At 66.5% G+C, this 57,671-nt stretch carries 49 protein-coding genes (2 of these 49 running past the window's edge); 35 read left to right on the forward strand and 14 right to left on the reverse strand.

What is annotated here, in order from left to right; genetic code table 11:
• From AC4ELH_RS03055 to AC4ELH_RS03070, 4 genes are all read left to right on the forward strand, one after another.
• On the forward strand, positions 1 to 15 hold the end of the coding sequence (locus AC4ELH_RS03055; protein ID WP_064886506.1) for a metal-sulfur cluster assembly factor. 327 nt of this gene lie to the left of the window's left edge; the window shows 15 of its 342 coding nt (coding positions 328–342); its start codon lies beyond the left edge, outside the window; its stop codon occupies positions 13 to 15.
• An 80-nt stretch (positions 16 to 95) separates the two neighbouring features.
• Positions 96 to 1,076 (forward strand): hypothetical protein, encoded by a 981-nt coding sequence (locus AC4ELH_RS03060; RefSeq protein WP_498883216.1) that lies wholly within the window; start codon positions 96 to 98, stop codon positions 1,074 to 1,076.
• Between the two features lie 6 nt (positions 1,077 to 1,082).
• Positions 1,083 to 1,610, forward strand: a complete 528-nt coding sequence (locus tag AC4ELH_RS03065; RefSeq protein ID WP_498883217.1) for a hypothetical protein — start codon at positions 1,083 to 1,085, stop codon at positions 1,608 to 1,610.
• A 105-nt stretch (positions 1,611 to 1,715) separates the two neighbouring features.
• Positions 1,716 to 2,408, forward strand: a complete 693-nt coding sequence (locus AC4ELH_RS03070) for a DUF8548 family protein (protein WP_498883218.1) — start codon at positions 1,716 to 1,718, stop codon at positions 2,406 to 2,408.
• Positions 2,409 to 2,471: 63 nt separating this feature from the next.
• On the opposite strand, the gene AC4ELH_RS03075 is transcribed toward AC4ELH_RS03070, so the two are convergent.
• Positions 2,472 to 3,914, reverse strand: a complete 1,443-nt coding sequence (locus AC4ELH_RS03075; RefSeq protein WP_498883219.1) for an HNH endonuclease signature motif containing protein — start codon at positions 3,912 to 3,914, stop codon at positions 2,472 to 2,474.
• A 151-nt stretch (positions 3,915 to 4,065) separates the two neighbouring features.
• Here AC4ELH_RS03075 and AC4ELH_RS03080 point away from each other — a divergent pair, with 151 nt between their 5' ends.
• The 5 genes from AC4ELH_RS03080 (at position 4,066) to AC4ELH_RS03100 (ending at position 8,409) form a co-directional block, all read left to right on the forward strand.
• A complete protein-coding gene (locus AC4ELH_RS03080; protein ID WP_448447778.1) occupies positions 4,066 to 5,163 on the forward strand; it encodes an NADH:flavin oxidoreductase in 1,098 nt (365 codons plus the stop codon).
• Positions 5,164 to 5,207: 44 nt separating this feature from the next.
• A complete protein-coding gene (gene trxA / locus AC4ELH_RS03085) occupies positions 5,208 to 5,582 on the forward strand; it encodes a thioredoxin (protein WP_055113744.1) in 375 nt (124 codons plus the stop codon).
• 18 nt (positions 5,583 to 5,600) lie between these two features.
• Positions 5,601 to 6,431: an enoyl-CoA hydratase gene (locus tag AC4ELH_RS03090; protein WP_498883220.1), complete on the forward strand. Its 831-nt coding sequence runs from the start codon at positions 5,601 to 5,603 to the stop codon at positions 6,429 to 6,431.
• Positions 6,432 to 6,456: 25 nt separating this feature from the next.
• Positions 6,457 to 8,085, forward strand: a complete 1,629-nt coding sequence (locus AC4ELH_RS03095; RefSeq protein ID WP_448447775.1) for an ABC-F family ATP-binding cassette domain-containing protein — start codon at positions 6,457 to 6,459, stop codon at positions 8,083 to 8,085.
• A 129-nt stretch (positions 8,086 to 8,214) separates the two neighbouring features.
• Positions 8,215 to 8,409, forward strand: a complete 195-nt coding sequence (locus AC4ELH_RS03100) for a helix-turn-helix domain-containing protein (protein WP_448447807.1) — start codon at positions 8,215 to 8,217, stop codon at positions 8,407 to 8,409.
• A gap of 29 nt (positions 8,410 to 8,438) precedes the next feature.
• Here the strand turns inward: AC4ELH_RS03100 and AC4ELH_RS03105 are convergent, their stop codons facing one another.
• Together AC4ELH_RS03105 and acnA are read right to left on the reverse strand one after the other, a co-directional pair.
• On the reverse strand, positions 8,439 to 9,017 hold the full coding sequence (locus AC4ELH_RS03105) for a TetR/AcrR family transcriptional regulator (protein ID WP_448447773.1): 579 nt from the start codon (positions 9,015 to 9,017) through the stop codon (positions 8,439 to 8,441).
• Positions 9,018 to 9,084: 67 nt separating this feature from the next.
• Positions 9,085 to 11,913, reverse strand: coding sequence for an aconitate hydratase AcnA (acnA, locus tag AC4ELH_RS03110; protein WP_448447771.1), 2,829 nt, complete (start codon positions 11,911 to 11,913; stop codon positions 9,085 to 9,087).
• A gap of 229 nt (positions 11,914 to 12,142) precedes the next feature.
• On the opposite strand from acnA, the gene AC4ELH_RS03115 reads away from it, so the two are divergent.
• The 9 genes from AC4ELH_RS03115 to AC4ELH_RS03155 all read left to right on the forward strand — a co-directional run bounded on the left by AC4ELH_RS03115 (position 12,143) and on the right by AC4ELH_RS03155 (position 21,159).
• Positions 12,143 to 12,721 (forward strand): Rv1476 family membrane protein, encoded by a 579-nt coding sequence (locus tag AC4ELH_RS03115; protein WP_448447769.1) that lies wholly within the window; start codon positions 12,143 to 12,145, stop codon positions 12,719 to 12,721.
• 242 nt (positions 12,722 to 12,963) lie between these two features.
• Positions 12,964 to 14,376, forward strand: a complete 1,413-nt coding sequence (ripA, locus tag AC4ELH_RS03120; protein ID WP_448447767.1) for an NlpC/P60 family peptidoglycan endopeptidase RipA — start codon at positions 12,964 to 12,966, stop codon at positions 14,374 to 14,376.
• A 10-nt stretch (positions 14,377 to 14,386) separates the two neighbouring features.
• Positions 14,387 to 15,082 carry an NlpC/P60 family peptidoglycan endopeptidase RipB gene (gene ripB, locus AC4ELH_RS03125; protein ID WP_064883560.1) on the forward strand — a complete coding sequence of 232 codons (696 nt, stop codon included), beginning with the start codon at positions 14,387 to 14,389 and terminating at the stop codon, positions 15,080 to 15,082.
• Positions 15,083 to 15,219: 137 nt separating this feature from the next.
• Positions 15,220 to 16,383: a chaperone MoxR1 gene (moxR1, locus tag AC4ELH_RS03130; protein ID WP_064883558.1), complete on the forward strand. Its 1,164-nt coding sequence runs from the start codon at positions 15,220 to 15,222 to the stop codon at positions 16,381 to 16,383.
• Positions 16,380 to 17,327 (forward strand): DUF58 domain-containing protein, encoded by a 948-nt coding sequence (locus AC4ELH_RS03135; RefSeq protein WP_055113761.1) that lies wholly within the window; start codon positions 16,380 to 16,382, stop codon positions 17,325 to 17,327. The genes moxR1 and AC4ELH_RS03135 overlap by 4 nt, the downstream gene beginning before the upstream one ends.
• A 43-nt stretch (positions 17,328 to 17,370) precedes the next feature.
• On the forward strand, positions 17,371 to 18,378 hold the full coding sequence (locus AC4ELH_RS03140; protein WP_064958601.1) for a VWA domain-containing protein: 1,008 nt from the start codon (positions 17,371 to 17,373) through the stop codon (positions 18,376 to 18,378).
• Between the two features lie 84 nt (positions 18,379 to 18,462).
• Positions 18,463 to 19,227, forward strand: a complete 765-nt coding sequence (gene fabG1 / locus AC4ELH_RS03145; protein ID WP_064883556.1) for a 3-oxoacyl-ACP reductase FabG1 — start codon at positions 18,463 to 18,465, stop codon at positions 19,225 to 19,227.
• 64 nt (positions 19,228 to 19,291) lie between these two features.
• Positions 19,292 to 20,101: an NADH-dependent enoyl-ACP reductase InhA gene (gene inhA, locus AC4ELH_RS03150; RefSeq protein WP_064958603.1), complete on the forward strand. Its 810-nt coding sequence runs from the start codon at positions 19,292 to 19,294 to the stop codon at positions 20,099 to 20,101.
• A gap of 32 nt (positions 20,102 to 20,133) precedes the next feature.
• Positions 20,134 to 21,159 carry a ferrochelatase gene (locus AC4ELH_RS03155; RefSeq protein ID WP_498883221.1) on the forward strand — a complete coding sequence of 342 codons (1,026 nt, stop codon included), beginning with the start codon at positions 20,134 to 20,136 and terminating at the stop codon, positions 21,157 to 21,159.
• On the opposite strand, the gene AC4ELH_RS03160 is transcribed toward AC4ELH_RS03155, so the two are convergent.
• Positions 21,156 to 22,013: an Rv1486c family protein gene (locus AC4ELH_RS03160; protein ID WP_498883222.1), complete on the reverse strand. Its 858-nt coding sequence runs from the start codon at positions 22,011 to 22,013 to the stop codon at positions 21,156 to 21,158. The two genes, AC4ELH_RS03155 and AC4ELH_RS03160, sit on opposite strands and share 4 nt — an antisense overlap.
• A 57-nt stretch (positions 22,014 to 22,070) precedes the next feature.
• On the opposite strand from AC4ELH_RS03160, the gene AC4ELH_RS03165 reads away from it, so the two are divergent.
• The 4 genes from AC4ELH_RS03165 to AC4ELH_RS03180 all read left to right on the forward strand — a co-directional run bounded on the left by AC4ELH_RS03165 (position 22,071) and on the right by AC4ELH_RS03180 (position 24,965).
• Entirely contained in the window at positions 22,071 to 22,505 is a 435-nt protein-coding gene (locus AC4ELH_RS03165) for an NfeD family protein (protein WP_064883547.1), read from the forward strand.
• Between the two features lie 42 nt (positions 22,506 to 22,547).
• Positions 22,548 to 23,744, forward strand: a complete 1,197-nt coding sequence (locus tag AC4ELH_RS03170) for an SPFH domain-containing protein (protein WP_064883545.1) — start codon at positions 22,548 to 22,550, stop codon at positions 23,742 to 23,744.
• A 70-nt stretch (positions 23,745 to 23,814) separates the two neighbouring features.
• Positions 23,815 to 24,342: a hypothetical protein gene (locus AC4ELH_RS03175; RefSeq protein ID WP_448447759.1), complete on the forward strand. Its 528-nt coding sequence runs from the start codon at positions 23,815 to 23,817 to the stop codon at positions 24,340 to 24,342.
• Positions 24,339 to 24,965: an RES domain-containing protein gene (locus AC4ELH_RS03180; protein ID WP_498883223.1), complete on the forward strand. Its 627-nt coding sequence runs from the start codon at positions 24,339 to 24,341 to the stop codon at positions 24,963 to 24,965. Before AC4ELH_RS03175 ends, AC4ELH_RS03180 begins: the two co-directional genes overlap by 4 nt.
• A 12-nt stretch (positions 24,966 to 24,977) precedes the next feature.
• Here the strand turns inward: AC4ELH_RS03180 and AC4ELH_RS03185 are convergent, their stop codons facing one another.
• From AC4ELH_RS03185 to AC4ELH_RS03195, 3 genes are all read right to left on the reverse strand, one after another.
• Positions 24,978 to 25,454: a nitroreductase family deazaflavin-dependent oxidoreductase gene (locus AC4ELH_RS03185; RefSeq protein WP_498883224.1), complete on the reverse strand. Its 477-nt coding sequence runs from the start codon at positions 25,452 to 25,454 to the stop codon at positions 24,978 to 24,980.
• A 31-nt stretch (positions 25,455 to 25,485) separates the two neighbouring features.
• Positions 25,486 to 26,097 carry a TetR/AcrR family transcriptional regulator gene (locus AC4ELH_RS03190; RefSeq protein ID WP_498883225.1) on the reverse strand — a complete coding sequence of 204 codons (612 nt, stop codon included), beginning with the start codon at positions 26,095 to 26,097 and terminating at the stop codon, positions 25,486 to 25,488.
• Between the two features lie 68 nt (positions 26,098 to 26,165).
• Positions 26,166 to 26,909, reverse strand: coding sequence for a TVP38/TMEM64 family protein (locus AC4ELH_RS03195; protein WP_498883226.1), 744 nt, complete (start codon positions 26,907 to 26,909; stop codon positions 26,166 to 26,168).
• A 138-nt stretch (positions 26,910 to 27,047) separates the two neighbouring features.
• Here AC4ELH_RS03195 and mutA point away from each other — a divergent pair, with 138 nt between their 5' ends.
• The 10 genes from mutA to AC4ELH_RS03245 all read left to right on the forward strand — a co-directional run bounded on the left by mutA (position 27,048) and on the right by AC4ELH_RS03245 (position 46,311).
• Complete coding sequence (mutA, locus tag AC4ELH_RS03200; RefSeq protein ID WP_448447752.1) at positions 27,048 to 28,928, forward strand: methylmalonyl-CoA mutase small subunit; 1,881 nt, start codon at positions 27,048 to 27,050, stop codon at positions 28,926 to 28,928.
• Between the two features lies 1 nt (position 28,929).
• Positions 28,930 to 31,182: a methylmalonyl-CoA mutase gene (gene scpA, locus AC4ELH_RS03205; RefSeq protein WP_064883534.1), complete on the forward strand. Its 2,253-nt coding sequence runs from the start codon at positions 28,930 to 28,932 to the stop codon at positions 31,180 to 31,182.
• Positions 31,183 to 31,222: 40 nt separating this feature from the next.
• Positions 31,223 to 32,194 (forward strand): methylmalonyl Co-A mutase-associated GTPase MeaB, encoded by a 972-nt coding sequence (meaB, locus tag AC4ELH_RS03210; protein WP_064883531.1) that lies wholly within the window; start codon positions 31,223 to 31,225, stop codon positions 32,192 to 32,194.
• Between the two features lie 26 nt (positions 32,195 to 32,220).
• The gene (locus tag AC4ELH_RS03215; RefSeq protein ID WP_064958609.1) at positions 32,221 to 32,559 is read left to right on the forward strand and encodes a DUF4333 domain-containing protein; all 339 of its coding nucleotides are present in this window, start codon (positions 32,221 to 32,223) and stop codon (positions 32,557 to 32,559) included.
• Positions 32,560 to 32,634: 75 nt separating this feature from the next.
• Positions 32,635 to 33,900 (forward strand): esterase/beta-lactamase LipL, encoded by a 1,266-nt coding sequence (gene lipL, locus AC4ELH_RS03220; RefSeq protein ID WP_064883527.1) that lies wholly within the window; start codon positions 32,635 to 32,637, stop codon positions 33,898 to 33,900.
• Positions 33,901 to 34,863: 963 nt separating this feature from the next.
• The gene (gene pks2, locus AC4ELH_RS03225) at positions 34,864 to 41,142 is read left to right on the forward strand and encodes a sulfolipid-1 biosynthesis phthioceranic/hydroxyphthioceranic acid synthase (RefSeq protein ID WP_448447746.1); all 6,279 of its coding nucleotides are present in this window, start codon (positions 34,864 to 34,866) and stop codon (positions 41,140 to 41,142) included.
• 34 nt (positions 41,143 to 41,176) lie between these two features.
• The gene (locus AC4ELH_RS03230) at positions 41,177 to 42,592 is read left to right on the forward strand and encodes a condensation domain-containing protein (RefSeq protein ID WP_064958612.1); all 1,416 of its coding nucleotides are present in this window, start codon (positions 41,177 to 41,179) and stop codon (positions 42,590 to 42,592) included.
• 36 nt (positions 42,593 to 42,628) lie between these two features.
• Entirely contained in the window at positions 42,629 to 44,353 is a 1,725-nt protein-coding gene (locus tag AC4ELH_RS03235) for an AMP-binding protein (RefSeq protein WP_498883227.1), read from the forward strand.
• A 30-nt stretch (positions 44,354 to 44,383) separates the two neighbouring features.
• Positions 44,384 to 45,088, forward strand: a complete 705-nt coding sequence (locus AC4ELH_RS03240; RefSeq protein WP_448447743.1) for a GAP family protein — start codon at positions 44,384 to 44,386, stop codon at positions 45,086 to 45,088.
• A 50-nt stretch (positions 45,089 to 45,138) separates the two neighbouring features.
• Positions 45,139 to 46,311, forward strand: a complete 1,173-nt coding sequence (locus AC4ELH_RS03245) for a PE-PPE domain-containing protein (protein ID WP_448447741.1) — start codon at positions 45,139 to 45,141, stop codon at positions 46,309 to 46,311.
• Positions 46,312 to 46,341: 30 nt separating this feature from the next.
• Here AC4ELH_RS03245 and AC4ELH_RS03250 read toward each other — a convergent pair whose 3' ends face one another.
• The 3 genes from AC4ELH_RS03250 to AC4ELH_RS03260 all read right to left on the reverse strand — a co-directional run bounded on the left by AC4ELH_RS03250 (position 46,342) and on the right by AC4ELH_RS03260 (position 50,646).
• On the reverse strand, positions 46,342 to 49,341 hold the full coding sequence (locus AC4ELH_RS03250; RefSeq protein ID WP_302050789.1) for an MMPL/RND family transporter: 3,000 nt from the start codon (positions 49,339 to 49,341) through the stop codon (positions 46,342 to 46,344).
• Positions 49,342 to 49,494: 153 nt separating this feature from the next.
• Entirely contained in the window at positions 49,495 to 50,229 is a 735-nt protein-coding gene (locus AC4ELH_RS03255) for a hypothetical protein (RefSeq protein WP_064958615.1), read from the reverse strand.
• Positions 50,230 to 50,277: 48 nt separating this feature from the next.
• Positions 50,278 to 50,646 (reverse strand): hypothetical protein, encoded by a 369-nt coding sequence (locus AC4ELH_RS03260; protein ID WP_064883587.1) that lies wholly within the window; start codon positions 50,644 to 50,646, stop codon positions 50,278 to 50,280.
• A gap of 136 nt (positions 50,647 to 50,782) precedes the next feature.
• Here AC4ELH_RS03260 and AC4ELH_RS03265 point away from each other — a divergent pair, with 136 nt between their 5' ends.
• Positions 50,783 to 51,349 (forward strand): hypothetical protein, encoded by a 567-nt coding sequence (locus tag AC4ELH_RS03265; RefSeq protein WP_498883228.1) that lies wholly within the window; start codon positions 50,783 to 50,785, stop codon positions 51,347 to 51,349.
• 301 nt (positions 51,350 to 51,650) lie between these two features.
• Complete coding sequence (ileS, locus tag AC4ELH_RS03270; protein WP_498883229.1) at positions 51,651 to 54,836, forward strand: isoleucine--tRNA ligase; 3,186 nt, start codon at positions 51,651 to 51,653, stop codon at positions 54,834 to 54,836.
• A 10-nt stretch (positions 54,837 to 54,846) separates the two neighbouring features.
• On the opposite strand, the gene AC4ELH_RS03275 is transcribed toward ileS, so the two are convergent.
• Positions 54,847 to 55,065 (reverse strand): RNA-binding S4 domain-containing protein, encoded by a 219-nt coding sequence (locus AC4ELH_RS03275; RefSeq protein WP_055113809.1) that lies wholly within the window; start codon positions 55,063 to 55,065, stop codon positions 54,847 to 54,849.
• 33 nt (positions 55,066 to 55,098) lie between these two features.
• Here AC4ELH_RS03275 and AC4ELH_RS03280 point away from each other — a divergent pair, with 33 nt between their 5' ends.
• The gene (locus AC4ELH_RS03280) at positions 55,099 to 56,484 is read left to right on the forward strand and encodes a DNA polymerase IV (RefSeq protein ID WP_064883512.1); all 1,386 of its coding nucleotides are present in this window, start codon (positions 55,099 to 55,101) and stop codon (positions 56,482 to 56,484) included.
• Here AC4ELH_RS03280 and AC4ELH_RS03285 read toward each other — a convergent pair.
• The 3 genes from AC4ELH_RS03285 to AC4ELH_RS03295 form a co-directional block, all read right to left on the reverse strand.
• Positions 56,466 to 56,927 (reverse strand): hypothetical protein, encoded by a 462-nt coding sequence (locus tag AC4ELH_RS03285; RefSeq protein WP_064883510.1) that lies wholly within the window; start codon positions 56,925 to 56,927, stop codon positions 56,466 to 56,468. The genes AC4ELH_RS03280 and AC4ELH_RS03285 overlap by 19 nt on opposite strands.
• A gap of 39 nt (positions 56,928 to 56,966) precedes the next feature.
• On the reverse strand, positions 56,967 to 57,395 hold the full coding sequence (locus tag AC4ELH_RS03290) for a hypothetical protein (protein ID WP_236734788.1): 429 nt from the start codon (positions 57,393 to 57,395) through the stop codon (positions 56,967 to 56,969).
• A 65-nt stretch (positions 57,396 to 57,460) separates the two neighbouring features.
• Positions 57,461 to 57,671, reverse strand: the 3' portion of a protein-coding gene (locus AC4ELH_RS03295) for an asparaginase (protein WP_448447804.1). Its footprint extends 737 nt past the window's final position; 211 of the gene's 948 nt are visible here — the last part of the coding sequence; the start codon falls outside the window, past its right edge — the gene reads right to left on this strand; it ends in the stop codon at positions 57,461 to 57,463.

Raw genomic sequence — 57,671 nt, forward strand, 5'->3', positions numbered from 1 at the left:
GGGTTCACCGTCTAGCTGTACCTAGCCGCCAAGGTCGTCGGACTGTCGGTCCTCAGTGCTACCAATATCGCCACCAGGCGAATACGGAGGCACACATGGGACACAGTCCTGAGGTAAAGGTCGTCGGTGACCGGCTGTTTTTGGGGCCGGCAACGGTGACGTTCGAGCGGACCCTTCGTATTCCGGAAACCGGATTACACCCGCTCCCACCGAGTCTCGGTTCGTTTCCGCTGCGTCGGGTCCAGGACTATCCCCATCGGGTCCCCGCCGAGTGGCTGGCGCACGGCGGGGTCATGCTGCCGGTCTATCAGCGTGAGGCGATGTGGCTGTCGTTCGGCTCAGATGAACCCGCCGCGCTGCAGATCGGCATCGGGAAGGTGTGCGCGGTCAGCGGCGAGGGCTGGACCGACCGGCTGGCCCATGATCCGCAGAACTACGTCGCTCTACCCGAGCAGCCATGGCTCGACGGCATCAACGCCGGTGACGGGTTCATCCGACAGTTCGTGGCCGTGCCGCTCGGTTCCGGGGCAACGGTCGAAGGGCAGGTCACCGGCGAGGAAGTCCACGGCGGTGTCCAGCTGCGCGCGGTCGGTCTGACGCCAGAGGCCCTCGACGAGTGGCGGGCGCGTCGTCTGATCGAAGAAGCGACGGTGGATTTCGATGACTGCGGTCCGCTCCCGGCGCCCTGTGCAGCAGCGTCGATGGGTCTGGGCGCCGGCGGCAGGATGCGGCAGGAGGTATACGTCGACGACCGCCCGCTGTCCGACTACGACGAGGACCGTTCGTGGCGGGTGTTCGTGCATCTCTGCAGCGCGGCGCAGTGGACTGCGATCACCGGTGAGGTGCCGCCGCCCACGCCGGTGGACCGCGACGCCTATGTCGAAGCCGGTCTGCCATGGTTCGACTATTACGACGCGGACGCCCAGGATCTGGCAGCCACCGAGGTGTTGAAGAACGTCAAGAGTGTCGGGGAGTGGTTCGGGGAAGGCGAGATGCCGTTTGTCCCTGTTGATCCCGCGAAAGTCGTCACGGTGAAGGGCACGCCGGGTGATGCTGTGGCCGATGGAGATTGGTAGCGGGCGGTGCTGACCGTCCCGGCGTTCGTCTGGCGCCGCGGCTTTTGGGGCCGAGCGCTGCTGATCGGCGGCAGCGTGGGATTCGTGCTGGGCGTGCTCTCCTGGCTGGACTCCGGATTCTGGATCTCCGGCGTGCTGGTCCTCGTCATCGTGGGCACGTTCTACGGCGTCTGGATGGCGCGCCGGATGGCCCGGTACTGGCCGATGTCGGGACAGCTGACCGGCGCTGATCGGGTCAGGGTCGTTGCCTTTGCCCGCCGTGGTGAGCACATCGACGACCCACGACTGGTCGAGGCCGCCCGCGACTACGACCGCGGCGTGCATGAGGCCGCCGAGGCAGCCAGACCGTTTCGCTGGCTCTTGCCGGTGGTGCTCATCGTCGCCGCGGCAAGCGCGTTGTGGGACGCCGTATTCGGGTCGGTCGGCAATGCCGTCGTCTCGGTCGTCTACCTGGTGGCCTTGGCGGTCGAATTGTTCTGGTGGCCGCAGCGGCACGCGCACCTGCTGGCCAATGTCCGGCAGGCCTGTGGATAACTTCGCCACCGCACGGATTTTCGACGGCTTTCTGTCGGCCTCCGTCGTTAGCTTCCAGCGCATCGGGAGCCGACGGGGTTCCCGAACAGCCGGAAGGAACTCCCCATGCACTCAGACGTCGAAAAATTGCACCAAGCGTGCCTGCGCGATCTCGGTGATCCGCAGCGCTGGTTCAGTCCGCTCGGATATCCAGAATCACTGGCGTTGTGCGTGATTGATTCGATCTACTCGACCGGGGCGCAACGTGCCTCTGTGGAGAAGATCATCGCCCGATACCGCGGCTATCGGGCTGCGCAGGGCGCGGACGCCGATACTGACGGCGCGGTCGAACTTCTTCAGAACATCGCCGAGTTGGGCGGGCCGGACTCATGGGCGACGCAGATCGGAAATCGTCGGCCCACCTCGACCATGGCGAACGCGCCCTTGAAGTCGATTGCCGTCAAACAGGTTGCGGAAGCGCTTGTCGCACTGGATGTTCGCACGACCGCGGACCTGCGCACCCTGGTTGAGGAGGACGACCGCCGGGATCAGGTCGCGAAGGCATGGTGCGCGGTGTCCGGGCAGCGGTCGGGCGTCACCTGGGAGTACACGCTGAAGCTCACACAGATCCCTGGGGCGAGGGCCGGCCGTGTGGTGGCGGCGTACGTGTCCCGCCAAATCGGCGCTCTCAGTGCCGAATGCGCAGCTGAGATGGTGCGTGAGGTAGCTGCATCCGCGGGGTGGAATGTGTTCGCGCTCGATCACGCGATATGGCGGTTCGAATCCGGACGACCACATCAACGCGATCTCGCGTCGTGAGGTTGTTGCCGCTCGGGGACTGCGGACTTTTTCGCCGAACCGAGCGGCACCAAACCGCCTGTCTCAGAAGGGTGGTGGTGGTCCGTATTGTTCGGCGAGCCAGGCTTGGTAGTCGCGTTCGTAGGCGAGGTCGTTGTTGAGTTCGGCGCGTAGGCGTCGTTCTTCGGCGATGCGGTCACGTTGGTCTTGTTCGCGGGTGCGTGAGCGTTTGGGCATTTTGGCGGCCCGGTTCAGGTTCGGGTCCAGGCTGGGCGCGCCAGGTTCGGGGTCGGGGAGGTTGAGGTCCCCGGTCGGTTGGGCCAGAGTCGGGAACAGGGCGGCGCCGTGAGGTTCGGTGCTGTGGGTGTGTCCGGTGGGGGTGGTGAATTCGATGGTGCCGTCGGGTCGTTGACGATCGGTCCAGCCGGGGCAGAACGTTTTCACCAAATGGTGTGCCCGGCAAAATAGTTTGGTGTTCGACGGATGCGTCGGCCCGGCGGGCCAGGGTGCGGTGTGGTCGATGTCGCAGCGTTCGGCCGGGGCGTCACAGCCGGGGAACCGGCACGTCAGATCGCGCCACCGGATGAATTCTGACAAGGCCACCGAGGGGCGGTACTGCGGCTCGCCGGCCGCAGCGGGCATGCGCACCGGTTTGACCTTCGCGGTGGCGGCCAGATCACGCACGGACTCGGCGGGCACGATGCCATGGCCGACCAGATACCCCGGATCATCACAGGTCCCGTTCACGGTGGATTGGTCGGCCAGCACATGCACCACCGCGGCATCCGCGGCCGCCCGCTGCTGTGCGGCCGGGCAGTCCTCGCGCCGACACAGACACGGCAGGTGCGATTCCAGTCGGGCCACCGGCCCCACCGCATCGGCGCGGCGCTGCTCGCGGGTACGGGGGTCGTGTTTGCAGACGGTGTCGGCGACGGCATCGAGACGTTGATTCAGTGCGACCCCGTCAGCGGCGTGGATGTTGGCCCACACCGAGGCCATGCCGGGGCTGCTCGCCTCGACCTGCACAAACCGCCCGTCATCGATCGGGGGTGGGACCCGTACCCCGTTGGGGTCGAGTTTGGCGATCCATTGATCCACCCGGTCCCGCAACTGGCGTTCAGATAGCCGCATCCATTTATGGGCCCGGGCCGCGAGTTCTTCATCCAGGCCGGCCCATACTGCGGGGTCGACGATGCCGGTGCGGGCGATGAGCATCCGCACCACCCGGTAATCGATGTCGCCGGCGGCGAACCGGGCGGCCACCAACGGGAGTTTGTCGCGTAATACCCGGGCGTGATGAATCTGGGTGCCGGCCCGGCCCCGGCTGATCCGCAACGCCGCCGACACTTCGGCAGAGACTTCTTCGAACGGGTCGGTGGTCCAAAAGATCGACTCGGCCAACTCCTGTTCCCGCAGACTGTCCAACGCCCCGATCGCAGCCAGCCGCCCCGCGATCGCCGCCGACTCCGCCCGCGCCGCGGCACTGATCTTGTCGATCAGAGCGACATCGGAATCAGTGTCGAACATGTGTTCGATTATGCCACGGCGGTACGACACACGGGCTGTGATGTCTCAGGACATCGGTGACAGTTCCGATGGTCGCGACGACTGACGTCGCCCCCCAAACTCGCGCTGAGTAAATCGGAATCGGCCGGTCCCACGGGGCGTTGACGCCCAAGTGAGCCAAACTCCCCGCGACCTGTTCAGTCCGTTGACCGTCGGATCGCTGACGATCCCGAATCGCTTCGCGATGGCACCGATGACCAGAGCGGCGTCGCCCGGTGGTGTGCCGGGCACCGACGTGGCGGACTACTACGCCCGTCGCGCAGCCGGTGGCGTCGGCCTGATCATCACCGAGGGGGTGCGGTTGACGGATCCGGCCGCGGGCTGGCCGTTCAGCATCCCGACGCTGTCCGGTACCGAGGCGCTCGACGGCTGGCGGGCCGTCACTGACGCGGTACATGCTCAAGGCGCCGTGATCGCCGCGCAACTGTGGCATCAGGGTGCCGAACGTGCCGACGGTGACGGGGTGGTGCCGGTCAGCCCCTCGGGGGTCAACAGTGTGGGCGTTGCCAAGGGCCGGGCGCTGCGGGCCGATGAATTGGGTGGTGTCGCAGCGCAGTTCGCGGAGGCGGCCCGCAATGCCAAGGCTGTTGGATTCGACGCTGTCGAGTTGCACTCCGCCCACGGTTATCTGCTCGACGAATTTCTCTGGGAGAAGACGAATCAGCGCACCGATTCCTATGGCGGCTCGCCGGCAGCGCGGACCCGCTTCCCGGCCGAGGTCGTCGCGGCGGTGCGCGAAGCCGTCGGTACCGGATTCCCGATCATCTACCGCTTCTCGCAGTGGAAGGCCAACGCCTACGACGCACAACTCGTCGAGACCCCGGCTGAGTTGGAGCAGGTACTCGCACCGTTGGTCGCCGCGGGTGTCGACGTACTGCATCCGTCGACCCGGCGCGTGTACATCCCCGCGTTCCCGGGCTCGGATCTGAGCCTGGCCGGCTGGACCAAGAAGATCACCGGTGTGCCGGTGATCGGGGTGGGATCGGTCGGACTGGCAACCGAGTTCCAACCCGGAAAGCGAGATGGCGACCCCATCGAGCCGGCCCCGGTCGATCGACTGTTGGCGCAGTTCACGGCCGAAGAGCTCGACATCGTGGCGATCGGCCGAGCCCTGCTGGCGGATCCGGGTTGGGTGAATCGGCTGCGTGACGACACGCTCGGCGGCTTCACCGGCTACCACGCCGAAACCGCGCTGGCCAGGCTGTACTGAAATAGGCTGGGAACAGGCCGCTAAGCCCCGACGTTAGGAAAAGTGTGAGTACGCAGGACATCACCACAGAACAGTTCGACAACATCGTCAAGGACAACGAGATCGTGTTGGTCGATTTCTGGGCGTCGTGGTGCGGACCGTGCCGGGCCTTCGCGCCGACGTACAAGGCTGCTTCCGAGAACCACCCCGATGTGGTCTTCGCCAAGGTCGATACCGAGGCCGAGCAGGCGCTCGCCGCGGCAGCTGAGATCCGCTCGATCCCCACCCTGATGGCCTTCAAGAAGGGCAAGTTGGTCTTCAACCAGGCCGGGGCGCTGCCACCGGCTGCATTGGAGGACCTCGTCCAGAAGATCAAGGAGTTCGACATCGACGCGGCCATGAAAGAGCAGGCCGCTCAGGGCGACGCAGAACAGATGTGAGCGCCGGCACGCGATAGCGTGCTGACCGTGACTGCGCAGAACGAATTCGTCCTGGTCGACCGCCCCCGCTCGGACGTCGCCCTGGTGACCCTCAACCGGCCCGAGCGGATGAACTCGATGGCGTTCGACGTCATGGTCCCGCTCAAGGGCGTCCTGGAAGACCTGCGCTATGACAACAGCGTGCGCGTTGTCGTGCTGACCGGGGCCGGTCGGGGGTTCTCCTCCGGGGCCGATCACAAGTCGGCCGGGTCGGTGCCGCACGTGGCCGGTTTGACCAGGCCGACGTACGCATTGCGGTCGATGGAGATTCTCGACGATGTGATCCTCGCCCTACGGCGGCTGCGCCAGCCGGTGATCGCAGCGGTCAACGGCGCGGCCATCGGCGGCGGGCTCTGCCTCGCGCTGGCCTGTGACGTCCGGGTGGCCGCCGAGGGCGCCTACTTCCGCGCCGCGGGGATCAACAACGGGCTCACCGCCAGTGAGCTGGGCTTGTCCTACTTGCTGCCACGCGCCATCGGCTCGTCACGCGCTTTCGAGATCATGTTGACCGGCCGCGACGTCGACGCCCAGGAGGCTGCGCGCATCGGTCTGGTGTCCAGTGTGGTGGCCGAGGAGGCCCTCCTGGGGACCTGCTACGACATGGCGGACCGGATGGCGGCGTTCTCCCGGCCGGGTATCGAGTTGACCAAGCGCACACTTTGGAGTGGACTGGACGCCGCTAGCCTGGAGGGGCACATGCAGGCCGAGGGCCTGGGACAACTCTTCGTGCGTCTGCTCACCGCAAACTTTGAGGAAGCGGTTGCCGCGCGCGCGGAGAAGCGCGACCCGATATTTACCGACGAGAAGTAAGACACATACCTAGGAGGACCGCAGCGTGATCACCGCAACGGACCTGGAGGTCCGCGCCGGCGCGCGCACGCTGCTGTCCTTCGAGGGCTCGGCGCTGCGGGTGCAGCCCGGTGACCGGATCGGACTGGTCGGGCGCAACGGCGCAGGCAAGACCACCACGATGAGAATTCTGGCGGGGGAGGGCGAGCCGTACGCCGGGTCTGTCACAACCACCGGTGAAATCGGTTACCTGCCACAGGATCCCAAAGAGGGTGACCTCGACGTCATGGCCCGTGACCGGGTGTTGTCGGCCCGCGGTCTCGACACGCTGCTGGCGGACTTGGAGAAGCAGCAGGTCTTGATGGCCGAGGTCGCCGACGACGCGGCTCGCGACAAGGCGGTCCGAAAGTACGGTCAGCTCGAAGAACGGTTCTCGGCACTGGGCGGTTACGCCGCCGAGAGTGAGGCCGGTCGCATCTGCGCGAGCCTGGGCCTGCCGGACCGGGTGCTGACGCAGCCGCTGCGGACGCTGTCCGGCGGTCAGCGCCGCCGCGTCGAGCTGGCCCGCATCCTGTTCGCGGCGAGCGACACCGGTTCGGGGTCGGCCACGACTCTGTTACTCGATGAGCCGACCAACCACCTCGACGCAGACTCGATCGGCTGGCTGCGGGACTTCCTGCACAACCACACCGGTGGCCTTGTGGTCATCAGTCACGATGTCGACCTGCTCGATGAGGTCGTCAACCGGGTGTGGTTCCTGGACGCGGTGCGCGGTGAGGCCGACGTCTACAACATGGGCTGGAAGAAGTACCTCGACGCGCGCGCGACCGATGAGCAGCGCCGCCGTCGCGAACGTGCCAATGCCGAGAAGAAGGCCGGTGCGTTGCGGGCCCAGGCCGCCAAGATGGGCGCCAAGGCGACCAAAGCCGTTGCCGCGCAGAACATGTTGCGCCGAGCCGACCGCATGATCGCCGAGCTCGATGCCGAGCGCGTGGCCGACAAGGTGGCCCGGATCAAGTTCCCCACCCCGGCGCCGTGCGGAAAAACTCCGCTGGTGGCCAAGGGGCTCACCAAGACGTACGGGTCGCTGGAGATCTTCACCGGTGTCGACCTGGCGATCGACCGCGGATCCCGGGTGGTGGTGCTCGGCCTCAACGGTGCCGGCAAGACCACCCTGCTGCGACTGCTCGCCGGCGCCGAGACTGCCGACGCCGGAGCACTGGAACCCGGTCACGGGTGCAAGATCGGGTACTTCGCCCAGGAGCACGACACGCTCGACAACGGGGCGACGGTCTGGGAGAACATCCGCCACGCCGCACCCGACACCGGCGAGCAGGATCTCCGAGGCCTGTTGGGCGCCTTCATGTTCACCGGACCACAGCTCGATCAGTCGGCGGGCACTCTCTCGGGCGGTGAGAAGACGCGGTTGGCTCTCGCCGGTCTGGTTGCCTCTACGGCCAATGTGCTGTTGCTCGACGAGCCCACCAACAACCTCGATCCAGCGTCACGCGAGCAGGTTCTCGACGCGCTGCGCAGTTACCAGGGCGCGGTGGTGTTGGTGACGCACGATCCGGGTGCAGCCGAGGCTCTCGATCCGCAGCGAGTGGTGCTGCTGCCGGACGGTACCGAGGACTTCTGGTCCACCGAATACCGGGACCTCATCGAGCTCGCCTGACCGCGAATCCTCAAGGACCGCCGCATCTTCGAGAGCGTCAATTTAAGACGTTGGACAAATCGACCCCGTGGTGTGTGTGGGGTTTCTACTGTGGGTACCCGTCGGGACATCACAATCTGGGAGATGTCGATGAGGGATATGAACAAGAATCGCGGCGAACTGCTGACCGAGCTTCGGAAGGAATACGAGGCGGGTGCCAGCATCCGCTCGCTGGTGGCGAAGACCGGTCGTTCATACGGTTCAGTCCACAGCTTGCTGCGTGAGTCGGGCACGACGATGCGAAGCCGCGGGGGACCCAATCACCGGACCCGGGCCAGGGTATGACGAGCACAAGCGCTGCGGAATAGCGGGATTCAGCTATCCGCCGGCGTCTGTTGGCGCACGCTGGCCTCCACCAGATCGAGTACCGCCGTGAGGTTCTGCGGATCCTCGCCGGAGGCGATCCGCGCCACCAGGCCGTCGAGCACGAGGTCCAGGTAGATGTGCAGGACCGCACTCGGTACGTCGTCACGCAGTCGGCCGGCCTGCTTCTGCCGGCGTAGGCGCTCAGTGACCGTGGCGTCCAGCTCGGCGGACCGTTCCGCCCAGCCGCGGTGAAAAGCCGGGTCGTTTCGCAACTTTCGGGCGATCTCCAGCCGGGTGGCCAGCCAGTCGAACTGCTCGGGGGCGGCGAGCATGTTCCGCATCACCTGGATCAACCCTTCGCGGGCAGCCACTTCGGCCATCCGCTCGGCGTCCTCGCGGGCCAGTTCGAAGAACAAGGTGTCCTTGTCCTTGAAGTGGTGAAAGATTGCGCCGCGCGAGAGCCCGATGGTTTCTTCGAGCCGCCGCACGGTCGCACTCTCATATCCGTACTGACCGAAGCAGCGCCTGGCGCCGTCAAGGATCTGACGGCGCCGGGCCGCGAGATGGTCGTCCGTTACCCGGGGCATTCAGACCACTCCTCGCGCAAGCGCCCGTTGGCGCTGTCCTTACGTGCTTCGGTCAGTCCGGACAGGATTACTTCGACTTCAGCATGTTGCGCAGCACGTACTGCAGGATGCCGCCGTTGCGGTAGTAGTCGGCCTCGCCGGGGGTGTCGATGCGGACCACGGCGTCGAACTCCACCTTGGAACCATCCTCTTTGGTGGCGGTGACCTTGACCGTCTTCGGCGTCTTGCCCTCGTTGAGCGCCTCGATGCCGGTGATGTCGTAGGTCTCGGTGCCGTCGAGCTTGAGGCTCGCCGCGGACTCGCCGGCCGGGAACTGCAGCGGGATCACACCCATACCGATCAGGTTCGACCGGTGGATGCGCTCGAAGGACTCGGTGATGACGGCCTTGACGCCCAGCAGCACCGTGCCCTTGGCCGCCCAGTCACGCGAGGATCCCGAACCGTACTCCTTGCCGCCCAGGACCACCAGCGGGATGCCGGCTTCCTTGTAGTTGACCGAGGCGTCGTAGATGAACGACTGCGGCCCACCCGGCTGGGTGAAGTCACGGGTGTAGCCACCGGAGACGTCGTCGAGCAGCTGGTTGCGCAGTCGGATGTTGGCGAACGTGCCGCGGATCATCACCTCGTGGTTGCCGCGACGCGACCCCAGCGAGTTGTAATCCTTGCGCTCAACGCCGTTGGCATCGAGGTACTGCGCGGCCGGGGTGCCCGGCTTGATCGAACCTGCCGGGCTGATGTGGTCGGTGGTCACCGAATCGCCAAGCAGGGCAAGGACTCTGGCGCCCTTGATGTCGCCGACCGGCTCCGGCTCGGCGGGCATGCCGTCGAAGTACGGCGCCTTGCGCACGTAGGTGGAGGCGTCGTCCCACTCGAAGATGTTGCCTTCGGGGGTGGAGAGCGAACGCCAGCGGTCGTCGCCCTTGAACACGTCGGCATAGGAGTCCGTGAACATCTCCCGGTTGATCGAGGACGCGATGGTCTCCTCGATTTCTTGGGCAGATGGCCAAATATCCTTGAGGAAGACGTCGTTACCGTTCTGATCCTGGCCCAGCGGGTCGGTCTCGAAGTCGAAGTCCATGGTTCCCGCGATGCCGTATGCGATGACCAGCGGCGGGGAGGCCAGGTAGTTCATCTTGACGTCGGGGGAGATGCGGCCCTCGAAATTGCGGTTACCCGAGAGCACCGCGGTCACCGACAGGTCGTTGTCGTTGATGGCCTTGGAGATCTCGTCGGGCAGCGGGCCGGTGTTGCCGATGCAGGTGGTGCAGCCGTAGCCGCCCAGGTAGTAGCCCAGCTTCTCCAGGTACGGCCACAGGCCGGCCTTGTTGTAGTAGTCGGTGACGACCTGGCTGCCCGGCGCCATGTTGGTCTTGACCCACGGCTTGCTGGTCAGGCCCTTCTCGACGGCCTTCTTCGCGAGCAGCGCGGCGCCGATCATGACCGACGGGTTGGAAGTGTTGGTGCAGGACGTGATGCCCGCGACGACAACCGCGCCGTGGTCGAGCACGAATTCACCGCGCTCGTCGGAGCGCACGGTGATCGGCTTGGTCGGTCGGCCCTCGGAGCCGTTGGCGGCAGACGGGCGGACGTCCACGGCGCCGTCGTCGGCGAAGGTCAGCTTGGCCGGATCCGAGGCCGGGAAGGACTCCTCGATCGCCTCGTCGAGCTGGGTGTGCTCGACGGGCAGGTTCTCCTCGACGTAGTTGTGGATGTCCTTGCGGAACGCGTTCTTGGCGTCCGACAGCTCGATGCGGTCCTGCGGACGCTTCGGGCCGGAGATCGAGGGCACCACGGTCGACAGGTCAAGCTCGAGGTACTCGGAGAACACCGGCTCCCGGTCAGGGTTGTGCCACATGCCCTGCGTCTTGGCATAGGCCTCGACGAGTGCCAGCTGCTCCTCGGTACGCCCGGTCAGCCGCAGGTAGTTGATGGTCTCGTCGTCGATCGGGAAGATCGCTGCGGTGGAACCGAACTCCGGGCTCATGTTGCCCAGGGTGGCGCGGTTGGCCAGCGGCACCTCGGCCACGCCCTTGCCGTAGAACTCGACGAACTTGCCGACCACGCCGTGCTTGCGCAGCATGTCGGTGACGGTGAGCACGACGTCCGTGGCGGTCACACCGGGCTTGATCTCACCGGTCAGCTTGAAGCCGACGACGCGGGGGATGAGCATCGATACGGGCTGGCCCAGCATGGCGGCCTCGGCCTCGATGCCGCCGACGCCCCAACCCAGCACGCCCAGGCCGTTCTCCATGGTGGTGTGGCTGTCGGTGCCCACACAGGTGTCCGGGTACGCGACGCCATTGCGGGTCATCACGACGCGGGCCAGGTACTCGATGTTGACCTGGTGCACGATGCCGGTGCCCGGCGGGACGACCTTGAAGTCGTCGAACGCGCCCTGGCCCCAGCGCAGGAACTGGTAGCGCTCGGAGTTGCGCTCGTATTCGAGTTCGACGTTGCGCTCGAAGGCGCCGGCGTTGCCGAACACGTCGAGGATGACGGAGTGGTCGATGACCATCTCGGCGGGGGACAGCGGGTTGACCTTGTTCGGATCACCGCCGAGGGCGGCCACGGCCTCGCGCATGGTGGCGAGGTCGACGATGCACGGCACGCCGGTGAAGTCCTGCATCAGCACGCGGGCCGGGGTGAACTGGATCTCGACGCTCGGCTCGGCCGAGGGATCCCAGTTGGCGATGGCCTCGATGTGGTCTTTGGTGATGTTGGCGCCGTCCTCGGTGCGCAACAGGTTCTCCGCAAGCACCTTGAGGCTGTACGGGAGCTTTTCGGTACCGGGTACCGCGTCCAGTCGGTAGATTTCGTAGTTCTGGTCCCCGACAGTCAATGTGTCGCGGGCACCAAATGAGTTAAGGGACGAATTTTCCGTATTCTCGCTGCTCACATCAACTCCCGGCTCGATCTCGCCGCGACGGGCTGTGTCGGCGGCGTCCTGATCCTAACAGTACGCTTGTCCTGCAATGGCCAGCGGGCCGGGGTCCAGTCTTCCCTTGTCGCGTTCGCGTTGCTACCCGGTCGGTTGGATCCGTCTGAGATCCCTCCGCGGTACCGATGCGATGACGATTCCCGTGTCGCCTCGCTGGGGTCGGTGGACGCCGCGTACCGTGCCTGACGTGACCGGACCCCATGTCATCCCGTTCCTGCCGGCCTACATTCCGGTCGAGGTGTGCGACACCGTAGGGCTCGATGCGGCGCAACCCGACGGGGTGGCCAAGTGCATGGCGACTGTGCAGGCCGACGTTCGCGATGACGGGGTGAGTGCCCCCGCCGCCGACGTCGACGGTCTTCGTCAGGTCGTCAGCGACGCCAGGCAGGAAGGTATCGACCTCAAGATCGTCGTGCTGCCGAGCAACCCGGGGATCGACACGCCGTTGCGTGACATCGCCACCGAGGTCGGGCAGGCGAATCCGGGCGCGACCGTGCTGGCACTGAGTCCGTCGTTCGCGGGTACCTACAGCCCGACGATCGATCGGGTGACTTTGGAGGCGGGTCAGGACGTGGCCAAGACCGGTAATCCGGTGTTGTCTGCGAAGAATTTCGTCGGCGAGATTTCCACCCCGGATTTCCCGTGGACGGCACTCGCGATCGTGTTGGTTCTCGGTGTTGCCGGGGCGGCCGCTCTCACTCGGGTTCTGCAGCGCCGCAGCAAACAATTGGCCGGGTCAGAGGCGTCTGCAGCCTCCTCGGACTAGGTGTCGATCCGGTCTCGGAAATCCCTCGAACATTAGTTCGGGATAACGTCCAATATCACTAATTGGTCACACTATTCGCAATTACAAACTTGTAATTTGTGACTAAAGTTTCTTTGGCTTCAGATGTGACGTACGGTGCAATCGGTAGCCATTGTTGTAGTTGTGCTTCATGTGACTTCTGTTGCAATGGCCCCGAGCAAACGTCGGTACGCCGTCGTTGAGCCATAGGAGACTTGAGTCGAATGAGACGCACCGCTGGCGCCTCTGCGTCCCGGCTGTACGGCCGTTTCTTGGCCGTGCCGGTGACCGCCGGGATGCTGTTGGCCACGGCCATGACGGGAGGTGTTACGGCCGCCGCCGAGCCGGGGGCCCCCGATCAGGTCGCAACGCTCGTCGCCGCGGTGGCCAACGCCGACCAGAAGCTGCAGGAGCTGGGCGCGGCCATCCAGACTCAGCAGGAAGCCGTCAACAAGGCGATCGTCGAGGTGCAGGACGCCCGTGACGCGGCCGCGACGGCGCAGCAGGAGGTCGATGCCAGCCAGCAGGGCATCGACGACGCCAACACCGCCATCAGTGAGGCGCAGAAGCGCTTCGACACCTTCGCCGCGGCCACCTATGTCAGTGGCCCCTCCGGCTCGTACCTGACCTCCTCCGATCCGGGCGACATCGTCAGCGCCGCCGCCACCGGTCAGACCCTGGCCGTCAGCAGCGACAAGGTGATCGCCGACCTGCAGCGCGCCCGCACCGAACAGGTCAACCGACAGTCGGCCGCGCGCCTGGCCAAGCAGAACGCCGACCAGGCCACGGCCAACGCCCAGACGAGTCAGGACACCGCGGTCGCGGCACTACAACAGGCGCAGCAGACGTTCAGCTCGCAGCAAGGTGAGTTGCAGCGGTTGACCGCCGAACGTGCCTCCGCCCAAGCCGAACTCGCCCAGGTGCACAAGGCGTCGGCCCCGGCCACACCGGCGCAGGGACCCGCACCCCAGGCCGCGGCGGACAACTGGGATCGTGCCCCGGGCGCGCCCGTGCAGCGCGGCCAGAACTGGGACACCGCATGGGATCCCACGCTGCCGGCGATCCCCAGCGCGTTCGTCAGCGGTGACCCGGTCGCGATCATCAACACCATCCTCGGCATCTCGTCGACGTCGGCGCAGGTGACGCAGAACATGGGTCGCCAGTTCCTGCAGAAGCTGGGCATCCTGCCGACGCCGACCGGCTACACCAACGGCGCGATCCCGCGCGTATACGGCCGGCAGGCATCCGAATACGTGATCCAGCGGGCGGGTTCGCAAATGGGCGTTCCCTACTCCTGGGGCGGCGGCAACGCGGCCGGTCCGAGTCGCGGCATCGATTCGGGGGCCAACACCGTCGGATTCGACTGCTCGGGCCTGATCCTCTACGCGTTCGCCGGCGTCGGGATCAAGTTGCCCCATTACTCCGGCTCCCAGTACAACGCCGGCCGCAAGATCCCGTCGTCGCAGATGCGCCGTGGTGACGTGATCTTCTACGGCCCCGGTGGCAGCCAGCACGTGACGCTCTATCTCGGAAACGGCCAGATGCTCGAAGCGCCCTACACGGGTTCGGAGGTCAAGGTCTCTCCGGTCCGCACCAGCGGCATGACCCCGTACGTCGTCCGCTACATCGAATACTGATGGGAATACATTGCGCTCCTTCGTCTTACGGTGCCTGATCCTGATCGCCGCAATCGCGTTCGCGGCGATCAGTCTCGTGTCGCCGGCCAACGCTGCGCCAGACGACGGCCAATGGGATCCGACCTTGCCGAAAATCGTCAGCTCGGGCGCGCCGGGGGATCCGGTGGCCATCGCCAACGCCTCATTCCAGGTCAGCCAGATCGCGCTCCAGACCACACAGAACCTTGGCTCGCAGTTCCTGCAGACCATCGGTCTGGCGCCCAAGCAGGCCGCCTCGACATTCCCCGGCGGCCGGGTACGCGGGCCCCAAGCCATCGAATACGCGATCCGAAGGGGCGGCACCCAGATGGGCGTGCCGTACTCCTGGGGCGGCGGCACGCTCACCGGGCCGGGGCCGGGGGTGGACTACGACGCGGGCAAGATGGGTTTCGATTGCTCGGGCCTGACCAGGTACGCGTTCGCCGGTGTGGGCGTGCAGATTCCCAAGTACTCCGGAGACCAGTACAACACCGGCCGCAAGGTGCCGGTCGCCCAGGCAAAGCGCGGTGACCTCCTGTTCTGGGGTCCCGGCGGTAGCCAGCACGTGGCGATGTACCTCGGTGGCGGCAAGATGCTGGAGGCGTCGGGCAGTGCGGAGAAAGTGACCGTGAGTCCCGTTCGCATGTCAGGCATCCAGCCGTACGCGGCCCGCATCATCGAATCCTGAGGGGAACCTGAACTCTTCCGGGCAGCGTCGACGGATCTCGAAGTGCCTGGAATAGTTGACGGCGGGCACCCGATTGCCCGATGAGCAACCAGCACGACCAGCGTTTTTTTGTAGTCGAACACCGTGGGAGGAAGTTGATGACGTCACCGAGTGGACCGCCGCAGGGCGCCGGAGGTTATCCCGGTTCGAGCCCGGCGCCGGGCTTTCCGCCCGGGTCGGCCGGCTCCCACGCCGCGCCGGCCGCCCCGCAGGCCACGACCAACGGCAGCCTGCAGGCCGAGGTGCACACCCTGGAACGCGCCATCTTCGAGGTCAAGCGGATCATCGTCGGTCAGGACCAGCTCGTCGAGCGGATGCTCGTCGGTCTGCTCGCCAAGGGCCACGTGCTGCTCGAAGGTGTGCCCGGCGTGGCCAAGACGCTGGCCGTCGAGACGTTCGCCAAGGTGGTCGGCGGCACATTCGCCCGCATCCAGTTCACCCCTGACCTGGTGCCCACCGACATCATCGGTACCCGCATCTACCGGCAGGGCAAGGAAGACTTCGACATCGAGCTCGGCCCGGTGGTCGTCAACTTCCTGCTCGCCGACGAGATCAACCGTGCGCCGGCGAAGGTGCAGTCCGCACTGCTCGAGGTGATGGCCGAGCGCAAGATCTCCATCGGCGGCAAGACCTTCCCACTGCCCAGCCCGTTCCTGGTGATGGCCACCCAGAACCCGATCGAGCAGGAAGGCGTCTACGCGCTCCCGGAAGCCCAGCGTGACCGCTTCCTGTTCAAGCTCAACGTCGACTACCCGTCGCCGGAGGAAGAGCGCGAGATCATCTACCGGATGGGTGTGAAGCCCCCGGAGCCCAAGCAGATCCTCGACACCGGCGACCTGCTGCGGCTGCAGGAACTCGCGGCCAACACGTTCGTGCACCATGCGCTCGTCGATTACGTGGTGCGGATCGTCACCGCGACCCGCGAGCCGGAGAAGTTCGGCATGCCCGACGCCAAGGCCTGGATCGCCTACGGTGCCTCGCCCCGTGCGTCGCTGGGCATCATCTCGGCGGCCCGCGCGCTGGCGTTGGTGCGCGGCCGTGACTACGTCATCCCGCAGGATGTCGTCGAGGTGATCCCGGATGTGCTGCGCCACCGCCTGGTGCTGACCTACGACGCGCTGGCCGACGAGGTGTCTGCGGAGACCGTGGTCAACCGGATCCTGCAGACCGTCGCCCTGCCGCAGGTCAATGCGCTTCCGCAGCAAGGACATTCGGTTGCGCCCGCCGTACCTGCCGCGGCTGGCGCGGCGGGTGGTCGGTGACCACTTCGCGACGCACCGTCGACCTGCCGTCTCTGAAGCGCGGGGAGATTCGCGACCCCGCACTGACGGCGGCGTTGCGCAAGCTTGAGCTGACGGTGCGGCGCAAGCTTGACGGAGTCCTGCACGGCGACCACCTCGGTCTGATCCCGGGGCCGGGATCAGAGCCGGGGGACTCGCGGATCTACCAGCCCGGCGACGACGTGCGCCGGATGGACTGGTCTGTCACGGCGCGGACGATGACGCCACACGTGCGGCAGATGATCGCCGACCGCGAGCTGGAGACCTGGCTGGTGGTCGACATGTCGGCCAGCCTGGACTTCGGCACCACCGGTTGCGAGAAGCGCGACCTCGCCGTGGCGGCTGCCGCGGCGATCGCGTTCCTCAACAGCGGAGGCGGTAATCGGATCGGCGCGGTCATCGCCAACGGTGACACGGTGCGGCGGGTGCCCGCGCTGAGCGGGCGGGTGCACGAGCAGGAGCTGTTGCGGGCGATCGCCACCACGCCGAAGGCCCCGACCGGGGTGCGGGGAGACCTGGCTGCTGCCATCGATGCGCTGCGCCGTCCCGAGCGCCGGCGCGGCATGGCGGTGATCATCAGTGACTTCCTCGGCCCGATCAACTGGATGCGCCCGTTGCGGGCCATCGCCGGTCGCCACGAGGTCCTCGGAATCGAGATCCTCGACCCGCGCGATGTCGAGCTGCCCGCGGTCGGCGATGTGGTGCTGCAGGACACCGAGACCGGTGTCACCCGTGAGTTCACGATCGACGAACAGCTTCGCAGCGACTTCGAGCGGGCCGCCGCCGCCCATCGGGAAGAGGTGGCCCGGACCTTGCGGCGTTGTGATGCACCGCTGTTGAGTCTGCGCACCGACCGGGACTGGATCGCCGACGTGGTGCGGTTCGTGGCCAACCGGAGGCGTGGCGCCCTGGCCGGCCAGCGGTAGACGAATGCTTGATGAGCAACCAACCCGAAATGACTTCTAGCACATGACTTTACCGATTCTCGGTCCGATGAGCCTGACGGGTTTCGCGCACGCCTGGTGGTTCCTGTTCCTCTTCGTGGTGCTCGGCCTGATGGCGTACTACGTCATCGTGCAGCGCGCACGCAAGCAGCGGATCCTGCGGTTCGCCAACATGGAGCTGCTCGAAAGTGTGGCGCCCAAGCAGCCGACGCGTTGGCGGCACCTGCCCGCCGCCCTGCTGGCTGCCTCGCTCGTGCTCCTGACGGTCGCGATGGCCGGCCCTACCCACGATGTGCGCATTCCGCGTAATCGCGCGGTGGTGATGCTGGTGATCGACGTGTCACAGTCGATGCGCGCCACCGACGTCGCCCCCAGCCGGCTGGCCGCCGCGCAGGAGGCCGCCAAGCAGTTCGCCGATCAGCTCACCCCGGGGATCAACCTCGGCCTGATCGCCTACGCCGGTACGGCGACGGTGCTGGTGCAGCCGACCACCAACCGTGAGGCCACCAAAAACGGTCTGGACAAGCTGCAGTTGGCCGACCGCACGGCCACGGGTGAGGGTATTTTCACCGCGTTGCAGGCGATCGCCACCGTCGGCGCGGTGATCGGCGGCGGCGACGAGAAGCCGCCCGCGCGCATCGTGCTGATGTCGGACGGCAAGGAGACGGTGCCGTCCAACCCGGACAATCCAAAGGGCGCCTATACCGCGGCGCGCACCGCCAAGGACCAGGGCGTGCCGATCTCCACCGTGTCCTTCGGTACGCCCTACGGCTACGTCGAGATCAACGACCAGCGCCAGCCGGTGCCGGTCGACGACGAGATGCTCGGCAAGATCGCCAAGCTGTCCGGCGGAGACGCGTTCACCGCGTCCAGCCTGGAACAGCTCAAGCAGGTGTTCACCTCGCTGCAGCAGCAGATCGGCTACGAGACCATCAAGGGCGATGCCAGCCTCGGCTGGCTGCGGCTTGGCGCGTTGTTGCTGGCCGTCGCCGGGGTGGCGGCGCTGCTGATCAACCGCAGACTGCCCGGTTGAGCCGCGATCGCGCCTTCCTGGACTGCGGTCCTCACCGGCGACGCGATTTTCAGACCATGCTGGTGAGGAGATAAGTTGGCGGGCATGAGTGACGCTGTTGTCTCCGAAGCCGACACCGAGACATCCACCGGCCGGCCGGCCTTCGTTCCCCGTTCCGTGCTGGTCACCGGTGGAAACCGGGGGATCGGCCTGGCGATCGCGCAGCGACTGGCCGCCGACGGACACAAGGTGGCCGTCACGCACCGTGGGTCCGGCGCACCCGACGGGCTGTTCGGCGTCGTGTGCGACGTCACCGACAACGAGGCCGTCGACCGCGCGTTCAAAGAGGTCGAGGAGCACCAGGGCCCGGTCGAGGTGCTGGTGTCCAATGCCGGCATCTCCCAGGATGCGTTCCTCATGCGGATGACCGAGGAGCGGTTCGAGAACGTCATCAACGCCAACCTCACCGGAGCATTCCGGGTGGCGCAGCGGGCGTCGCGCAGCATGCAGCGCAAGCGTTTCGGCCGCATCATCTTCATCGGCTCGGTCTCCGGCATGTGGGGCATCGGCAACCAGGCCAACTACGCGGCCGCCAAGGCCGGCCTGATCGGTATGGCGCGCTCGATCTCCCGGGAGCTGTCCAAGGCCGGCGTCACCGCCAACGTGGTGGCCCCGGGCTACATCGACACCGAGATGACCCGCGCCCTGGACGAGCGGATTCAGGCCGGTGCCCTCGAGTTCATCCCGGCCAAGCGGGTCGGCACCGCCGAAGAGGTCGCCGGCGCGGTGAGCTTCCTGGCTTCCGAGGACGCCGGCTACATCGCCGGTGCGGTCATCCCCGTCGACGGTGGCATGGGCATGGGGCACTGATCCACCTGGATCTGACCCAAACATATTGGTCTACTGAAACTTTCCCCAAGAAGGAGTCGCACTAATGGCAGGTTTGCTCGAAGGCAAGCGCATCCTCGTCACCGGGATCATCACGGACTCGTCGATCGCGTTCCACATCGCCAAGGTGGCCCAGGAGGCCGGCGCGGAGCTGGTGCTCACCGGGTTCGACCGGATGAAGCTGATCCAGCGCATCGCCGACAGACTTCCGAGTCCGGCTCCCTTGTTGGAACTCGACGTGCAGAACGAGGAGCACCTCGCGAGCCTGGCCGAGCGCGTCTCCGGTGTCATCGGTGAGGGCAACAAGCTGGATGGCGTGGTCCACTCGATCGGCTTCATGCCGCAGACCGGTATGGGTGTCAACCCGTTCTTCGACGCCCCCTACGAGGACGTCGCCAAGGGCATCCACATCTCGGCTTATTCCTATGCCTCGCTGGCCAAGGCGACTCTGCCGATCATGAACGAGGGCGGCAGCATCGTCGGCATGGACTTCGATCCGACCCGCGCGATGCCGGCCTACAACTGGATGACCGTGGCCAAGAGCGCCCTCGAGTCGGTCAACCGGTTCGTTGCTCGTGAGGCCGGACCGTTCGGTGTGCGCTCCAACCTCGTGGCGGCGGGCCCGATCCGGACCCTGGCCATGAGTGCGATCGTCGGCGGTGCGCTCGGTGCCGAAGCCGGTGACCAGATGCGGCTGCTCGAAGAGGGCTGGGATCAGCGTGCACCGGTCGGCTGGAACATGAAGGATCCGGAGCCGGTCGCCAAGACCGTGTGCGCACTGCTGTCCGACTGGCTGCCCGCCACCACCGGCACCATCGTCTACGCCGACGGCGGCGCCAGCACCCAGCTGCTCTGACCTGTATTCCGCCGCAGAGGGGACTCGAGTTGATGGAGTTTGACGCGGTCCTGCTGCTGTCTTTCGGCGGTCCGGAGGCGCCTGAGCAGGTGATGCCGTTCCTGGAGAACGTCACCCGGGGGCGTGGTATCCCGGCCGAGCGGCTGGCCGACGTCGCCGAGCACTACCTGCATTTCGGTGGGGTGTCACCGATCAACGGGATCAACCGGGCGCTGATCGAGCAGTTGCGTCTCCAGTTGCCCGGTCTGCCCATCTATTTCGGCAACCGGAACTGGGAGCCGTACGTCGAAGACACTGTTGCGGCGATGCGGGACAACGGAATCCGGCGGGCAGCGGTGTTCACCACGTCGGCCTGGGGCGGTTACTCCAGCTGCACCCAGTACGTCGAGGACATCGCCCGGGCGCGGGCCGCGGCCGGGCCCGACGCACCCGAACTGGTCAAACTGCGCCAGTACTTCGACCATCCGTTGTTGGTGGAGATGTTCGCCGACTCGATCGCGGCCGCGGCCGCCACGTTGCCGGTCGATTTACGTGACGAGGCCCGGCTGGTGTTCACCGCGCACTCGGTGCCCATCGCCGCCGACGAGCGGCACGGCCCTGCCCTCTACAGTCGGCAGGTCGGCTACGCGACGCGGCTGGTGGCCGCCGCCGCGGGCTACGACGACTACGACCAGGTCTGGCAGTCCCGGTCCGGACCGCCCCGGATCCCGTGGCTCGAACCCGATGTGGCTGATCACCTGACTGTGTTGGGCCAGAACGGAACCCGGGCGGTCATCGTCTGTCCGATCGGATTCGTCGCCGACCACATCGAGGTGGTGTGGGATCTCGACTACGAACTCCGGCTGCAGGCCGAACAGGCCGGTATCGCCTTCGCGCGGGCAAGCACCCCGAACGCCGACGAACGTTTCGCTCGGTTGGCGGCCGGGTTGATCGAGGAGCTGCGCACCGGCGCGGCGCCGCTGCGGGACGCCGGTCCAGAGCCGGTGCCTGGCTACGGGTTCAGCGTCAACGGTGCGCTGTGCTCACCGCACTGCTGTGGGACACCGACCGAAGGTTAGTCCCGCCAAGCGGATTGCAGGATCGCTTCGAGTGCGGCCAACCGCGCCGAGCGCACCACCTGTTCCAGCGGTCGCATGGCGTCGCCGGCGATCTGAACCTCGGAGGAACTCTGCAGGCCGATCGGCATCAGGCCCGAGCTCACGGTGATGATCGCCTCCACGTGGGCAGCGTTCTCCAACACGCGTAGGGCCCGGGTGGGGGCGTGGTCGGGGATGCGGTGCATCCGTCCGGCCTCGAGGATGTCCTCGACCATGCCACGGGGATCCTCGATATCTACCCCCACACCGGCCCGCAAGGTGACCAGCGTGTCGGCCGCCGAGCGCACCGCTGACCGCAACTCGTACTCGGCCTCGCCGAGATCGTGGTGCTGGGGCGGTGGCAGAACAGGCAGTGAGTACACGGTCCACGACAACGCCCTCGGCTCGGGTTCGAAGGTGGATTCGGTTTCCACGTCGTCGAATTCGAAATACTCGAACTCCGGCACCAGTCCGACGCCGTCGAGTTCGTCATGGGTCACCAGCACCGCTTCGCCCACGCTCAGTGCGTCACGCTGGAACTGCGATCCCGCGGGCAGTCCGCGGACATCGCCGGGCACCGGCAACGCCACCCTGATCGAGGGCCGGGTGCCGGACCGGCCGACGGCGGTGCGCAAGGTCTGCAGCAACGACACCGAACCCGAGTCCTCCAACTCGGGCCAGGGCAGCCCCGTACGGACGGCGGCCTGCGAGTCGTAGGCCGTCACAGAATGCATTGGTGCCCATTGAGATAACGCGTCGAGGACGTCGTCGGGCGCGGCCGCGCCGGCAAGCCAGGCGTTGGCCCACATCGAAAGAGTCGCACTTGGACACCACATGATCCTGGCAGTGTAATTGTCGGTCGCCGATCGGGTCGTATTCGCTAGGGTGGGCGTATGCCGCTTCCGCTGATCTGGCTCATCCTGGCGCTGGGTCTCGCCGGGGCAGAGGCGCTGACCGGTGACATGTTCCTGCTCATGCTGGCCGGCGGTGCACTGGCCGCGACGGGCTCGAGTTGGCTGTTCGACCTGCCACTCTGGGGTGACGGTCTGGTGTTTCTCGTGGTGTCGGTGCTTTTGCTGGTTCTGGTCCGGCCTGCGCTGCGGCGCCGTTTCGAGGCCGGCCGGGGGCTCCCCGAGCCCGTCAAGGCGCTCGAGGGCAAGTCTGCGCTGGTCTTGGACCGGGTGGGACAGCACGAGGGGCAGGTCAAGCTCGACGGCGAGGTCTGGACGGCGCGGCCGCTCGACGACAACGATGTGTACGAACCGGGTGATCACGTGACCGTTGTCAGGATCGACGGCGCCACCGCGGTGGTTTTCAAGGCGATGTAGTAGCTCCGTAAACGAGGTAGGACCTAGAGGGAGGGATCCACCATGGAAGGTGCTGTAGCCGGGCTGATCTTGCTGCTCGTGCTGGTGGTGTTCGCGATCATCATCGTGGCGAAATCAGTGGCGCTCATTCCCCAGGCCGAGGCAGCGGTGATCGAGCGGCTGGGCCGCTACAGCCGCACGGTCAGTGGCCAGTTGACGCTGCTGGTGCCGTTCATCGACCGGATCCGGGCGCGAGTGGATCTGCGTGAGCGGGTGGTGTCCTTCCCGCCGCAGCCGGTGATCACCGAGGACAACCTGACGCTCAACATCGACACCGTGGTCTATTTCCAGGTCACCAACCCGCAGGCTGCGGTGTACCAGATCAGCAACTACATCGTCGGTGTGGAACAGCTGACCACCACCACCCTGCGCAACGTCGTCGGCGGTATGACGCTGGAGCAGACGCTGACCTCACGCGACTCGATCAATGCCCAGCTGCGCGGGGTGCTGGACGAGGCCACCGGCCGTTGGGGGCTGCGCGTGGCGCGTGTCGAGCTGCGCAGCATCGATCCGCCGCCGTCGATCCAGGAGTCGATGGAAAAGCAGATGAAGGCCGACCGCGACAAGCGGGCCATGATCCTGACCGCAGAGGGCGTTCGGGAATCCTCGATCAAACAGGCCGAGGGCCAGAAGCAGTCGCAGATCCTGGCCGCCGAGGGTGCCAAGCAGGCCGCGATCCTGGCCGCCGAGGCCGACCGGCAGTCGCGGATGTTGCGCGCCCAGGGTGAACGCGCAGCCCAGTACCTGCAGGCACAGGGGCAGGCCAAGGCCATCGAGAAGACGTTCGCCGCGATCAAGGCGGGCCGGCCCACCCCGGAGATGCTGGCGTACCAGTATCTGCAGACGCTGCCCCAGATGGCGAAGGGTGAGGCGAACAAGGTCTGGCTGGTGCCCAGCGACTTCGGTTCGGCGCTGCAGGGTTTCACCAAGATGCTGGGTGCGCCCGGCGAGGACGGTGTCTTCCGGTATACGCCGCCGCCGGTCGACGAGGACCTGCCCAAGCCCGAGGACGACAGCGACGAAGTCGCCGAGTGGTTCAACACCGAGACCGATCCCGAGATCGCACGTGCCGTGGCGAAGGCCGAGGCCGAGGCCAGGGCGACGACGCCGCCCCTGGGTGCTCCGCCGGCACAGCAGCCGTTGGGGACGCCGCCGGGGATGCCGCCCAATGAACTCGAAGGTGGCGCGCACCGCGCGTAGTGGTCGCGTTCGTTGCTTGACGTCCTTGACGCAGTAGACTTGACGTAGTTGACGCGTCTGGGAGGCCGCAATGACCGATCTCGCACTGTTCGAGCGCCAGATCATGCGTTCGGTGGGGCAGAAGGTCCACGAGCGGTTGCGGCGGGCCGACGAGGCGAGCCTGGGCCCTGAGGCATTCGGCGACCCGGAGCAGATCGCCGAGGCCATGGTGGCGGCATTGCCGCTGGGGCACGTGTTCGACGAGGTCACCGGGCCGTTCTACGACACGGCAGGGTTGACGCGTTGGCTCGGCGTCACCCGCCAGGCCCTGCACCAGAAGGTGGCGCGGTACGCGATCCTGGCCTGCCCGCTCGACGATGGCGGGGTCGTGTACCCGACGTGGCAGTTTCTCGACAGCGGTGCCACGATTCCGTCTCTGCGTGACGTGCTGACGGTGCTGACCGAGGGCACCGATGACCCGTGGATGGCCGCGTTGTGGATGCGGGCACCCAGTGAGCGACTCGACGGATCCTGTCCCGCGGATTGGCTGCGCGATGGTGGGGATCCGCAAACGGTGATCGACATGGCCCGGGAGACCGCGGCGAGTTGGAGCGCATGAGCCGGCAGCGGCCCGCGCTCGGTTCACCGCCGGACGTCTCCGGGTTCCCGCGGTCCCGGCTGCGCATCGACCACCTGTTGTATCGGGCCCACACCGTGGGCAAGTCGCCGTGGTGGTTCTCCTCAGATCTGAGCGGTCGCTTCGATCTAGTCCCGCCGAACGGAACCTGTTATCTGGCAACCGATGTCATGACGGCGCTGCGCGAGCGTTTCGGCCACGATCTGGTACGGCAGGGTGTGGTCACGTTCGACGCCGCGGCCCGCACGGTGGTGTCGCGGGTGCGGGTGCCTGCGGCCCGATGGTTGGCCAACGCATGTGCGGCGCGGGCGGCTTCCTTCGTCGGGATGACCCGTGAGCTCGGTACGTGCCCGGACTATGAGCTGCCGCAGGCCTGGGCCGCGGCCTTCTTCGCCACCGGCCGCCACCGTGGAATTCGTTATCAGACCCGGTTCAGTACCGGCGCCGGCGCGAACGCGGTCGCACTGTTCGAGGATGCGGGACAACGTGATTGGGCCGTCGATCCGTCACCGACCGGCGGCGTGCAGGCGTGCGTGACCGTCGGCATCATGGTCGCGCACCGACCCACCCGGCGTCAGGTGCGTATCCAACCGCCACCCGGCTGAGGGGCACGTCTGTCAGTGGCGAGGCTGCAACCGTAGTTCCACCATCGGCAGCGGTGCATTGGTATCGGTGATCGGTTGGCCCAGCGTCTCTTCCAGAACGAGCTTGAACTGCCCCCACGTCTTCGGATGCTCTGTGCGGTAATCGGCCAGCGCCTGGTCGACAGCCTGCTGGTCCAGCACATGAGCGGTAGCGGCAGCCGGACGGTGACTGCCGAGCCACACCCGGACCTGCGGATTTGCAACAACATTGCGGAACCACTGGGCCTTTGTGCCGAACCCTGACGCCACGACGATGGTGTCCGGACTCGGCCGGCCCACCACTTCGAGCACGACATAGCGGTGCGCGCCCGAGGTGCGACCGACGTGTTCGAGCATCAACATCCTCGAGCCGAACAGTGCCCCGGCGCGCATCCGGTAGAGCCAGATCGGAGCACGCACCAGCCGGCGGTTGCGCAGGAGTCGGGCGCCGAGATCAGGGATTGTGGCCATGGGTTGTCTCCTCCTCGTCTCTTTTCGCTGCTCAGGACTTCAGACCGTCGCGGTAGATTGCGAAAACTTCTGTCGCCCAGCGCTTCATCCCGGCAGCGGAGAGCGGGTCGACGCCGAGCGTCTCGGTGATGCGCGTCCGCAGCGTCAGCACCGCGAGGTCGTTGACCATCAGAACTGCAGCCCGCACTGCGGGGTCTTCGCCGGGACTTGCCACACCCGCTGCGACCATGCCGTCCAGCGCGGTCCTGCTGATGCCGTAGAGCCGTTGAAACACTGCCGATCCGACCGCGCCACCCGTCGTCAGCAGGCGGCTCAGGTAGGCCGGCACAGGAGAGTCCGGGGGGAGGTGGGTGGCGAGACTCTCCAGCATCGTCGGCACCGCCGACGGTCCGAGGCCATCCTGTGCGGTCCGTTCGGTGACCTGCGTCAGCACCGCTTCGAGGCTGCGTACAGCGTGCTCGTCGACCGCCGCCACGAGTCCATCCTTGGAGCCGTAGTGCCGGACCAGGAGCGCCGGGGAAACGTCGGCAGCGGAAGCGATGTCGCGCATCGTCACCGCGTCGGCGCCGCGTTCGGCGAACAGTCGCAACGCCTCGTCACGAATCCGGGCCCGCGCGGTTCGATCGTCAGATGGTGAACCCACGTTTACTATTGTAAACAAATGTTTAGTACCCGCAAGGTGCTGCGTCCTCGCGACCGACAGCGGGGGCGTCAGCCCGTGACGGCGCGTTCGTGTGTCTTGTCGGCGGATTGATTCGCACGCCGGTCGCGGTGGTGTAGGCGCCATTCGTAGACCAAGCCGGCCACGCCGAGTGCGGCGGTGCTCAACGACACCAGGACCAGTGCCGGGCTGATGTTCCCGGTCAACGCGTCGCCCAGGACGACGACGGCCGCTGTGCCGGGGAACAGCCCCACCAGCGTCGCCAGCGCGTAGGGGACAGCCCGCACCGCAGACGCGCCGGCCGCGTAGTTCAGCACCGAGAACGGCACCGCCGGGATCAATCGCATGGACAGCACCACCGGCCAGCCACGCTGGCGCAGCCGGGTATCGAGCGAGTCGATCCGGGGGTGCGGGACCAGGCGATTGAGCTGCCAACCGGCAGCGCGGATCAAGAACAATGCGAGGACCGCGCTCACCGCGCTGGCCACCACGGCTATGGCCACACCCAGCACCGGCCCGAACAGCAGGCCCGCAGCCAGGGTGAATGCGGTGCGCGGGAACGGGAAGACCGTGATGATGATGTGCGCACCGAGGAATGCCAGTGGGAACCAGGGACCCACGGAGGTGGCCCAGTCCCGCATCTGCATCGCGGTCGGCAACGGAATCAGTACGGCGACTGCGACAAGAATCACAATGCCGGCCAGCGGGCCCACGATCCGCCGGGGCGGCAGTTGGGAAACCGTCGAGATCACCGCGGCGCGCAGCACGCGCAGGGTCCTGACGACGGGTTTCACGTCTTCCAAGAGTACGGGGCGCAGGCACCATTGACCGCTGGGTGTAACCGCGAGTCCACCCACCAGCGGTCAGAGCCGTGACGGCGATCATTTAGCCTGAGGGTCAAGTAGGTAGGTCACACGCTGCGATAACAGGAGATGCGGGTGTCGTTACAGGGGACTAGCGCGGTCGAGGCGGACCGACAGCAGTGGCGGACGGCAGTCGCCGGAGTGCTGGCCAAGAGCAGCCGACGGGATGTGGCCGATCTGCCGGCCGAGCCCGAACGCCTACTGGATTCGCAGACCTACGAGGGTTTCGCGATCCGGCCGCTCTACACGACCCTCGATGCAGTGCCCGAGTCCGCGCTGCCGGGACAGTGGCCGTTCGTGCGCGGCGGCGATGCCCTTCGCGACGTGAAGTCCGGATGGCGCGTCGTCGAAAGCTTCCCGGCTGTCCCTGGTACCGCCGTCGGCACCGTCAACGGTGCGGTCCTGGTGGCCTTGACGGAGGGCGCCAGCGCGCTCTCCCTGCGGGTCGGCGACGAGGGCGGCATCGCCCTGGGCGAGCTGGACCGTCTGCTCGACGGCGTGTTCCTGGACTTGGTGCCGGTGATCTTCGAAGGCGTCGAAAGCGCCGGTGCCGACCTGGCGGCAGCGGCCGACGCGGTGCTGGCGCTGCTCGGAAACCTTGACGAGGACCAGCGCTCGCGGCTGTCGATCGACCTCGGTGTCGACCCGCTGACCGCGCCGTTTTCCGGCCGGCCCGCCACCGACGGCGCGGACCTGCCGGCCACCGTCGCCAAGCTCACCGGCCACGGCGGGGGAGTGCGGGCGATCACGGTTGACGGCCCGGCGTTCCACAACCTCGGCTCGAGCGCCGCCTGGGAGCTCGCGGGATCGATCGCCGCGGCGGTCGCCTACCTGCGTCTGCTCAGCGACGGCGGGGTGGCGACGCCGGATGCGTTGCGGCAGATCAGCTTCCGCTACGCCGCCGACGACGACCAGTTCATGACGATCGCCAAGTTGCGCGTTGCCCGGCAGCTCTGGGCGCGGGTGGCCGAGGTGGTCGGGGCCGACACTGCAGATGACGCCGGAGCCGCGCGCATTCACGCGGTGAGCTCGTTGCCGATGATGACCCAGCGCGACCCGTGGGTGAACATGCTTCGCACGACCCTGGCCGCGTTCGCGGCGGGTGTCGGGGGTGCCGACACCGTGCAGGTGCATCCGTTCGACGCGGCGATTCCGGATGGACTGGACGGGACGTCGGCGACCTTCGCGCGGCGCATCGCCCGCAACACCCAGTTGCTGCTGTTGGAGGAGTCGCACATCGGTCAGGTGCTCGATCCGGCCGGTGGCTCGTGGTTCGTCGAAGATCTGACGGCTCAGTTGGCCGAACAGGCGTGGGCGCACTTCCAGGACATCGAGGCGCGGGGCGGGTTCGTCGCCGCTCGCGATTACATCGCGGCCCAGATCGCCGAGGTCGCTGCGCGGCGCAGTGACGATGTCGCGCACCGTCGCACCGCGATCACCGGCGTCAACGAATTCCCCAACCTCGACGAACAGCCGCTGCCGCAGGGATCGTCGGTGTCGTCCATCGCGCGGTACGCAGCCGGATTCGAGGCGCTGCGGGACCGCTCGGATGCGTTCCTGGCATCGACCGGGGCACGGCCCAAGGTTGTGTTGCTGCCGCTGGGTCCGCTGGCCGAGCACAACATCCGCACCACCTTCGCGTCGAACCTGTTGGCGTCCGGCGGAATCGAGGCGGTCAACCCCGGGACCGTCGAGGCGGCCGCGGTTGCCGCGGCGGTGGCCGATGCCGGTGCCCCGACGGTGGCGGTGCTGTGTGGCAGCGACGCCCGCTACGGTGCCGAGGCCTCCGCAGCTGTGGCCGCTGCACATGCGGCCGGTGTGCGTCAGGTGCTGCTGGCCGGCCCGGAAAAAGCTGTCGCCGAGGCTGATTCGAAGCCGGACGGATACCTGACCGCCAAGATCGATGCGGTCGAAGCTTTGTCGAACCTGCTCACCGGACTGGGGGCCTGAGATGACTGCCACAACTGGAATCGGAAGTTTCGCGGACGTACCGCTGCACGGCGAAGGCGCGGGTGAGCCCGCCACTCCGGAAGCGGTCGAGACGCACGTCGCGGCGGCCGCGACCGCGCATGGCTACACCCCCGAGCAGTTGACCTGGGCCACGCCCGAGGGGATCGATGTCAAGCCGGTGTACATCGCCGCCGACCGCGACGAGGCGGTCGCCGCCGGCTACCCGCTCGACACCTTCCCGGGGGCACCGCCTTTCGTGCGTGGGCCGTACCCGACCATGTACGTCAACCAGCCGTGGACCATCCGTCAGTACGCCGGTTTCTCAACTGCTGCCGAATCCAACGCGTTCTACCGGCGCAACCTGGCCGCCGGGCAGAAGGGCCTCTCGGTGGCCTTCGACTTGGCCACCCACCGCGGATACGACTCGGACCATCCGCGCGTACAGGGTGACGTCGGAATGGCCGGTGTGGCCATCGATTCCATTCTCGACATGCGCCAGTTGTTCGATGGCATCGACCTGTCGACAGTCAGCGTGTCGATGACGATGAACGGCGCTGTGCTGCCGATCCTGGCGCTCTACGTCGTCGCAGCCGAGGAGCAGGGGGTGCCGCCGGAGAAGCTGGCCGGGACCATCCAGAACGACATCCTCAAAGAGTTCATGGTCCGCAACACCTACATCTATCCGCCCACGCCGTCGATGCGGATCATCTCGGACATCTTCGCCTACACCAGCGCCAAGATGCCCAAGTTCAACTCGATCTCGATCTCGGGCTACCACATCCAAGAGGCCGGGGCGACTGCCGATCTGGAGCTGGCCTACACGCTGGCCGACGGTGTCGAGTACATCAAGGCCGGCCTCGATGCCGGCCTGGACATCGACAAGTTCGCGCCGCGGCTGAGCTTCTTCTGGGGCATCGGCATGAACTTCTTCATGGAGGTGGCCAAGCTGCGGGCCGGCCGCCTGCTGTGGAGCGAGCTGGTGGCGCAGTTCGACCCGAAGAACGACAAGTCGCTGTCGCTGCGCACCCATTCGCAGACCTCGGGCTGGTCGCTGACCGCGCAGGACGTGTTCAACAACGTCGCCCGAACCTGTATCGAGGCGATGGCGGCCACGCAGGGGCACACCCAGTCGCTGCACACCAACGCCCTGGACGAGGCGCTGGCGCTGCCCACCGACTTCTCCGCGCGGATCGCCCGCAACACCCAGCTGTTGCTGCAGCAGGAGTCGGGGACCACCCGGCCGATCGACCCGTGGGGCGGTTCGTACTACGTCGAGTGGCTCACGCATCAGTTGGCCGACAAGGCGCGTGCCCATATCCACGAGGTGAACGAGCACGGCGGCATGGCACAGGCCATCAGCGACGGCATCCCGAAGCTTCGCATCGAGGAGGCTGCGGCCCGGACCCAGGCACGGATCGACTCCGGTGCCCAGCCGCTGATCGGTGTCAACAAGTATCAGGTGGAAGAGGACCAGGAGATCGAGGTCCTCAAGGTCGAGAACAGCCGGGTGCGGGCCGAACAGCTGGCCAAACTGCAGCAGCTGCGGGCCGACCGCGACGAGTCGGCAACGCAGGCCGCGCTGGCCGAGCTGACCCGTGCCGCCGAGGCGACAGGTTCTGCGGGGGAGGACGGACTGGGCAACAACCTGTTGGCCCTGGCCATCAATGCCGCCCGCGCCAACGCCACCCTCGGCGAGATCTCCGACGCCCTGGAGAAGGTGTACGGGCGGCACCAGGCCGAGATCCGTACCATTTCGGGCGTCTACCGCGACGAGGTGGGGAAGGGCAGCAACATCGCTACCGCAACCGAGCTCGTGACCAAGTTCGCCGAGGCCGACGGCCGTCGGCCCCGGATCCTGGTGGCCAAGATGGGCCAGGACGGGCACGACCGTGGCCAGAAGGTGATCGCAACGGCGTTCGCCGACATCGGTTTCGACGTCGACGTGGGCTCGCTGTTCTCCACCCCGGAGGAGGTGGCCCGTCAGGCCGCCGACAACGACGTGCATGTGGTCGGGGTGTCGTCACTGGCCGCGGGGCACCTGACCCTGGTGCCCGCGCTGCGTGACGCGCTGGCCGAGGTGGGCCGACCCGACATCATGATCGTCGTCGGCGGGGTCATCCCGCCCGGGGACTTCGACGAGCTCTACGCTGCCGGCGCGAATGCGATCTTCCCGCCTGGCACCGTGATCGCCGATGCGGCCATCGGCCTGCTGCAGAAGCTGGCAGACCGGCTCGGTTACCAGCTGAGCGAGTAGTGGCTTCCGTTCGGCGGGCAGGAGCGGAGCGACCCGGGACATGAGTGCAGTTCAGGAACTGGCGGAGGCCATCCGGGGCGGCGACCGAGCTGCCCTGGCGCGGGCCATCACGATGGTGGAATCCACCCGGGCCGACCACCGTGACCAGGCTCAGCAGTTGCTGCTGGAGTTGATGCCCGAGGCGGGCAAAGCTCAACACATCGGCATCACCGGCGTTCCCGGCGTCGGCAAGTCGACGACGATCGAGGCCCTCGGCATGTACCTCATCGGGGCCGGCCACCGGGTGGCGGTCCTGGCCGTAGACCCGTCGTCGACCCGGACCGGTGGCTCGATCCTGGGAGACAAGACCCGGATGGCCAAACTGGCGGTTCATCCCGACGCCTACATCCGGCCGTCGCCGACGTCCGGGACGCTCGGTGGGGTGGCCAAGGCCACCCGCGAGACCATCGTTCTGCTGGAGGCCGCCGGCTACGACGTCATCCTGGTCGAGACGGTGGGGGTGGGGCAGTCCGAGGTCACCGTGTCGAACATGGTCGACACTTTCGTCTTCCTCACCCTGGCCCGCACGGGTGACCAGCTGCAGGGCATCAAGAAAGGTGTGCTGGAGCTGGCCGACGTCATCGTCGTCAACAAGGCCGACGGCGAGCACGCGATCGAGGCCAAGGCGGCCGCCCGCGAACTAACGGGTGCCATCCGTCTCATCTACCCCCGTGAAACGCTATGGCGGCCACCGGTTCTCACGATGAGCGCGATCGAAGGCCACGGGCTGACCGAACTCTGGGAGACAGTGCTCAAGCATCGTGAGGTGCTGACCCAGGCCGGTGAGTTCGAGGCCCGGCGACGCGCGCAGCAGGTGGACTGGACCTGGTCGATGGTGCGAGACACCGTGCTGGACCGCGTGATGTCGCATCCTGGTGTCCGCAGTATCCGCGACGAGGTGGAGCGCCGGGTGCGCGAGGGCGAACTGACACCGGCCCTGGCCGCGCAGGAAATCCTCGACGCGGCCGGATGACAGGGAAAGGCTGGGTTGACCCGGAGATGAGGGACGTGAAGGCGAAACTGCGTGTGCTCGTGGCTGCCGCGATGGTCGGCGGTGCTGTCCTGACCGGCTGCGGCGGTGGATCGACCGCCCCAGCACCCACCGTGGCCAAGTCCAAGCTGCAAACCATGGCGAAGGAGAACCTGGAAGCCGCGGCCAAGCGCAAGGCCAAGTCTGTGACCTGCGACGACGGTATCGTCGGCAAGGTGGGAGCGACCCAGCATTGTGTGCTGACAGACAAGAACGGCACCAAGTACGGCGTTACGGCTACGGTCAAGAACGTCGAATCCGAGAAGGTCAAGATCGACTTCAAGGTGGATGACAAGCCGAGTCCCTGACCCGATCGCCGGGCTCCGGCTAACAGGTAGATAACGCCTGTGGAATTTGCCGGGGGGCCAGGTAAATTCAAGTGTGTGACCGATCACAACGGGGAGCGCGACGAGGCGCTTCCACACGGCGTCCAAGGCGCGGCGGACAGGAACTTCTCCTGCACGGTCCGCGGGTTCTCAAAGTTGTTCCCAGGCCGGAAGTACGGCGGCGGGGCACTGGTGATTCTCCAAGACGGTCAACCGGTGGTCGACGTCTGGACCGGCTACTCGGACCGTTACGGTACGCAGCATTGGACAGCCGACACGGGCGCGATGGTGTTCTCCGCGACGAAGGGAATGGCCTCGACGGTCATCCATCGGCTCGTCGATCGTGGTCTGATCGATTACGCCGGCCCGGTGAGCGACTATTGGCCTGAATTTGGGGCCAATGGCAAATCCGCGGTCACGGTGCGACAGGTGATGGCGCACGAGGCGGGACTGTCTCAGCTCAATGGCGTCAGCAAAGCCGATCTGTTGGATCACGTGGTGATGGAAGGCCGGGTTGCGGCGGCGCCGGTGAACTCACTTCTGTTCGGCAAGCCCGCCTATCACGCGCTCACCTATGGCTGGCTGTTGTCGGGTCTGGCCCGCGCGGTCACGGGGCAGGGCATGCGCGAGCTGTTCCGGATCGAGTTGGCAGAGCCGTTGGGCACCGATGGCCTGCATCTGGGTCGGCCGCCGGCCGACGCCCCGACCCGGGCCGCACAGATTCTGGTTCCGCAACGACGGTGGCCCAACCAGGTCTTCGACTTCATGGCACCGCGGATCGCAGCGCTGAACTTCTCCGGCGCTTTCGGTTCCATGTACTTTCCCGGCGTGATGTCCCTCGTTCAGGGGGACACTCCGTTTCTGGACGCCGAGGCACCCGCCGTCAACGGTGTCGCCACAGCCCGTGGCCTGGCCAGGATGTACGGCGCAATCGCGAACCACGGCCGTTTCGGTGGCGCGGACTACCTGTCCGAGCGCATCGTTGGCGGCTTGGCCGGTCCGCCCGGTTTACGCCCGGACCGCAATCTCGGGGTGCCGCTCGGCTTCCATCTCGGGTATCACTCGGTGCCGTTCGGGATCATGCCCGGATTCGGTCATGTCGGGCTCGGCGGGTCGGTCGGCTGGGCGGACCCGGCCAGCGGGCTGGCGATCGGGTTCGTGCACAACCGTCTGCTGACTCCGATGGTGTTGGACATGGCCGCCTTCGTCGGTCTGAATGCCCTGATTCGCAAGGACGTGGCCCGTGCCCGCGAGCGGGGATTCGAGGCGGTGCCGAACCTCGGCGCGGACCCGTACGAGTTGTCCAAACCCGTCGCGGGATAGTTCACCCAAATGGGAGCCGACCGGTTGCAACCAGCAGGTCGGCTCCCGTTCGTTGCGGAGGGTTGAGCGCGGGCCAGGAACGGCCACGTACCGCTTCTACCTGCAGTGATATACATCACACTATGTCCCATATTTGGGAGGCTCGTCCCGTGGTTGCAGCGCATGTCCACCGTTAACCTCGGCAGATTTGCTTTGGTAGACACATTGTGGTTTTTGTCACGCATTCGCGTACGGCGTGGGCTGGATCTCAGTCGGCCTGCCCTGGCGCCGGAATTTGGTACGTCTACGTCTCCTGTGTTGCGACAGTTTCCCGGTCTGCGGTGATCCATGCTGGTTATGACGTTGCATAGTCAATGATGACCATTAGCTGATGCGTGATGAGGGTACACATTCGTACCATTTTCGCGTGCCTGCCGCATGGAACATGAATTCGGTTCAACTACGGATCCCATAGTTTGCGTGGCGGTTGCCAGCTAACTATTCGCAGTCGACCTATGAATTAACTGTGAGTGGTGAATCAAACACCGTTTTCAAACTATGGACAACCTGTGAAAGCGCCGCTCCGCGTCTTAAAACGGCTCGGGGTTAGTTAGCGGGATAATTACCCCCGCGCCGTGGTGGTGGGACATTGAGGGCTCAATAGTGTTGGTGCACAGCAGTATTGGTGAACTATGGCAGGTGTCGACGATCCGGGTCCGGTGCCTCGCTGATGAAATTGGCCGGTGCTGCCATTTCTCAAGAATTGGTCCGTGCAGCGAACGTCTGAAAGTTTTTGCGATCGGGTGTTTCCAACATCCAGTTGGTCCACGCGCTAGGCTACGGACCCGCGTTGGCAACGACTCGTACCGGATACGGGGATTCGGTACCGTGCGTCGTGGGCGACGTAGCGCACATTCTTTTCCGCGTTCTAAGTATGTTGATCGACGCTTTGCTGATCGATCGCATCGAGAGAGGTGAGCCAACTTGGCCGAGACACCAGTCACCCCGATTGCCGTAATCGGCATGGGCTGCCGTCTGCCCGGAGGGATCGACTCACCGGCCGCGTTCTGGCAGGCACTTCTGCGGCGAGACGACCTCGTCACCAAGGTTCCCCTGGATCGCTGGGACGCGGACGAATACTACGACCCGGAGCCAGGAGTGCCTGGTCGTTCCGTGTCCAAGTGGGGTGCGTTCCTCGACGATGTTTCAGGATTCGACGCGGACTTCTTCGGTTACGGGGAGCGTGAGGCGCCGTCCATCGACCCGCAGCACCGACTCCTGCTCGAGACGTCATGGGAGGCCCTCGAGCACGCGGGTCGTGCTCCCGGCGACATCGCCGGATCGTTGACCGGCGTCTTCCTCGGTATGACGCACAACGACTATCAGATGGTCGCTGCCGAGGCGGACGCGCTGGACGGCGCCTACGGTTTCGCCGGAACGAACTTCAGCCTGGCGTCGGGGCGTGTCGCCTACGCACTGGGCGTACACGGACCCGCGCTGACGGTCGACTCGGCCTGCTCATCGGGCCTGCTGGCCATCCACATGGCGTGCCGGAGCCTGCACGAATCGGAGAGCGACCTGGCCCTGGCCGGCGGCGCCTCACTCCTGCTCGACCCGAAGAAGATGGTGGCGGGCTCGGCGCAGGGAATGCTGTCGCCCACGGGCCGCTGCCATGCGTTCGACGTCGGCGCCGACGGGTTCGTCTCGGGCGAGGGCGTCGCCATGGTGCTGTTGAAGCGTCTTGCCGATGCCGAGCGTGACGGCGACCGGGTGCTCGCCGTGATCCGCGGCACCGCGGCCAACCAGGACGGCCACACGATCAACATCGCGACCCCGTCGGAGGAGTCGCAGAGCGCGGTCTACCGCGCGGCGCTGGCCGCCGGAGCGGTCGATCCGGTGACCGTCGGCATGATCGAGGCCCACGGAACCGGAACGCCGGTCGGCGACCCCATCGAGTACGCCAGTTTGGCCGCGGTGTACGGCACGGACGGCCCGTGCGCACTCGGGTCGGTGAAGACCAACATCGGGCACGCCCAGTCGGCGTCCGGAGCGATCGGTCTGATCAAGGCCGTACTCGCCCTGGAGCACGGCGCCGTTCCGGCCAACCTGCATTTCACCGAGTTGCCCGAGGCGATGGCCCGGCTCAACAGCTCACTGGTCGTCCCGACCGAACTGATGCCGTGGCCGGTCGCCGGGGAACACCCGCGTCGCGCGGCCGTGTCGTCCTACGGGTTGTCCGGTACCAATGTGCACGCGGTGCTCGAGCAGGCGCCCGCAGCCGGGTCCGAGCCCGCCGGCGCGCCGGGCGGTGACGGCGAGCCGATGATGTTCCCGGTGTCGTCCACCTCGGCCGACGAGTTGCGGCGGACCGCAGGCCGGTTGGCCAACTGGCTGATCCACGAGGCCGGCGACCAGCCGCTGCCGGATCTGGCGTACACGCTGACGAGGCGCCGCGCTCACCGGCCGTTCCGCACGACGGTGACGGCGGCGACCGCAGAGGAACTCGGGGCAGCGCTGCGGGAGGTCGCCGAGGGCGACGCGGTCTACGAGCCGGCCGTCGGAACCGGCGAGCGCGGACCGGTGTGGTTGTTCTCCGGCCAGGGTTCGCAGTGGGCGGGGATGGGTGCGCAACTTCTTGCCACCGAGCCCGCCTTCGCGGCGGCCATCGCCGAACTGGAACCCCTCATCGCCGCGGAGTCAGGTTTCTCCGTGACCGAGGCAATTTCGGATTCGGAGCCCGTCCAGGGCATCAACCGGGTGCAGCCGACGATATTCGCGATGCAGGTCGCGCTCGCTGCCGCACTGAAGTCCAGGGGAGTGCAACCCGGAGCGGTGATCGGCCACTCGATGGGCGAAGCCGCAGCCGCGGTGGTCGCGGGGGCGTTGTCGCTACAGGATGCCGTGCGGGTGATCTGCCGGCGGTCGACCCTGATGACGCGGATCTCGGGTTCGGGCGCCATGGCCTCGGTCGAGCTGCCGGCGCAACATGTGCTGTCCGAGCTCGCCGCCCGAGGCATCACCGACGTGGTGATCTCCGTGATCGCCTCGCCGAAGTCCACCGTCGTCGGCGGAACCACCGAACGCATTCGGGAACTCGTCGCCGATTGGGAACAGCGGGACATCATGGCGCGCGAGGTCGCGGTCGACGTCGCGTCGCATTCGCCGCAGGTCGATCCGATCCTCGACGAACTCGCCGAGGTGCTCAGTGACCTGACCCCGCTCACGCCGACGGTTCCGTACTACTCGTCGACGTCGTACGACCCCCGCGACGAGCCCTACACCGACGCCGACTACTGGGTCGACAATCTGCGCCACGCCGTGCGGTTCTCGGCTGCGGTGCAGGCCGCCCTCGAGGACGGCTACCGCGTGTTCGGTGAGCTTTCTCCGCACCCGCTGCTGGTTCACCCGGCCCAGCAGGTCGCCCGCAGCCTGGACATCAACATCGCGGCACTGCCGAGCATGCGGCGTGAGACCGAGATGCCCACCGGTCTGCTGCAGTACGTCGGCGACCTGCACAGCGCGGGCGCTGCAGTCGATTTCGGGACGCTGTACCCGGCGGGCACCCTCGCCGACGCACCTCTGCCCACCTGGACTCGTCTGCCGCTGACCGTCAGCCGGGACGCTCGCGAGCACGTTCCCGGGGGCGGACATCTGCTCAGCGTCCATCCGCTGTTGGGTGCGCACGTCGTACTTCCCGAAGACCCCGAGCGTCATGTCTGGCAGGCCGATGTCGGTGTCGACGCTCAGCCGTGGCTGGCCGACCATCAGGTCCACAACGTGGCCGCACTTCCGGGCGCCGCGTACTGCGAGATGGCGTTGGTCGCCGGTCGCTCGCTGCTGGGGGATGCCTGCGAGGTACGCGACATCACCTTCGAGCAGATGCTGCTGCTCGACGCCGAGACCGTGGTCTCGGCCGAGGCGAAGGTGACCCCCGAGGGGGCAGTGCAGTTCCTGGTCGAGACGGCCGGGGATGGCGAACAGATCCGGCGTGCCGCGGCGGTGATCGCCGAGGCGGAGCCTTCGGAGGCGCCGACCCGACTCGATCTGACCGAACTCAAAGCGGCCCACCCTCGCCGTGTCGAGGGCGATGCGCTGCGTAAATGGTTCGGGGACAAAGGTATTCAGTACGGGCCGGCGTTCTCCGGCCTGGCGGCGGCATTCACCGCCGACGGTCCCGTCACCAGTGTGCTGGCCGAGGTCGCACTGCCCAGCGCAATCCGGTCCCAGCAGGGCGCCTACCAGATCCACCCGGCCTTGCTCGACGTGTGCTTCCAGTCGGTGGCGGCGTACGCCGAAGGCGAGGACCCGGGCGGTCTGCTGCTCCCACTGGGCGTGCGGAGCCTGCGTGCGTCCGGGTCGACCCGTTCGGCGCACTACTGCCTGCTGCAGGTCACCAACGCCGACGCCACCAGCGTGGAAGCCGATCTCGATCTGCTCGACGAGGACGGTGAGGTCCTGCTCGCCGTTCGTGGTCTGCGGCTGGGCACCGGCATGACCGAAAGCGGTCAGCGGGAACGCATCTTCAACGAGCGCCTGCTCGCCGTCGAGTGGCACGAGCAGGAACTGCCGGAGGCCCGGACATCCGGGACGGGCAAGTGGTTGTTGATCACGTCCGACGGTTCGGATCTGCTGACCACGGAGTTGGCCGACGCGCTGGAACCCGACCTCGGTGACGTGTCGACAGTGGTCTGGCCCGAACGGGCGAACCAAACCGCCAACGCCGAATCGCTGCGCAAACACCTCGGTGCCGAGACCTACAGTGACGTCGTCCTGGTCCTGGCCGGCGCAGCGGCAACGGGGGACCGGGAGTCGGCGTCCCGGGGCCTGGGGCTGGTCCAGCGCGTGGTTCACATCGTGCGCGAACTGATCGACGTCGACGATCAGGCTCCGCGCCTGCACCTCGTCACACGTGGCGCGCAGTCGGTGCTGCCCGGCGATGCGCTCAACCTCGACCAGCTCGGACTGCGCGGACTGGTCCGGGTGGTCGGAAACGAGCAGCCGCAACTGCACGCGACGCAGATCGACGTGGACGAGCGCACCGATCCCAAGGACATTGCCCGCCAACTGCTCGCCGGCAGTCCCGAGGACGAGACCGCCTGGCGCGACGGTCGGTGGTACACCGCACGGCTGGGGGCCAGCCCGTTGGCTGCCGACGAGCGGCTGTCCACCACCGTGGACCTGTCCACCGATGCGGTGCGCCTGAGCATCCGGACCCCAGGTGACTTCGGTTCGCTGGAGCTGACCACCTTTGAGCGGTCGGCCCCCGAGAGCGGCTGCATCGAGGTGAGGGTCAGCGCGTCGAGCCTGAATTTCGTCGACGTTCTGGCGGCGTCGGGCCGGTATCCCGGTCTCGCCGAGCAGTCCGCAGCGCTGGGCCGCGATTTCGCCGGCGTCGTCACGGCCGTCGGACCCGACGTCACCGACCACAAGGTCGGCGATCGGGTGGCCGGGGTTGCGGCGACCGGTTGCTGGGGCACGTTCGTCACGTGCGCGTCCGACCTGGCCGTCGCGCTGCCCGATGAGTTGGCCGTGGACAGTGCCGCCGCGGTGCCCACCGCGCATGCCACCGCGTGGTACGCGCTGCGGGAGCTGGCGAGGATATCGGCACAGGACAAGGTGCTGATCCATTCGGCAACCGGAGGCCTCGGCCTGGCAGCCATAGCCATCGCACGCGAGTGCGGAGCCGAGGTGTTCGCCACTGCCGGCAGTCCCGAGCGTCGGCAACTGTTGCGCGACATGGGCATCAAGTATGTCTACGACTCGCGCACGCTGAGCTTCGCCGATGAGATCCGCCGCGATACCAACGGATACGGTGTCGACGTCGTGCTCAATTCGCTGACCGGGTCAGGGCAGCGTGCCGGACTGGAACTGCTCGCCTTCGGCGGCCGGTTCGTCGAGACCGGAGTTGCTGACCTTCGCGGTGACGCCACCCTCACGCCGGCGATGATCCGAGAGGGCCTGTCGTTCCACGCGGTCGATCTGTCGTCGCTGAGCCAGCGTCGACCCGACGTCGTCCGCCGACTGCTGCAGACGGTGTTCGGCAAGCTCGCCGAAGGCGCGCTACCGCTGCCAGAGATCAGCACCTATCCGCTGACCGGATGGGCCGCGGCGATGGAACTGATGGATGCGGCCGGGCACACCGGCAAGCTCGTCGTGAAGATCCCGGAGTCGGGCTCGGATACGGCGGTGGTGCCGCCCGAGCACGCACCGGTGTTCCGCGCCGACGGGGCTTATGTCATCACCGGCGGTCTCGGCGGCCTCGGACGGTTCCTCGCCGAGAAGATGGCCTCGGCCGGTAGCGGCCGGATCGTGCTCAACGCGAGGTCCCAGCCGTCCGCCGAAGCACTCGTCGAGCTCGACCGGATCCGCGGCCTCGGTACCGAGGTGGAGGTGGTCACCGGTGACATCGCCGATCCCGCCACTGCCGCGGCGCTGGTGTCGGCGGCGACCGCCACCGGACTGGCACTGCGTGGTGTCCTGCACGCGGCAGCGGTCGTCGAAGACGCCACGCTGACCAACATCACCGATGACCTGGTGGCCCGAGATTGGACACCAAAAGCTGTGGGCGCGTGGAACCTTCACGACGCGACGCGGTCGGAGTCGCTGGACTGGTTCTGCTGCTTCTCGTCGGCAGCCGCCCTGGTGGGCTCACCGGGGCAGGGTGCGTACGCCGCTGCCAACAGCTGGTTGGACGGATTCACCCAGTGGCGGCGAAACGCGGGACTCCCGTCGAGCGCCATCGCGTGGGGCGCGTGGACCGAGATCGGCAAGGGTGCCGGTTTTGCCGAAGCCTCCGATTCGGCGATCGCGCCCGACGAAGGTGCCCACGCGTTCGAGACGATGTTGCGGCACAACCGTGGCTACGCCGGCTATACGCCGATCGTGGGGGTGTCCTGGCTCGCCGACTTCGCCAAGCGGGTCCCGTTCGCCGAGTCGTTCCGTCCCGCGAGTTCCGGGGATTCCGATGCCAGCGGGTTCCTCACCGAGTTGTATGCCAGTCCGCAGGACGAATGGCCTTCGCGGTTGCGCCGGCTGGTCTCCGACCAGATCAGCGTGCTGCTGCGTCGTTCGATCGACCCGGATCGTCCGCTGGCCGAATACGGTATCGACTCACTGGGCAACCTCGAGGTACGGACCAGGATCGAGACCGAAACCGGGGTGCGGATCAGCCCGGCGGACATCACCACCGTCCGCGGGCTCGCCGACAAGTTGTGCGAGAAGTTGGTCGCCAATGCCGACACGGAGCTGACACCGACGGCGTGATGCCGAATTCGGTTGAGTTTATAGAGGAGTCACGTTGCAGTTAGGGTCCGTTTCGATCGGTTCGGTCGAAGAGTGGGACGCACCGCCCGGTTCTGCCGTTTCCTGGCGAGCCTCGCCGGCCTCGTGCGCCAAGGCGGCTGAAGCGCCCGTCAGTGACGTGCCGGTCAGCTACATGCAGGCCCAGCACCTGCGCGGGTTCGTCGATCAGCGAGCCAAAGGCCTGGACTACTCCCGTCTGGTGATCGTGACGTGTGACATTCCAGGGCAATGCGACATCAGGGCGATGACCTACGTGGTCAATGCCCATGTGCGCAGGCATGACACGTTCCGTAGCTGGTTCGAGTACCACGATGTCCACGACATCGTGCGGCACACGATGCCCAATCCGGCCGACATCAAGTTCGTGCCCACCCGGCACGGCGATCTCACGTCGGAGGAACTGCGTCAGCTGACGCTGTCGACGCCGGATCCGCTGCACTGGGACTGCTTCACCTATGGCATCGTCCAGTACCCGGATCGGTTCACGATCTACGTGAGCATCGACCACCTGCACATGGACGCGACGTTCGCAGGTGTCACGCTCATGGAGTTCCACGCGATGTACACCACCCTCGTCAGTGGTGGCGCGCCCCTGGCACTTCCGGAGGCGGGCAGTTACGACGCCTTCTGCATGCGTCAGAAGGAACTGCTCGGTGCTTTGACGCCGGATTCGCCGGAAGTCAAGGCGTGGGCCGACTTCGCGACCAGCAACAAGGGCAGTCTGCCGGACTTCCCACTGCCCCTGGGCGATCCGCTCGAGCCGTGTGGAGCGGAGATGTGGGTCGAGACCCTCATGGACGAGGAGCAGACGGCCAATTTCGAATCGGCATGCGTCGCAGCCGGGGCCCGCTTCATCGGTGGCATGCTCGCCTGCACCGGGATGGCCGAGCATGAACTGACCGGAGCGGATACCTACTACGGGCTGACACCGAGCGATACCCGCAAGACCACCGCCGACCTGATGACGATGGGCTGGTTCACCGGGCTGGTCCCGATCACCGTCCCGATCGCGGGTAGGTCCTTTGCCGAGTCGGCCGTTGCGGCACAGCAATCCTTCGACGCCGGACATCAGCTCGTCGATGTCCCGTTCTACCGGGTGCTCGAGCTGCGACCCGAATTGGATTGGCCGAGGCCGAATTTCCAGGTGATCAACTTCCTGGATGCCGGGGCGGCCCCGTTGTCGGTGCTGCTCACCACCGAGCTGGAATCGATGCGGATCGGCATGTTCAGTGACGGCGTGTACTCGTACCAGATGACGGTGTTCCTGGTGCGATTGAAGGACCGCACGGCGGTCTCGGTGGTCTATCCGAACAATCCCGAGGCACATGAATCGGTCGGCCGGTACGTCAAGGTGCTGAAGTCGACGTGTGCACGGGTGCTGGAAAACCTCAGCGCAGGGTCGCGCAGGTGAGCCGCGGAATGAAGTCAGAACAGGAAGGCACACTCGATGGCTGAGTCAACACTCAACGGCGTGTTGCGTGAGCGGGCGAGCATGCAGCCCAATGACATCGCCTACACCTTCGTCGATTACGAACGCGACTGGGATGGCGTTGAGGAGACCCTGACCTGGGGTCAGCTCTACCGACGCATCCGGAATCTGGCGGGGGAACTGCAGACCCACGCCGCAGCGGGGGACCGCGCGGTGGTGCTGGCACCGCAGAGCCTCGACTACATCGTCGCGTTCCTGGCTTCACTGGAAGCCGGGGTGGTCTGCGTCCCGCTGTCGACGCCGATAATCGGCGCCCACGACGAGCGGGTCACCGCGGTCCTGCGTGACGCGGCGCCCACCGTCATCCTCACCACGTCCGCGATTTCCGCGACGGTGACCCCGTATGCGGTGGCCCAGGACGGCAACCCGGCACCCGTCGTGCTCGAGGTCGACACGCTCGACCTGGATTCCCGCAAGGCGGTACGGCTGAGGCGCGAAGCCGCCCCCGAGACCGCGTACCTCCAGTACACGTCGGGCTCGACGCGGACTCCCGCGGGCGTGATGGTCTCGAACCGCAACCTGACGGCCAACTTCGAGCAGATGATGGCCAGCTTCTATCCGGACTACAACCGCGTGCCACCGGCCGACACGACCGTCGTGACGTGGCTGCCGCTGTACCACGACATGGGGATGATGGCGGGCATCGTGGCGCCGATCCTGGGTGGATGGCGCACGGTGATGATGAGTCCGTTGGCGTTCCTGGCCCGTCCGGCACGCTGGATGCAGCAGCTCGGCAGCGTGACCACTGGCCTGACCGCGGGGCCCAACTTCGCCTTCGACCTGGCTTCGGCCAAGACCACCGATGACGATATGGCGGGTTGTGACCTGGGCAACGTGCTGAGCATCATCAGCGGCGCCGAGCGTGTTCACCATGCGACCGTCGAACGCTTCACCAAGCGGTTCGCCGCATTCAATCTGCAGGGCAAGGTGATTCGTCCGTCCTACGGCCTGGCCGAGGCCACGCTGTACGTCGCGACGCGCGAGCCGGGCAAGCCGCCGGTGGTGGCCCACTTCGAGCCCGAGAAACTGGCCGCCGGGCACGCCGAGCGGTGTGCCAGCGGAACCGCGCTGATCAGCTACGGGACACCACAGAGCCCCGCCGTACGGATCGTCGATACGGAGTCCCACACCGAGATGCCCGCCGGGATGATCGGTGAGATCTGGGCGCAGGGCGAGAACATCGCGGCCGGATACTGGAACCGGCCCGCCGAGACGCAGGAGACCTTCGGCGCGACCGTCGACGGCGTCCCCGGCGGAACATGGCTGCGGACCGGCGATCTGGGCTTCATCTCCGAAGGCGAGTTGTTCATCATCGGACGGGTCAAGGATCTCCTGATCGTCCGCGGGCGCAACCACTACCCGGACGACATCGAGGCCACGGTCTCGGCGATCTCCCGTGGGCGCGTCGCTGCGATTGCGGTGAACCATGAAGAGGAAGAGAAGCTGGTCGCCGTCATCGAGGTCAAGAAGCGTTCCGACGAAAGCCCGGAGGACCTGTCTGAGCGTCTCACGTTGATGAAACGCGAAGTGATCTCCGCCATCTCGACGGCGCACGGACTCAACCCCGCCGACCTGGCACTCGTGGCCCCCGGCTCGCTCCCGATCACCACCAGCGGCAAGGTCCGTCGTCAGGCGAGTGCAGAGCTGTACCGGCGGCAGGAATTTGCGAGGTTGGACGCCTGATCGGGGCTGAACCGAAGCGCTGAAACCACCATGTGGGCAACCCTTTTGCTGATGGCCATCGCGGTCAGCCTCGAACCCGTACGGATCGGGCTGACCGTGTTGATGCTGAACCGTCCCCGGCCGGTGCATCAGTTGCTGGCGTTCCTGTGCGGTGGATTCCTCATGGGCCTGGTGGTCGGCGGGACGGCGTTGCTGGTCCTCGACGCCGCACCGCTGGCCGCAGGCACGCTCACCGTGCCCAGGATGCAGATCGGGATCGGCATCCTCGCCTTGGTCGCCGCCGTGTTGGTCGCCGCCAACGTGGGCTCGCGGCGGGCGCAAAAGGCAGAGCCGGCGCCTGAGGAATCCGGCTCCGGCCAGGTGGCAGTGGCGGCGCCGCGCGTCGGTCTGCGAGACCGGATACGTGCGGTCATGCAAGGCAATTCGCTGTGGGTGGCCGGCGTCAGCGGGCTGGGCATCGCGCTGCCGTCGGTCGACTACCTGGCGGCACTGGCCGTCATACACGCCTCCGGTGTCGCACCCGGCACACAGGTTGGCGCGGTGATCGCCTTCAACCTGGTGGCATTTGCACTCGTGGAGATCCCACTCCTGAGTTACCTGATTGCGCCGCAACGTACGCTGGTGTGGATGACCCGCGTGCACACCTGGATCCGTTCGTGCACGCGGCGCGACGTAGCGATGATCCTCACTGCTGCAGGTGCTTTGTTCATCACGATCGGTCTGCTGGGGATTTGAGCGGCAGCATGACACCGCCGACGGGCGGTGCTCAGAAGGGAGACGGCAGGATGCCTGGAGTCAACGGAGGACGTCGGCGCCGCGTGCCGCAAGGCCTGCTGGCCGGAACCTTCGCCGTCGGCCTCGTCGCCGCGGGAACGGTGTTCGGCGCCGGAACCGCGTCCGCCGAGAACGCGCTGATCTTCGGCGGCGCCCGCGGCCCCGGCATTCCGTGGGACCAGATCACCAACAAGGTGGGCCGCGGTTACTACCCGAATGCGAACCGGCGCATCGTCGAGTATCCCGCCGGGATGGTGTACGGCCGGCTGCCGGACAAGTTGTGGCCCGGCAACGACATCTCGACCGACAGTGTGGGCGACTCGGTGGACATCGGTGCGCGCAACCTGAAGACCGCGCTGCAGAACACTCCCGGCCAGACCGTGGTGGTCGGCAACTCCGAGGGCGCGCTGGTGCTCAGCGAGGCGCTGGCGCGCCTGTCGCAGGATCCCGGTGCGCGCGCCCCGGAAGGCGTGTCCTTCACATTGTTCGGGCCCCCGCAGTCGGTGACACCCTTCAGCCATTCGGTCCTGTCATCGCTGACGCCGGGAACGTACGTGCCGCTGATCGACTACACGGTGCGCGGTCCGGTGGAGAGCCAGTACGACACCACCCTGGTCGTGGGTGAATACGATTTTATCGCCGACTTCCCCGATCGGCCGGACAACTTCCTGGCGCTTGCGAATTCGCTTGTTGCGCTGGAGTATCTGCACACCGAGACGTCGTACTCCACCCGTGAGGACGTGCCGCCGCAGAACATCTTCGTCACGGTCAACTCCAAGGGAGCCACGCAGACGGCGTATTTCCTGCCGACCCAACTCCTGCCCCTGACCAGGCCGCTTCGCGATCTCGGAGTTCCCAACGAGCTGGTCGACCAGCTCGACGGCGTGGTTCGTCCCATGGTGGACGCCGGATACTCCCGTAACGACTACCCGGGTGCACCGGCTACCGGTATCGATCCCGTGGCCCGGGCCAACGTCGAGGAGTGGCTGCGCCAGGCCGGCACCGGTCTGGCGGAACTGCCGCCACAGCAGGCTCCCGTGTCGCAGCCCACGATCAAGTTGAGCCGCACCGACCAGGAGAACATCGACAAGGCGGTGCAGGGCATCAAGGTGAGCCCCACCGATCAGGCCAACATCGACAACGCCGCTCAGCAGGTGAAAAACCTGTTCCCAGGGATCGGCTAGCCGGCTCCGCCCAGCGTTGCCGAGCTCGGCTCAGTTGCCGGGCTCGGCTTCCTGCTTGACCCCCACCCGCAGCCGACTGCGCACCCGCTCGACCTGCCGGGTGACGAAATCCGACGGCCACCAGTTCGCCGTGCCGATCAGCGTCGCGATGGCGGGCACGGTCAAGGTGCGCACCAGGAACGTGTCCAGCAGAATCCCCACGCCCACAACGAATCCGGCCTGCACGACGGTGGAGATACTGGCGAACAACAGCCCGAACATCGATGCGGCGAAGATCAGCCCGGCTGCCGTGATCACGCCGCCGGTGGATCCGACGGTACGGATCACACCCGACCGCACGCCATGTGGCGACTCATCGCGTATTCGGGAGATCAGCAGCAGGTTGTAATCGGCTCCGACGGCGACCAGCACGATGAAGGTCAGCGCGGGAACGCTCCAGTGCAACTGTTGGCCGAGGACATACTGGAACATCACGACCCCGATGCCCAGAGCCGACAGGTAGGAGATCACCACCGAGGCGATCAGGTAGATCGGCGCGACCAAGGCTCGCAACAGGACCACCAGGATCAGCAGCACGACAGCGATCGTGAGCGCGAGGATGAGCCGGATGTCGTGGTTGTAGAAGTCGCGGGTGTCGCGGAGCATCGCCGGATATCCGGCGATCGACACCGAGGACCCTTCGAGCGCGGTGTTGGGCAGGGCGCCACGTGCGGTGTCACCGATCGCATTGACCAGGTTCATCGCCTCGGTGCCGAACGGGTTGATGTCGGTCTGGATCAGGTAACGCGCGGTATGACCGTCGGGAGAGATGAACGTCGCTGCGGCCTTGCGGAAGTCGTCCTGGGTGAGGATCTGGGCGGGCACGTAGAACCCGGCCATCGGGGGACTGGCCGCGTCGGTCTTCATGTTGAGCAGGAATGCCGACGCCTCGTCGAGCCCCGATCCCATCCGCTTGGTCTCCGTGACCAGTTGCGAGACCCCGTCGGCGATCTGTCGGCTGGCGTCGGCGAGGGTGTCGGCACCGGTCTGCAGGGTGCTGAGCTGCGAACGTGCCTGGGCCGGGTTGGCCAGACCCATGGATTGCATGGCCTTGCTCGCGGTGTCGATGGTGGTGCTGAGCTTCTTGACCGTGTCATCGAGGGACTGCATCGGATCTGTTGCCCGTAGATCCCGGGCCAGGGCAGCGATCTGATCGAAGGTTCCATCGGTGCGGGCCGCGGCCAGACGGCGCAGGGCTCCGCGGGCCTCAAGGCAGGCTGGGTCGGTCAGACAGACGGGGCTGGTGTCCAGTCCCCGCAGGACCGGATCGATCCACGGCATTCCGTTGGTCAGATCGGAGAAGTTCGAACCGAGTGAGTCTCCGAGTGCCCGCATACTGCTGACAAGCTTTGCCGCGCTGTCGACCTGCTGAAGTGTCGTATTGCCACCGACCTGCTTCTGCATTGCCGCCAGGGCATCGACCAGGCCACGCGCTCCGGCCACGCCGCGGGTGACCTGTGTGCGCACGTCGAGAAGGCTGGTCGCCAGGGAATCGGCGCCGTCGGTCAGCCGGTTGAGATCGCTTGCGCGCCCGTTGATCTGGGTTGACGCGTCATTGAGCTTGGTCCCGACCTCGCCGGCCTGATAGCTCAGTCGTGCCTGCTGCAGCGATTCTCCCGTGGGACGGGTGATCCCGCGCACGACGGCGATCCCGGGAAGTTGGCTCACCCGCTGGGCCATCTGTTCCAGGTCGGCCAGTGCCTGCGGCGTACGCAACTCGTTCGGAGACTGGATGATCAGATACTGCGGAATGGCCGAGCTGATCGGGAAGTGGTCTTCCAGGGCCGCATACCCCATCGAGCTCTCGGCGTGCGCCGGCAGCGCCTTGCGGTCGTCGTAGTTGTACTGGACGAGGGATGCGCAACTGGCCAGTGCCGCGAGGACGACCAGGCTGGCGGCCAGATGGGACCACGGTCGGCGCACGATGCGGATGCCGGACCGTCGCCAGAGTCGGCTCGTGAGGTCACGGCGCGGGGCGATCCAACCGTGCCGTCCGACGAGCACCATCACGGCAGGCAACAGTGTCAACGCGGCCAACAGCGCGATGCCGATGGCGACGGCGAGCGCGGTGCCCACCGTGGAGAACACGCCGAGTTGGGCGAACGTCATCCCGAGGAAGGTGACGGCCACCGTCGCGGCGGACGCGGCAATGACTTTGCCGATCGAGCCGAGTGCTTGTTCGACGGCGCGATCGGACTCCAGTCCGTCGCGCAGATAGTCGTGATATCGGCTGATGAGGAACACCGCGTAGTCGGTCCCGGCGCCTGCCATCATGGCGGTCAGGAACACGACGGTCTGGTTCGAGATCCCCATCCCGAGCGAGGCCAGGCCGGCGACCACTGATTGCGCTGTCACCAGGGAGGCCCCGATGGTGAGCAGGGGCAGCAGCATCGTGACCGGATTCCGGTAGATCAACAGCAGGATCACCAGGACCATCCCGATCGTGGCGATCTCGATGGCGGTCGTGTCGTGTTCGCCGATGTCGGTGAGATCGGCGACGGTGGCGGCCGGGCCGGTGAGGCTCGCGGTGAGCGAGGCGTCGTGCACGCTGTCCTTGACGATGGCGGCGACCCGGGTATACGACGCGTACGACTGCGGCGAACCGACGTTGCCCGCGATGCCCACGGGCAGGATCCAGGCCTTGCCGTCCTTGCTGGCCATGAACTCGCGCAGGGGAGGGGTACTGATGAAGTCCTGCAGCATCACGACGTCGGCGTCGTTCTTGCGCAGGTTGTCGACCAGCGTGCGGTAGGTCGCTTCGTCGGCCGGGCCCAGGCCCTTGTCGTTGCTCAGGACGACCAACAGCACGTTTTCCGAGCCGGATTCGTGGAACGCCTCGGTCATCTCACGGGTGGCGAGGGTGACGGGTGCGTGTGACGGCAGGATCGCGACGGGCCGTTGCTGCACCATCAGCGTCAGCGACGGGAACGTCAGTGGGAGGGCAGCCGTGATGGCCAGCCAGATTCCGATGACGAGCCACGGCCATCGCACTATCAGTGAGCCGAGCCGGACGAACAGCGAGGAGTGTTCGGCCGTGCTCGTAGATTCTGTCGGCGACGGCACTTTACGATCCTACGGGCGAGCGGGACGGCAGCGGGCGGTGCCGTGGGGACAGTGAATTGATGTGCGCCTCGACCTCACCGATCACCGATTGCTCGGGGACAGCCACCGCGTCTTGATCCGCCAGGAATGCGCGGACGCGAGTGCGAAGATCGCGCCGCAGCCGCAGGCGAAAATCCAGACCAGTCGGCCGTTCTCGATGGGTTGCAGCGCCGGAACAAGCGAAGTGACGATCCGTGTCGCGCACGCGAGCACGCCGCTGATCGAGGCGAACAGATAGATGTTGGCGATCCGCCGGGACCGCGGATCCTTGCGGAGGATCAGCATGGCGCGGGCACCGTACCCCAGCAGGTAGATCAAGGTGCCGCAGAGGATGATCCAGTACACGCTGAGCCAGAAGTCGGTCGGTACCTGGAAGAAGTCGGCTCGGTACACCGCGGCGCCGTTGCCCATCGAGAACGTGGCCAGCAGGACCGGGATACAGATCGTTGCCGGGCGCTCGACGTACTGCTTGAACGAGCGTTGCATGGCGCTGTCGTCCTGGAGCCGGCCCAGGGAGTTGTACACGATGGCCGACGCCGCGACGATGTAGCAGTCGTGCCCGATGTAGTCCTCGACATTCCACTTGCCCGTCAGCTCGTAGAGGACCTGTCCGATGGTCGCCGAGGCCCAGGGCGACATCAGGAGCACGGCCAGGCCCTGGAGCGCGATGTTGAGGGTGGCGGCCACCTCCCACCGACACGACCAGGTGACCCTCCTGATCCACAGGCTCCACAGGATGCAGGCCAGTGTGATCAGGATGAGTGTGGCGACGGACATAACGATCTGCCTCGGACGGTGTTGCGGTTCAGCTGACGTGCGGGTTGCTCACAGCGGGGGTGCGTCGGATCTCGGGGTCAATTGGGACAGTCTCTTGGAGCGGTGGACGGTCGGGCGCACGCGGGTGGCGGTATCCGTCGGTGCCACCGTCACCGGCGACGACTCCATGTAGTGCCAGACTTCCTGGCGGCTCATCAGCCCGAACCGGATCTGCAGGTCGGGGTAGCTGAGATGGAAGCGGTCGGCCACCTGCCGCAATTCCTCGGCGTTGGGGTAGTCGGCTTCTTTCACACGCCGGTAGTACGTGCTGCTGGATACGCCCAGCGCGCTGTACACGGCCTTGGCGTCGACCTCGCCGTCCAGCAGATAGTCGAGCAGGGCCTTGAGCTGCCTGCCGTTCTCGTCGGTTCGCGGCATCAGAACACAATAGACCCCGGGCCCGGAGTTGGTCACAGCGAACCGCAGGGAAGCCAGCAATGACGTAATTGACAACGATGTCAGAGTTTTGGCACAGATCTCCCATTTTTGGGACTCTCTGGCTACCGTTACACCTATGTCTGTTTCCGTCCTGCCCCATGCATACGGCGCGAGCTCGTGGATCGCCGACTACGGCACCGTGGGGCCTCCCGTTGTCGCAGATCTGGCGTCGGTGTCCAGTTCGCTGGACGAGGTGTTGTCCGCGGAGGTGCACGAAGCCCAGCTCGCGATGGGTTGCACCGCCGAGGAGCTGCTGCTGGCTGCGCTGGGCCGGACGGTCGCCCGCACCATCGGTGAAGGTGTGCTGGTCGTCGACGTCGTCACTGGTCCCGAGCGCGCCGGATACCGCCGCGTCGGGGTGCCCTGCATGTCGCATCGTGGCCTGTCTGGGCACGAATTGCTCGCGGCGGCGCGGCCCGTCGTCGACAACGGGGACCACCCACCGGCGGACATCGCCTTCGCCTACGGCGAGGGGCCCCGGGCCGGTCAGTGCGAACATCCGCTGTCGTTGCACATCCGGCGTGACAGTGCGGCCACGATGAGCCTGGACTGGCGGTTCGACAGCCGCGGGTTCGACGAGTGCACGGTGCAGGAATTGGCCGAGCAGTTCCCGCTGGCACTGATCGAGGTCACCTCCGGTTAGGTGTGATTTCTCGATGATTTGCGGTGCTCACTAGACTGGGCGCATCGGCGCTGATCCGGCCATCACCGGGGAGCCTTCGGAAGAACAGTTGCGGGTTCCGCGGCTCAGTAGAACCGGACGGGTGGGCCCGTGATCGCCTGAAAGTTGAGCGGCGCGCTGCGTGACAGCGCGCAAGCGGGGTGGTACCGCGGCGCTTGCGCACCCGCGCGACGTCGTCCCCGTGCCTAGGACACACAGGCTCCTCAATGAGGGGCCGGCGACGCGGCCCGACGGCCACGTCATAGGCACAGGAGACGCGTCAGTGACTGCCCAATCGGAGTCTTCAACGTCGGCCGGATATCCCAAGCCGGCGGCACCCAACTTCCCGGAGCGGGAACTCGAGGTGCTCGACTATTGGGCCGGCGACGACACTTTCCGGGCCAGTATCGCGCGCCGTGCGGATGCCGAGGAGTACGTCTTCTACGACGGACCGCCGTTCGCCAACGGTCTGCCGCATTACGGCCACCTGCTGACCGGCTACGTCAAGGACATCGTGCCGCGATACCGAACCATGCGTGGCTACAAGGTGGAACGCCGGTTCGGGTGGGATACGCACGGCCTACCCGCCGAACTTGAGGTGCAGCGCCAGCTGGGCATCGCGGACAAGGCCCAGATCGAAGAGATGGGCATCGAGAAGTTCAACGCGGCCTGCCGAGCCTCGGTCCTGAAATACACCGACGAGTGGCGCGCCTATGTCACGCGGCAGGCCCGCTGGGTGGACTTCGACAACGACTACAAAACCCTCGACCCGACCTTCATGGAGTCGGTGATCTGGGCGTTCAAGCAGCTGTGGGACAAGGGCCTGGCCTATGAGGGCAACCGGGTGCTGCCGTACTGCTGGAACGACGAGACCCCGCTGTCCAACCATGAGCTTCGGATGGATGACGACGTCTACCAGAGCCGCCAGGATCCGGCAGTGACGGTCGGCTTCACGGTGACCGAGGGCCCGCTGAAGGGCGCCCACCTGTTGATCTGGACGACGACGCCCTGGACGCTGCCGTCCAACCAGGCTGTCGCCGTCAACCCCGACATCGACTACGTCCTGGTGAAGGGCACCGACGGGCGGCGGTACGTGTTGGCCCAAGCGCGGCTCGCAGCCTACGCGCGCGAACTCGGGGAAGAGCCTGAAGTCCTCGGCAGCTACACCGGGCGCGACCTGCTCGGGACGCACTACCTGCCGCCGTTCCCCTACTTCATGGACGCACCCAATTCGTTCCAGGTGCTGGCCGCCGATTTCGTCAGCACCGAGGACGGCACGGGCATCGTGCACATGGCGCCTGCCTACGGTGAGGACGACAAGGCCACCGCCGACACCGCCGACATCGTCGCGGTCACCCCGGTGGACTCGAAGGGCCGTTTCGACGCGACCGTGCCCGATTACGCGGGTCAGCATGTCTTCGACGCCAACTCGCAGATCATCCGCGACCTCAAGAACGGTGACGGGCCTGCTGCCGCCAACGGCGCGGTGCTGCTGCGGCACGAAACCTACGAGCACTCCTACCCGCACTGCTGGCGGTGCCGCAATCCGTTGATCTACCGCGCGGTCTCGTCGTGGTTCATCAAGGTCACCGACTTCCGGGACCGGATGGTCGAGCTCAACCAGCAGATCACCTGGTACCCCGAGCACGTCAAGGATGGACAGTTCGGTAAGTGGCTCGCCAATGCGCGCGACTGGTCGGTGTCTCGAAACCGGTACTGGGGCAGCCCGATTCCGGTGTGGAAGTCCGATGATCCGGCCTATCCGCGGATCGATGTCTACGGCAGCCTCGACGAGCTCGAACGCGATTTCGGTGTGCGGCCGACGGATCTGCACCGACCGTTCATCGATGAACTGACCCGGCCCAACCCCGACGATCCGACCGGCAAGTCCACGATGCGCCGCATCGAGGACGTGTTCGATGTGTGGTTCGACTCGGGTTCGATGCCGTACGCGCAGGTGCACTACCCGTTCGAGAACGCGGAATGGTTCGACGGCGTCGGCGGTGCCGACAATGAGACCGGGGGCAGCGGCGAGGACGCGCATTTCCCGGGCGATTTCATCGTCGAGTACATCGGCCAGACCCGCGGCTGGTTCTACACCATGCATGTGCTGGCCACCGCGCTGTTCGACAAGCCGGCTTTCAAAACCTGTGTGGCGCACGGGATCGTGCTGGGCAACGACGGTGCGAAGATGAGCAAGTCGCTGCGCAACTATCCCGATGTCAGCGAGGTCTTCGACCGCGATGGGTCCGACGCCATGCGCTGGTTCCTGATGGCTTCGCCGATCCTGCGCGGCGGCAACCTGATCGTCACCGAACAGGGCATTCGTGAAGGTGTCCGTCAGGTGCTGCTGCCGTTGTGGAACGCCTACAGCTTCCTGGCGTTGTACGCGCCGAAGAAGGGCACCTGGCGGACAGACTCGGCCAACGTGCTCGATCGCTACATCCTGGCCAAGTTGGCGCAGTTGCGTGACGATCTGACCACTTCACTGGACACCTGTGACATCTCCGGGGCGTGCGACGAACTGCGGCAGTTCACCGAGGCATTGACCAACTGGTATGTGCGTCGGTCACGTTCGCGTTTCTGGGAAGAGGATGCCGACGCGATCTACACCCTGCACACCGTCCTGGAAGTGACGTGCAGACTCGCGGCTCCGCTGTTGCCGTTGGCCACCGAGGTGATCTGGCGGGGCGTGACCGGTGAGCGTTCGGTACATCTGACCGACTGGCCCGAAGCCGATGTGGTGCCGCACGACGCCGAGTTGGTGGCCGCGATGGATCAGGTCCGCGAGGTGTGTTCGGTGGGCTCGTCGCTGCGCAAGGCCAAGAAGCTGCGGGTGCGGCTGCCGTTGCCGAAACTGACTGTCGCGGTCGAAAACCCAACTGCCCTCGCCCCGTTCGCGGATCTGATTGCCGACGAGCTCAACGTCAAGGCGGTCGACCTGACCGACGACATCGACGCCTACGGCAAGTTCGACCTCGCCGTCAACGCCCGCGTCGCGGGTCCCCGGATCGGTAAGGACGTGCAGGCCGCGATCAAGGCCGTCAAGGCAGGGGAGGGCGTGGTCAATCCCGACGGCACCCTGACCGCGGGACCGGTGGTGCTGCAGCCCGAGGAGTACACCGCCAAACTGGTTGCCGCCGACCCGGAATGGACCGCGGCTCTGCCCGACGGTGCGGGCCTGGTGGTGCTCGACGGCACAGTCACCGAGGAGCTTGAGGCCGAGGGCTGGGCCAAGGACCGCATCCGCGAACTGCAGGAACTGCGCAAGTCCACCGGCCTTGAGGTGTCCGACCGGATCGTCGTGCAGATGTCGGTGCCGGCGCAGTACGAGCCATGGGCGCGGGCCCATCGTGATCTCATCGCCGGAGAGATCCTGGCCACCGGTTTCGAATTCATGAGCACGGACACGGTGTTGGAGGGCACAGAGATCGGGGACGGAGTGCGGGTCGCGATCGCAAAAGCGTGAGGCGGTGGGTTCAGCCGCCGGCCACGCGCGCACTGCGGCCGGCGAACGCGACGGTGTCGCCCGGTCGTAGTTGGCGGCCGCGGCGCAGTTCGACCTCGCCGTTGACGCTGACCAGGCCGTCGGCGATGACGGACTTCGCGTCGGCGCCGCTGTCGATCAGGGAGGCCAGCTTGAGGAACTGTCCCAGGCGAATCGACTCGTCCCTGATCGGCACGTCATCCGGCGTCATGAAAGTCAGGCTAGCGCCATAGCATCAGCAACTATGAACGGCGCCGAGGTCACGGGCGCGGGCGGACGCTGGGTTCTGCACCTCGACATGGATGCGTTCTTCGCATCCGTCGAACAACTGACGCGTCCCACCCTGCGCGGCAGACCCGTGCTGGTCGGCGGCCTCGGCGGGCGCGGTGTGGTGGCGGGGGCCAGCTACGAGGCGCGCCGCTACGGCGCGCGGTCGGCGATGCCGATGCACCAGGCCCGCCGGCTCGTCGGTGCACCCGCCGTGGTGCTGCCGCCCCGCGGCGCGGTCTACGGATTGGCGAGCCGACGCGCACTCGACACCGTGCGCAGCGTCGTCCCGGTGCTCGAGCAGCTGTCCTTCGACGAGGCCTTCGGCGAACCGGTGGAACTGGTCGGCGCCACCGCCGCCGACGTCGAACAGTTCTGTCAGCAGTTGCGGGCCAAGGTCCTCGAGCAGACCGGGCTGGTGGCCTCCGTCGGAGCCGGCTCGGGAAAACAGATCGCCAAAATCGCATCCGGGCTGGCCAAGCCCGATGGGATCCGGATCGTCCGCCGCGACGAGGAAGCGCTGTTGCTCGACGGCCTGCCGGTACGCAAGTTGTGGGGGATCGGCCCGGTGGCCGAGGAGAAGCTGCACCGACTCGGTATCGAGACGGTGGGCGCATTGGCCGCGTTGTCGGATGCCGAAGCCGCCAGTGTGCTCGGCACGGCGGTGGGTGCCGCGCTGCATCGGCTGGCCCGCGGGATCGACGACCGCCCGGTGGCCGAGCGCGCCGAGGCCAAGCAGATCAGCGCGGAATCGACTTTTCCGGAGGATCTCACCACTCTTCGTCAGTTGCAGGACGCGATCGCACCGATCGGCGAACATGCGCACCGTCGCCTGGAGAAAGACGGTCGTGGTGCCCGGACCGTGACGGTCAAGTTGAAGAAGTCGGACATGAGCACGCTGACTCGCTCGGCCACGCTGGCCTATGCCACGACCGAGGCCGCCACCCTGATCGGCACCGCCCGCCGGCTGCTGCTCGACCCGGTGGAGATCGGTCCGATTCGCCTTGTCGGCGTGGGTTTTTCGGGGCTGTCGGACAGCAGGCAGGAATCCCTGTTTCCGGACCTCGAGCAGCTCGACGACATCTCCGACTCGCACCAGCATGAGGCCACCGAGGCTGCGCAGAGCAGCCCGACGGGCTGGCGCATCGGCGACGACGTCGCGCACCCCGACCACGGTCACGGCTGGGTCCAGGGGGCCGGTCACGGCGTGATGACCGTGCGCTTCGAAACCAGGGCCAGCGGTCCCGGGCCGGCCCGCACGTTTCCCGACGACACTCCCGGTTTCAGCCGGGCCGATCCGGTCGACAGCCTGGACTGGGGCGACTATCTCAGCGGCCTGGCCGACTACCAGAGCACGCCGTAGGTGGCATTCAGGATGAAGCCGTGCTCGCCATACGTCTTGCACGTCACCGTGCCCTGATAGCCGACCCCACAACTCGCGCCCCAGTTCTCCAACCGATGCCCCTCGGGCAGCACGTCGACATCGCGCGTGAACGAGGCCGTGTCGGAGTGACGGTAGGAGGCGGGCCCGCCACTGTTGACGAAGATCTGGTTGCTGCCCGCCGGTGCATCGATCGGCACTGCGTCGCAACCGACCGGTCCGCCGTTGGGTCCGATTCCGCAATGCCGGCCGTCCGGGGTCCGGAAGAACACGCCGTAGAAGTCGGTGGGTGAGCTGTAATGCCCTTCTGCTTTGGGATAGCTGTCGATGTCGTCGGCGCCGGGTGGTGGCTCCGCTGCCGCGGTCGGGGCCGGTGTCAGCGTGAGCAGGCCGATCGCCGCAATTGCCATGAGGTGATGGCGCATAGGTTCCATTGAACCGATGCCGTCAACCCCCGTGGCCGACTACCAGAGCACGCCGGAAGCGGCGTCGAGCGAAAAGCCGTGCCGGCCGGACGTTTTGCAGATCAGTGTGCCCTCGTGGGTGACAGCGCAGGCGGCCTCCCAGTTCTCCAGTCGATAGCCTGCGGGCAGCACGCCTACATCCCGGGTGAACAGCTTGCTCCCCGAATAGCGGTAGGACGCCGGTGCTCCGGCCTCGACAAAGGTCTGGTTCATGCCCTCGGGTGCATCCGCGGGCACCGCGTCGCACCCGACCGGACCGCGGTTGGGAAGGATTCCGCAGTACCGACCGTCTGGGGTCTGGAAGTACAGCCCGTAGAAATCGGTGGGCGAGGTGTAGTTGCCCTCGGCGATCGGGTAGCCGTCGATGTCCTCGATCCCAGGTGGCGGCGGCCACGGCCAAGCCTGCGCGGTCGGAAGCGGGCCGAACATCGATAGGCCGACGGCAGCTGCCGCCACAATGTGGAAACGCACGTTCGCTATTTCAGCACAGGTCGTCAACCCCAGGCGTCGACGACCTCCGTTACGGGTCGCCCGGCAGCCAGTGCGGCCATCAACAGAACCCGCGCCTGCGCCGGGCGCAGGCAAGGGACCATCGTGGCGCCGGCGTCGACCAACTGCCGGCCGGGTCCGTACTGCGCGACCACCGGGCCGTCGGGAACCCGGGTCGACACCGCGATCACGACACCGGCGCGGCAGTACCGGCGC

Source organism: Mycobacterium shunyiense, from assembly GCF_058270075.1.

Coding starts and splice junctions, on each gene's coding strand:
- AC4ELH_RS03180 (WP_498883223.1), top strand. CDS start 24,339: ATGAGCCGGCAGCGGCCCGCGCTCGGTTCACCGCCGGACGTCTCCGGG.
- AC4ELH_RS03140 (WP_064958601.1), top strand. CDS start 17,371: ATGACTTTACCGATTCTCGGTCCGATGAGCCTGACGGGTTTCGCGCAC.
- AC4ELH_RS03275 (WP_055113809.1), bottom strand. CDS start 55,065: ATGACGCCGGATGACGTGCCGATCAGGGACGAGTCGATTCGCCTGGGA.
- moxR1 (WP_064883558.1), top strand. CDS start 15,220: ATGACGTCACCGAGTGGACCGCCGCAGGGCGCCGGAGGTTATCCCGGT.
- AC4ELH_RS03165 (WP_064883547.1), top strand. CDS start 22,071: ATGCCGCTTCCGCTGATCTGGCTCATCCTGGCGCTGGGTCTCGCCGGG.
- AC4ELH_RS03075 (WP_498883219.1), bottom strand. CDS start 3,914: ATGTTCGACACTGATTCCGATGTCGCTCTGATCGACAAGATCAGTGCC.
- AC4ELH_RS03255 (WP_064958615.1), bottom strand. CDS start 50,229: ATGTCCGTCGCCACACTCATCCTGATCACACTGGCCTGCATCCTGTGG.
- scpA (WP_064883534.1), top strand. CDS start 28,930: ATGACTGCCACAACTGGAATCGGAAGTTTCGCGGACGTACCGCTGCAC.
- AC4ELH_RS03170 (WP_064883545.1), top strand. CDS start 22,548: ATGGAAGGTGCTGTAGCCGGGCTGATCTTGCTGCTCGTGCTGGTGGTG.
- AC4ELH_RS03155 (WP_498883221.1), top strand. CDS start 20,134: ATGGAGTTTGACGCGGTCCTGCTGCTGTCTTTCGGCGGTCCGGAGGCG.
- ripA (WP_448447767.1), top strand. CDS start 12,964: ATGAGACGCACCGCTGGCGCCTCTGCGTCCCGGCTGTACGGCCGTTTC.
- AC4ELH_RS03105 (WP_448447773.1), bottom strand. CDS start 9,017: ATGCCCCGGGTAACGGACGACCATCTCGCGGCCCGGCGCCGTCAGATC.
- fabG1 (WP_064883556.1), top strand. CDS start 18,463: ATGAGTGACGCTGTTGTCTCCGAAGCCGACACCGAGACATCCACCGGC.
- AC4ELH_RS03260 (WP_064883587.1), bottom strand. CDS start 50,646: ATGCCGCGAACCGACGAGAACGGCAGGCAGCTCAAGGCCCTGCTCGAC.
- AC4ELH_RS03160 (WP_498883222.1), bottom strand. CDS start 22,013: ATGTGGTGTCCAAGTGCGACTCTTTCGATGTGGGCCAACGCCTGGCTT.
- meaB (WP_064883531.1), top strand. CDS start 31,223: ATGAGTGCAGTTCAGGAACTGGCGGAGGCCATCCGGGGCGGCGACCGA.
- AC4ELH_RS03290 (WP_236734788.1), bottom strand. CDS start 57,395: ATGTTCGGCCCGCTTCCGACCGCGCAGGCTTGGCCGTGGCCGCCGCCA.
- AC4ELH_RS03285 (WP_064883510.1), bottom strand. CDS start 56,927: ATGCGCCATCACCTCATGGCAATTGCGGCGATCGGCCTGCTCACGCTG.
- AC4ELH_RS03240 (WP_448447743.1), top strand. CDS start 44,384: ATGTGGGCAACCCTTTTGCTGATGGCCATCGCGGTCAGCCTCGAACCC.
- AC4ELH_RS03100 (WP_448447807.1), top strand. CDS start 8,215: ATGAGGGATATGAACAAGAATCGCGGCGAACTGCTGACCGAGCTTCGG.
- AC4ELH_RS03070 (WP_498883218.1), top strand. CDS start 1,716: ATGCACTCAGACGTCGAAAAATTGCACCAAGCGTGCCTGCGCGATCTC.
- AC4ELH_RS03175 (WP_448447759.1), top strand. CDS start 23,815: ATGACCGATCTCGCACTGTTCGAGCGCCAGATCATGCGTTCGGTGGGG.
- inhA (WP_064958603.1), top strand. CDS start 19,292: ATGGCAGGTTTGCTCGAAGGCAAGCGCATCCTCGTCACCGGGATCATC.
- mutA (WP_448447752.1), top strand. CDS start 27,048: ATGCGGGTGTCGTTACAGGGGACTAGCGCGGTCGAGGCGGACCGACAG.
- AC4ELH_RS03060 (WP_498883216.1), top strand. CDS start 96: ATGGGACACAGTCCTGAGGTAAAGGTCGTCGGTGACCGGCTGTTTTTG.
- AC4ELH_RS03215 (WP_064958609.1), top strand. CDS start 32,221: ATGAGGGACGTGAAGGCGAAACTGCGTGTGCTCGTGGCTGCCGCGATG.
- AC4ELH_RS03185 (WP_498883224.1), bottom strand. CDS start 25,454: ATGGCCACAATCCCTGATCTCGGCGCCCGACTCCTGCGCAACCGCCGG.
- AC4ELH_RS03235 (WP_498883227.1), top strand. CDS start 42,629: ATGGCTGAGTCAACACTCAACGGCGTGTTGCGTGAGCGGGCGAGCATG.
- AC4ELH_RS03245 (WP_448447741.1), top strand. CDS start 45,139: ATGCCTGGAGTCAACGGAGGACGTCGGCGCCGCGTGCCGCAAGGCCTG.
- AC4ELH_RS03280 (WP_064883512.1), top strand. CDS start 55,099: ATGAACGGCGCCGAGGTCACGGGCGCGGGCGGACGCTGGGTTCTGCAC.
- AC4ELH_RS03265 (WP_498883228.1), top strand. CDS start 50,783: ATGTCTGTTTCCGTCCTGCCCCATGCATACGGCGCGAGCTCGTGGATC.